Origin of the sequence: uncultured Methanobrevibacter sp., from assembly GCF_900314615.1 — an archaeon.
GTDB lineage: Archaea > Methanobacteriota > Methanobacteria > Methanobacteriales > Methanobacteriaceae > Methanocatella.
In genome coordinates, this window is record NZ_OMWA01000008.1 from 1 (window position 1) to 57,671 (window position 57,671).

At 33.6% G+C, this 57,671-nt stretch carries 54 protein-coding genes and 2 pseudogenes (1 of these 56 running past the window's edge); 24 read left to right on the top strand and 32 right to left on the bottom strand.

What is annotated here, in order from left to right; genetic code table 11:
* Nucleotides 1–204 precede the first annotated feature (204 nt).
* The 3 genes from QZN33_RS03585 to QZN33_RS03595 all read left to right on the top strand — a co-directional run bounded on the left by QZN33_RS03585 (nt 205) and on the right by QZN33_RS03595 (nt 1,987).
* Nucleotides 205–1,098 carry a phosphatase PAP2 family protein gene (locus tag QZN33_RS03585; protein WP_296789581.1) on the top strand — a complete coding sequence of 298 codons (894 nt, stop codon included), beginning with the start codon at nt 205–207 and terminating at the stop codon, nt 1,096–1,098.
* Between the two features lie 103 nt (nt 1,099–1,201).
* A complete protein-coding gene (locus QZN33_RS03590) occupies nt 1,202–1,696 on the top strand; it encodes a hypothetical protein (RefSeq protein ID WP_296789582.1) in 495 nt (164 codons plus the stop codon).
* Between the two features lie 9 nt (nt 1,697–1,705).
* On the top strand, nt 1,706–1,987 hold the full coding sequence (locus tag QZN33_RS03595; protein WP_296789583.1) for a hypothetical protein: 282 nt from the start codon (nt 1,706–1,708) through the stop codon (nt 1,985–1,987).
* A gap of 488 nt (nt 1,988–2,475) precedes the next feature.
* Here the strand turns inward: QZN33_RS03595 and QZN33_RS03600 are convergent, their stop codons facing one another.
* A complete protein-coding gene (locus QZN33_RS03600) occupies nt 2,476–3,780 on the bottom strand; it encodes a hypothetical protein (RefSeq protein WP_296789584.1) in 1,305 nt (434 codons plus the stop codon).
* Nucleotides 3,781–3,947: 167 nt separating this feature from the next.
* Here QZN33_RS03600 and QZN33_RS03605 point away from each other — a divergent pair, with 167 nt between their 5' ends.
* Nucleotides 3,948–4,751, top strand: coding sequence for a DUF4013 domain-containing protein (locus QZN33_RS03605; RefSeq protein ID WP_296789585.1), 804 nt, complete (start codon nt 3,948–3,950; stop codon nt 4,749–4,751).
* A 97-nt stretch (nt 4,752–4,848) separates the two neighbouring features.
* Here QZN33_RS03605 and QZN33_RS03610 read toward each other — a convergent pair whose 3' ends face one another.
* The 4 genes from QZN33_RS03610 to QZN33_RS03625 form a co-directional block, all read right to left on the bottom strand.
* Nucleotides 4,849–6,501 (bottom strand): AarF/ABC1/UbiB kinase family protein, encoded by a 1,653-nt coding sequence (locus tag QZN33_RS03610; protein ID WP_296789586.1) that lies wholly within the window; start codon nt 6,499–6,501, stop codon nt 4,849–4,851.
* A gap of 34 nt (nt 6,502–6,535) precedes the next feature.
* Nucleotides 6,536–8,461 carry an endonuclease MutS2 gene (locus QZN33_RS03615; RefSeq protein ID WP_296789587.1) on the bottom strand — a complete coding sequence of 642 codons (1,926 nt, stop codon included), beginning with the start codon at nt 8,459–8,461 and terminating at the stop codon, nt 6,536–6,538.
* Between the two features lie 78 nt (nt 8,462–8,539).
* A complete protein-coding gene (locus QZN33_RS03620; RefSeq protein WP_296789588.1) occupies nt 8,540–10,969 on the bottom strand; it encodes a U32 family peptidase in 2,430 nt (809 codons plus the stop codon).
* Nucleotides 10,969–13,470 carry a U32 family peptidase gene (locus tag QZN33_RS03625; protein ID WP_296789589.1) on the bottom strand — a complete coding sequence of 834 codons (2,502 nt, stop codon included), beginning with the start codon at nt 13,468–13,470 and terminating at the stop codon, nt 10,969–10,971. Before QZN33_RS03625 ends, QZN33_RS03620 begins: the two co-directional genes overlap by 1 nt.
* Before the next feature lie 78 nt (nt 13,471–13,548).
* Here QZN33_RS03625 and tmk point away from each other — a divergent pair, with 78 nt between their 5' ends.
* The gene (tmk, locus tag QZN33_RS03630; RefSeq protein WP_296789590.1) at nt 13,549–14,127 is read left to right on the top strand and encodes a dTMP kinase; all 579 of its coding nucleotides are present in this window, start codon (nt 13,549–13,551) and stop codon (nt 14,125–14,127) included.
* Nucleotides 14,128–14,132: 5 nt separating this feature from the next.
* Nucleotides 14,133–14,591 (top strand): flavodoxin, encoded by a 459-nt coding sequence (locus QZN33_RS03635; RefSeq protein ID WP_296789591.1) that lies wholly within the window; start codon nt 14,133–14,135, stop codon nt 14,589–14,591.
* A 166-nt stretch (nt 14,592–14,757) separates the two neighbouring features.
* Here the strand turns inward: QZN33_RS03635 and QZN33_RS03640 are convergent.
* The 6 genes and pseudogenes from QZN33_RS03640 to mcm form a co-directional block, all read right to left on the bottom strand.
* Nucleotides 14,758–15,006, bottom strand: a pseudogene (locus tag QZN33_RS03640) (tetrahydromethanopterin S-methyltransferase subunit H); the annotation flags it as partial.
* 258 nt (nt 15,007–15,264) lie between these two features.
* Complete coding sequence (locus tag QZN33_RS03645; protein ID WP_296789592.1) at nt 15,265–15,480, bottom strand: hypothetical protein; 216 nt, start codon at nt 15,478–15,480, stop codon at nt 15,265–15,267.
* Nucleotides 15,481–16,443: a tyrosine--tRNA ligase gene (locus QZN33_RS03650; protein WP_296789593.1), complete on the bottom strand. Its 963-nt coding sequence runs from the start codon at nt 16,441–16,443 to the stop codon at nt 15,481–15,483.
* A 13-nt stretch (nt 16,444–16,456) separates the two neighbouring features.
* Nucleotides 16,457–17,506, bottom strand: a complete 1,050-nt coding sequence (locus QZN33_RS03655) for an NMD3-related protein (protein ID WP_342764137.1) — start codon at nt 17,504–17,506, stop codon at nt 16,457–16,459.
* A gap of 23 nt (nt 17,507–17,529) precedes the next feature.
* The gene (locus QZN33_RS03660; protein WP_067040760.1) at nt 17,530–17,937 is read right to left on the bottom strand and encodes a translation initiation factor IF-2 subunit beta; all 408 of its coding nucleotides are present in this window, start codon (nt 17,935–17,937) and stop codon (nt 17,530–17,532) included.
* Nucleotides 17,938–18,073: 136 nt separating this feature from the next.
* Nucleotides 18,074–20,074, bottom strand: a complete 2,001-nt coding sequence (mcm, locus tag QZN33_RS03665; RefSeq protein ID WP_296789595.1) for a minichromosome maintenance protein MCM — start codon at nt 20,072–20,074, stop codon at nt 18,074–18,076.
* A gap of 128 nt (nt 20,075–20,202) precedes the next feature.
* Here mcm and QZN33_RS03670 point away from each other — a divergent pair, with 128 nt between their 5' ends.
* The gene (locus tag QZN33_RS03670; RefSeq protein ID WP_296789596.1) at nt 20,203–20,622 is read left to right on the top strand and encodes a hypothetical protein; all 420 of its coding nucleotides are present in this window, start codon (nt 20,203–20,205) and stop codon (nt 20,620–20,622) included.
* Between the two features lies 1 nt (nt 20,623).
* Here QZN33_RS03670 and QZN33_RS03675 read toward each other — a convergent pair whose 3' ends face one another.
* Both QZN33_RS03675 and QZN33_RS03680 read right to left on the bottom strand, forming a co-directional pair.
* A complete protein-coding gene (locus QZN33_RS03675) occupies nt 20,624–21,253 on the bottom strand; it encodes an RlmE family RNA methyltransferase (RefSeq protein ID WP_296789597.1) in 630 nt (209 codons plus the stop codon).
* A gap of 1 nt (nt 21,254) precedes the next feature.
* Complete coding sequence (locus QZN33_RS03680) at nt 21,255–21,785, bottom strand: metallophosphoesterase (RefSeq protein ID WP_296789634.1); 531 nt, start codon at nt 21,783–21,785, stop codon at nt 21,255–21,257.
* A gap of 126 nt (nt 21,786–21,911) precedes the next feature.
* On the opposite strand from QZN33_RS03680, the gene QZN33_RS03685 reads away from it, so the two are divergent.
* Nucleotides 21,912–23,003, top strand: a complete 1,092-nt coding sequence (locus tag QZN33_RS03685) for a formate--phosphoribosylaminoimidazolecarboxamide ligase (protein ID WP_296789598.1) — start codon at nt 21,912–21,914, stop codon at nt 23,001–23,003.
* Between the two features lie 8 nt (nt 23,004–23,011).
* On the opposite strand, the gene QZN33_RS03690 is transcribed toward QZN33_RS03685, so the two are convergent.
* The 5 genes from QZN33_RS03690 to QZN33_RS03710 form a co-directional block, all read right to left on the bottom strand.
* On the bottom strand, nt 23,012–23,416 hold the full coding sequence (locus QZN33_RS03690) for a hypothetical protein (RefSeq protein WP_296789599.1): 405 nt from the start codon (nt 23,414–23,416) through the stop codon (nt 23,012–23,014).
* 18 nt (nt 23,417–23,434) lie between these two features.
* The gene (locus QZN33_RS03695) at nt 23,435–23,809 is read right to left on the bottom strand and encodes a DUF5518 domain-containing protein (protein ID WP_296789600.1); all 375 of its coding nucleotides are present in this window, start codon (nt 23,807–23,809) and stop codon (nt 23,435–23,437) included.
* Between the two features lie 94 nt (nt 23,810–23,903).
* Nucleotides 23,904–24,449: a DUF2115 family protein gene (locus QZN33_RS03700; protein ID WP_296789601.1), complete on the bottom strand. Its 546-nt coding sequence runs from the start codon at nt 24,447–24,449 to the stop codon at nt 23,904–23,906.
* 26 nt (nt 24,450–24,475) lie between these two features.
* On the bottom strand, nt 24,476–24,943 hold the full coding sequence (locus tag QZN33_RS03705) for a DUF2115 family protein (RefSeq protein WP_296789602.1): 468 nt from the start codon (nt 24,941–24,943) through the stop codon (nt 24,476–24,478).
* Between the two features lie 53 nt (nt 24,944–24,996).
* Nucleotides 24,997–27,594: an ATP-dependent helicase gene (locus QZN33_RS03710; RefSeq protein ID WP_296789603.1), complete on the bottom strand. Its 2,598-nt coding sequence runs from the start codon at nt 27,592–27,594 to the stop codon at nt 24,997–24,999.
* A gap of 389 nt (nt 27,595–27,983) precedes the next feature.
* On the opposite strand from QZN33_RS03710, the pseudogene QZN33_RS03715 reads away from it, so the two are divergent.
* Both QZN33_RS03715 and QZN33_RS03720 read left to right on the top strand, forming a co-directional pair.
* A pseudogene (locus QZN33_RS03715) lies at nt 27,984–28,682 on the top strand (SDR family NAD(P)-dependent oxidoreductase).
* A 140-nt stretch (nt 28,683–28,822) separates the two neighbouring features.
* Nucleotides 28,823–29,671, top strand: a complete 849-nt coding sequence (locus tag QZN33_RS03720; RefSeq protein ID WP_296789604.1) for a HEAT repeat domain-containing protein — start codon at nt 28,823–28,825, stop codon at nt 29,669–29,671.
* Here QZN33_RS03720 and QZN33_RS03725 read toward each other — a convergent pair whose 3' ends face one another.
* Together QZN33_RS03725 and QZN33_RS03730 are read right to left on the bottom strand one after the other, a co-directional pair.
* A complete protein-coding gene (locus tag QZN33_RS03725; RefSeq protein WP_296789605.1) occupies nt 29,672–30,496 on the bottom strand; it encodes a carbon-nitrogen hydrolase family protein in 825 nt (274 codons plus the stop codon). It lies immediately after the preceding gene.
* 47 nt (nt 30,497–30,543) lie between these two features.
* The gene (locus QZN33_RS03730) at nt 30,544–31,326 is read right to left on the bottom strand and encodes a zinc ribbon domain-containing protein (protein ID WP_296789606.1); all 783 of its coding nucleotides are present in this window, start codon (nt 31,324–31,326) and stop codon (nt 30,544–30,546) included.
* A 95-nt stretch (nt 31,327–31,421) separates the two neighbouring features.
* Here QZN33_RS03730 and QZN33_RS03735 point away from each other — a divergent pair, with 95 nt between their 5' ends.
* Nucleotides 31,422–31,901, top strand: a complete 480-nt coding sequence (locus QZN33_RS03735; protein ID WP_296789607.1) for a hypothetical protein — start codon at nt 31,422–31,424, stop codon at nt 31,899–31,901.
* Here the strand turns inward: QZN33_RS03735 and nucS are convergent.
* A complete protein-coding gene (gene nucS / locus QZN33_RS03740) occupies nt 31,898–32,680 on the bottom strand; it encodes an endonuclease NucS (RefSeq protein ID WP_296789608.1) in 783 nt (260 codons plus the stop codon). The two genes, QZN33_RS03735 and nucS, sit on opposite strands and share 4 nt — an antisense overlap.
* Before the next feature lie 76 nt (nt 32,681–32,756).
* Here nucS and QZN33_RS03745 point away from each other — a divergent pair, with 76 nt between their 5' ends.
* The 3 genes from QZN33_RS03745 (at nt 32,757) to QZN33_RS03755 (ending at nt 35,072) form a co-directional block, all read left to right on the top strand.
* Nucleotides 32,757–33,752, top strand: a complete 996-nt coding sequence (locus QZN33_RS03745) for an alpha/beta fold hydrolase (protein ID WP_296789609.1) — start codon at nt 32,757–32,759, stop codon at nt 33,750–33,752.
* On the top strand, nt 33,742–34,017 hold the full coding sequence (locus QZN33_RS03750; RefSeq protein WP_296789610.1) for a DUF5750 family protein: 276 nt from the start codon (nt 33,742–33,744) through the stop codon (nt 34,015–34,017). Before QZN33_RS03745 ends, QZN33_RS03750 begins: the two co-directional genes overlap by 11 nt.
* Nucleotides 34,018–34,082: 65 nt before the next feature.
* Complete coding sequence (locus tag QZN33_RS03755) at nt 34,083–35,072, top strand: alpha/beta fold hydrolase (RefSeq protein WP_296789611.1); 990 nt, start codon at nt 34,083–34,085, stop codon at nt 35,070–35,072.
* 14 nt (nt 35,073–35,086) lie between these two features.
* Here QZN33_RS03755 and nadA read toward each other — a convergent pair whose 3' ends face one another.
* The 3 genes from nadA to rnz are packed head-to-tail and all read right to left on the bottom strand — an operon-like array spanning nt 35,087 to nt 37,656.
* A complete protein-coding gene (gene nadA / locus QZN33_RS03760) occupies nt 35,087–36,001 on the bottom strand; it encodes a quinolinate synthase NadA (protein ID WP_296789612.1) in 915 nt (304 codons plus the stop codon).
* Nucleotides 35,994–36,749 (bottom strand): mechanosensitive ion channel family protein, encoded by a 756-nt coding sequence (locus tag QZN33_RS03765; RefSeq protein ID WP_296789613.1) that lies wholly within the window; start codon nt 36,747–36,749, stop codon nt 35,994–35,996. The genes nadA and QZN33_RS03765 overlap by 8 nt, the downstream gene beginning before the upstream one ends.
* A 7-nt stretch (nt 36,750–36,756) precedes the next feature.
* Nucleotides 36,757–37,656: a ribonuclease Z gene (gene rnz / locus QZN33_RS03770; protein ID WP_296789614.1), complete on the bottom strand. Its 900-nt coding sequence runs from the start codon at nt 37,654–37,656 to the stop codon at nt 36,757–36,759.
* A 68-nt stretch (nt 37,657–37,724) separates the two neighbouring features.
* Here rnz and nadC point away from each other — a divergent pair, with 68 nt between their 5' ends.
* Nucleotides 37,725–38,546, top strand: a complete 822-nt coding sequence (gene nadC, locus QZN33_RS03775; RefSeq protein WP_296789615.1) for a carboxylating nicotinate-nucleotide diphosphorylase — start codon at nt 37,725–37,727, stop codon at nt 38,544–38,546.
* On the opposite strand, the gene QZN33_RS03780 is transcribed toward nadC, so the two are convergent.
* Nucleotides 38,547–40,064, bottom strand: coding sequence for a DEAD/DEAH box helicase (locus QZN33_RS03780; protein ID WP_296789616.1), 1,518 nt, complete (start codon nt 40,062–40,064; stop codon nt 38,547–38,549).
* Between the two features lie 392 nt (nt 40,065–40,456).
* Between QZN33_RS03780 and QZN33_RS03785 the strand changes: the two genes are divergently transcribed.
* Nucleotides 40,457–41,341 (top strand): hypothetical protein, encoded by an 885-nt coding sequence (locus tag QZN33_RS03785; RefSeq protein ID WP_296789617.1) that lies wholly within the window; start codon nt 40,457–40,459, stop codon nt 41,339–41,341.
* A gap of 48 nt (nt 41,342–41,389) precedes the next feature.
* Here QZN33_RS03785 and QZN33_RS03790 read toward each other — a convergent pair whose 3' ends face one another.
* Nucleotides 41,390–41,965 carry a flavin reductase family protein gene (locus tag QZN33_RS03790; RefSeq protein WP_296789618.1) on the bottom strand — a complete coding sequence of 192 codons (576 nt, stop codon included), beginning with the start codon at nt 41,963–41,965 and terminating at the stop codon, nt 41,390–41,392.
* Between the two features lie 225 nt (nt 41,966–42,190).
* Between QZN33_RS03790 and carA the strand changes: the two genes are divergently transcribed.
* Nucleotides 42,191–43,273, top strand: a complete 1,083-nt coding sequence (gene carA, locus QZN33_RS03795; RefSeq protein WP_296789619.1) for a glutamine-hydrolyzing carbamoyl-phosphate synthase small subunit — start codon at nt 42,191–42,193, stop codon at nt 43,271–43,273.
* A gap of 21 nt (nt 43,274–43,294) precedes the next feature.
* Nucleotides 43,295–46,471, top strand: a complete 3,177-nt coding sequence (gene carB, locus QZN33_RS03800; protein ID WP_296789620.1) for a carbamoyl-phosphate synthase large subunit — start codon at nt 43,295–43,297, stop codon at nt 46,469–46,471.
* An 18-nt stretch (nt 46,472–46,489) separates the two neighbouring features.
* On the opposite strand, the gene QZN33_RS03805 is transcribed toward carB, so the two are convergent.
* Nucleotides 46,490–47,083, bottom strand: a complete 594-nt coding sequence (locus QZN33_RS03805; protein ID WP_296789621.1) for a zinc ribbon domain-containing protein — start codon at nt 47,081–47,083, stop codon at nt 46,490–46,492.
* A gap of 138 nt (nt 47,084–47,221) precedes the next feature.
* On the opposite strand from QZN33_RS03805, the gene QZN33_RS03810 reads away from it, so the two are divergent.
* The 5 genes from QZN33_RS03810 to QZN33_RS03830 all read left to right on the top strand — a co-directional run bounded on the left by QZN33_RS03810 (nt 47,222) and on the right by QZN33_RS03830 (nt 50,565).
* Nucleotides 47,222–48,376, top strand: a complete 1,155-nt coding sequence (locus tag QZN33_RS03810) for an amidohydrolase family protein (RefSeq protein WP_296789622.1) — start codon at nt 47,222–47,224, stop codon at nt 48,374–48,376.
* A 41-nt stretch (nt 48,377–48,417) separates the two neighbouring features.
* Nucleotides 48,418–48,840 carry a universal stress protein gene (locus tag QZN33_RS03815; RefSeq protein WP_296789635.1) on the top strand — a complete coding sequence of 141 codons (423 nt, stop codon included), beginning with the start codon at nt 48,418–48,420 and terminating at the stop codon, nt 48,838–48,840.
* Between the two features lie 44 nt (nt 48,841–48,884).
* Entirely contained in the window at nt 48,885–49,724 is an 840-nt protein-coding gene (locus QZN33_RS03820; protein WP_296789623.1) for a CBS domain-containing protein, read from the top strand.
* A 10-nt stretch (nt 49,725–49,734) separates the two neighbouring features.
* A complete protein-coding gene (locus tag QZN33_RS03825) occupies nt 49,735–50,193 on the top strand; it encodes a hypothetical protein (protein WP_296789624.1) in 459 nt (152 codons plus the stop codon).
* 189 nt (nt 50,194–50,382) lie between these two features.
* The gene (locus tag QZN33_RS03830; protein ID WP_296789625.1) at nt 50,383–50,565 is read left to right on the top strand and encodes a hypothetical protein; all 183 of its coding nucleotides are present in this window, start codon (nt 50,383–50,385) and stop codon (nt 50,563–50,565) included.
* A 401-nt stretch (nt 50,566–50,966) separates the two neighbouring features.
* Here the strand turns inward: QZN33_RS03830 and QZN33_RS03835 are convergent, their stop codons facing one another.
* From QZN33_RS03835 to QZN33_RS03845, 3 genes are read right to left on the bottom strand one after another with little or no spacing between them, the layout of a single operon-like run.
* Nucleotides 50,967–51,620: a TfuA-related McrA-glycine thioamidation protein gene (locus QZN33_RS03835; protein ID WP_296789626.1), complete on the bottom strand. Its 654-nt coding sequence runs from the start codon at nt 51,618–51,620 to the stop codon at nt 50,967–50,969.
* 4 nt (nt 51,621–51,624) lie between these two features.
* Nucleotides 51,625–52,827, bottom strand: coding sequence for a YcaO-related McrA-glycine thioamidation protein (locus QZN33_RS03840; RefSeq protein ID WP_296789627.1), 1,203 nt, complete (start codon nt 52,825–52,827; stop codon nt 51,625–51,627).
* Between the two features lies 1 nt (nt 52,828).
* Nucleotides 52,829–53,470 (bottom strand): site-2 protease family protein, encoded by a 642-nt coding sequence (locus QZN33_RS03845; RefSeq protein ID WP_296789628.1) that lies wholly within the window; start codon nt 53,468–53,470, stop codon nt 52,829–52,831.
* Between the two features lie 49 nt (nt 53,471–53,519).
* Between QZN33_RS03845 and QZN33_RS03850 the strand changes: the two genes are divergently transcribed.
* A complete protein-coding gene (locus QZN33_RS03850; RefSeq protein WP_296789629.1) occupies nt 53,520–54,536 on the top strand; it encodes an aminopeptidase P family protein in 1,017 nt (338 codons plus the stop codon).
* Here the strand turns inward: QZN33_RS03850 and QZN33_RS03855 are convergent.
* Both QZN33_RS03855 and QZN33_RS03860 read right to left on the bottom strand, forming a co-directional pair.
* Complete coding sequence (locus tag QZN33_RS03855) at nt 54,533–56,425, bottom strand: PP2C family protein-serine/threonine phosphatase (protein ID WP_296789630.1); 1,893 nt, start codon at nt 56,423–56,425, stop codon at nt 54,533–54,535. The genes QZN33_RS03850 and QZN33_RS03855 overlap by 4 nt on opposite strands.
* Nucleotides 56,415–57,671, bottom strand: partial view of a PP2C family protein-serine/threonine phosphatase gene (locus QZN33_RS03860; RefSeq protein ID WP_296789631.1) — the 3' portion only. It continues 615 nt past the right edge of the window; the window shows 1,257 of its 1,872 coding nt (coding positions 616–1,872); its start codon lies off the right edge, out of view; it ends in the stop codon at nt 56,415–56,417. Before QZN33_RS03860 ends, QZN33_RS03855 begins: the two co-directional genes overlap by 11 nt.

Below are 57,671 nucleotides of genomic sequence, written 5' to 3' on the forward strand. Positions count from 1 at the left end.
AGACCAAAAATGGAATTCTAACATTTTTAGACTTCCAAATGCAAAACTGGACACAAAATCACATAAAAATTAAATAAGCCTATAAAATTTTACAGACTCAATTTTTGCAGAAATTATTAAGTTTGAGCATTGAAAATAAGTCTGACTTATATTGACTGTCATTTTTAGTAATCTTTTTATTAAATATCCAATATATTTAACATTATGATTGGAACAGTTTTTTATTTCCCATGGGAAGTTTCTCTGATATTATTCCTACAAAGTTCGCTTCCGGATTTTGCATTTGGGTTTTTTAAAGTTATTGCAGAGGTCGTTTCTAAAAATGTCCTTGCTTTTTTATTCATTTCAGTCTATTTGGTATACAATAAGGATTGGGGTAAATTCACATTGCTTTCATTGGGTGTGGCCGGTGTGTTCTGTGAATTTATCAAGGTGAGTGTTGCACGTTTAAGGCCATATGCTGTTGTGGATAAAATCAAGTGTCTTTATCCCAATTCGCCTGGTCAGAATCCTATGGACTTTAAAATCCAGGGATATTCCCTTCCAAGCGGACATTCTATGATGGCAACAAACTTGTTTCTGGCCATTCCGATATATCTCAGAAAGATTCCCTATGTAGTTATCGGACTGGTTGGAGTTTTCATTGTTGCACTTTCAAGAGTCGGATTAGGGGTTCACTTTCCGACAGACACTATTGCAGGTTTTATAATTGCTTTGGTGATAATCTTAATATTGTCCCGCATTTATGATAAGCTTGAAAACAGATCATATCTTTATTTGGGTATTGTCGCACTGTCTCTGGTGGGAATTGTATTCTGTCCTGCAATAAGCTATATTAAATATGTAGCATTGGTTTCAGGTATTTCATTAGGTTTTCTTTTTGAGGAAAAATATGTTAACTTTGAAAATCCTAAAAGCAGACGTGATGCAGCAGTCAGATTTGCAGGTGCATTGATATTGTTTGCATTGCTTTTTGGCTTAATCCCGAAACTTGCAGGCGGTGGTGAGTTAATTGATTGTATCAAGTATTCTCTGTTTACATTCATAATACTTGCAGTATATCCTTTAGCCTTTAAAAAGATTGATAGGGATGGATGATTGGTCCATTCTTTAACTTTACTTTTTTTTAAATCTTTTCTTAATATTTATTTCCAGTTTGGACTCAATAATTTTTTTAAGTAGGAAAATTAAATCTATTTTCATGACTAAGCTTTTCAGCAGTACTGATGTCAATAACGTAAGACAGATTGAATGGGATTATGCAAAAGTTTTTGCAATTTTTGCAATGATTTTTGTTCATTTTCTGGCATTCTGCACATTCAGTAAAATAGACTATATTCAGATTCTGCTGATTGCTATTTTGATGTCTTTAATTGTATCTTATCATCCGGACATTACTCTGCAAAATATGTATTTAAATCAGCTTTTGGGCAATTTCATCGAAACTGTCGGGCAGAACATTGTCAGTTGTTTTCCGTTTTTAAACTGGTTTATCATACCTGCTGCGGGAATGCTTTTCGGAAATGATTTGAAAAGGTGCAATGATAAGGATGAATTATATAAACTGATTTTGCGATACACTTCCATAACTGCAGTCATCTTATTGATTTTGGGTTTCATAACAAGGGAAGGGATGTTTGCCATTACAGGAGGAACTGTTCCTGAAAAATTATCCTATTTGCATCTGTCAATGTAGGATATCGTTTTGTTGATTGTAATCATACTTCTGGTGGGATCATTATTTTATTTCATATCTAAAAAAGCATCCCCTAAAATTAACAATTTCATTAAAAGAACAAGTAAAAATGTAACTGCCATTTATATTATTCAATGGGCGTTAATTCTTCTTTTAAATTATGTAAATCAATTCGTTGATGTTGAAAGCAATATGATATTGCGCAACGTAACGTTTTTGGCTGTGATAATTCTTTCACTGCTGATGGCTGAGGGATATGAAAAAATTAAAAGTCATATCTGCAGGAATTGAGTTAATTGGCATGCTTTAACATTTTCTTGTACATACATGTTTTTTTTAATTAAGCAGTACTGAAAATATTTCTTATTGATGAAATTAATAGATTATAGTTGTATTCAGCATATCTAACAAAATTAGTTATGTGCTTAGAATTGTGGAGGATAATAAATGAATGATACTATTAGGCAACACTCTTGGATTCCGCTGATATTGGTGGCATGCGCTTCCTTTATCTAAATGGTGCAAGAATACCTCGACGTCTATAACATCGAGGTAGTTCAAAATGATGAATTTAATCTACATTATCATTTATTATTCATCAAATTAATTTTTAAGAGTTAATATTTCATGAGTAATGCTTCATAATATGTAATATTAATCATTTTTATTCAATATTCTTGTAGCTATTTTCCATTAAAATTATACTTTTAGAACAGTAGAATGTTTCTATAATTTGTAAAATAAATTTTGTAATAAAAAAAGAAATGAATAAGAGGGTATTATCTTATTCTATTGTAAACAAATGCTCCGATTGCAATTGCGACAAATGCGACTACTAAAATTACTGCATTTCCAATGACATTAACCAGGAAACTACCTATTGATTTCAGGAAGTCGATAATTGCCTGTATTAGTGCTGTGAGCTGATTGATTAATTCAGTAAGGAAATCTATTAATGCATACAGCAATCCTATAAGCCACTGTATAAGTCCGATAATGTATGAGATAAGTCCTATAATAGCATTTATTATGGACATGATCAAGTTTATGAGCTGCTGAATTGCATTCAATATAAGATTTAAAAGTCCTGCCAGTTCTTTCCATATCGAATCAAGCATAGCTATAAGCTGGTGAATAGCATCTATCAGAGACTGCAGTTCCGCCATAAAGTTATTATACATATCCATAAGTCCCTGAATAAATGTTGCAATCATTAAAAAGTCATTCATTAATGTGTCGAAAATAGGTTTCCAGCTGTCATAGAGAGCATTCATGAGAGAAGCCAGATAATCATATAAGGCCTGTAGGAATGTGGCATTTGTGTCATTACCTAATGTCTGGTTTAAACCGGTAATGTTGGTTGCATTTGTTGCATTGGTTATATTATTGGTTGTGTTGGTTAAATTTGTCACATTATTGGTTTGATTTTCACCTGCTGCATTATTGATTGATCTGAATGATACTTTATATGCAAAATAATCTGTTTTGTTTTTTGATACGGATTTTAAAACTTCAAAATTAAAAACAGCTTCAGTACTGTTGTCTATTTTAACAACTGCATGGTCGCCTACTTTTTCGTTTGACTTTGCAATGGCATCACCGATTTTGCCGCCTGCAGAACCGGTTTTGACAATGCTGGAAATCACGCTTCCAATCCTGTCGGCTGAATGATGTCTGTAGCATTCAATTACAGCCTGTTTTAAAGTATTTGAATTGTCTGCATGTGATGATGATGCGCGATTGAATTGATCTCCTGATTTTGCAGGGGATTTTGAATAATCAAGAATAAATCCTCTAAATCCGTCGCTGAATATAATGTCGTTTCCGCTTCCTTTAGCAGTAACGTCGCCCTTTTTATCATCCGTTTTATTTTTATTCTTTTTCTTATTTTTGTCTGTGTTCTTTTTTGTATCCTTTTTATCGTCATCCGATGTATCATCATCATCGGAGTCGTCTCCATCGACTGTGCTGTCATCACTTGGTGGTGTGTTATCATCTTGTGTGGCATTGTCCGCTACAACAATACTTAAACAGCAAAAGGATATTAATATAACCAGAATCAATGCAACTATCTTTTTGTCCATATTATTCCTCTATATTAATTATTTTATTATTCATATATATTAAGATTATTGTAATCAGACGATATTCCATATGTTAATTGGTGAGATTTTGTTTAATTGTCAGTTAAATTTTAAATACTATTATCTAAAAATATATATCCATAAAGCAGTTAAGTTATGTGATAAATATGAATTTACGTGAAATTATAATGGATGCTATTAAATATCCTATTAGCGATACTCGAAAATTTTTAATATTCTGTGTTTTAATTATTATAATGAGCTTATCAACAGTTCTTCCGTCTTACGGACTTAAAAATGACACTTTATCTCTTATTTTAAGTCTTGTGACTTTAATTGTTTCATTCATAGTTTTGGGATACTCAGTAGATGTCATTAAAGGCGGAGTTGAACGTGAGGATGTGCTCCCTGATTTTGATTATGTAAAACAGTTTGTCATGGGTATTAAGGCAATGATTTTAGACATTATCTATTTCATCATACCTGCAGTCATTGTCATAATTGTTGCTTCCGCAACAGGACTGTTTACATCATTCACCAAAATAGTTTATGCAAGCATTGACGCTATGGCTAATGGTGCAGAAAATGCTACAATGATAATGTCAGCAATTCCAAAAGCGACAATGAGCTCATTCACTAATGCGTTAACTGTTACTTTAATTGTTGCAATCATATTATTTATCATATTTTCATTGCTATCATTTGCAGCATTAATCAGATTTGCAAAAACCGGAAGTGGAACTGAAGGTCTTAGATTCAGGAAAATAATCGGGGACATGTCTAATGTCGGCTTTTTAAAAATTATTGTTACACTGGTTGTAATTTATATAATTGCGTTTGCAATGGCATTTGTCATTGGACTCATAGGTCTGATTCCGTATATTGGTGTTTTCATAGGTATGTTTGTTGGAATACCATTTATGATGCTGTTTTCATACAGAGCTATCGGTTTATTATTTGCTGATGCATAATATTAAACCATTTTCTTCTTTTTTATATTTTTTTAGACTTGTTGCAGGTAAACTATCCGGATGATGGTGGCTGTAAATTTTTATATGTTAAGTGTGTTCAATCTCTTTCTACCATATATTTGACTATTAAAAATCCACCTAATACGGCACTGAATACGAATCCTGCCAGTCCCAATATGGAAATATCAAATAATTTAGGTCCTACATTGCTTACTAATGTCAGTGATGAACCTAAAATTAATGCAGACAATATCAATGATACTGACAGTTGATTTGCAAGTTCGCTGATTTCAAGGTGTTTCAGGTTTACTTCAAGCTGTCCTTCTTCCAGTTTGGAAATTGTGTTGTTTATTGTATCAGGCAAGTCTTTTGCGAGATGTTCCAATTGCATGATGTAGTTTACACTTACTCTTCCCAATCTTCCGGGACTGTATTTGTTAATCACTATTTTTCTGGATAATTTCTTTAATTCGGTTGCGGCGTTGAAATCGGGATCTAACTTTTTACCGGTATCTTCAATTAAAGCAATTCCCCGGCCGATCATTACGAATTCTCTTGGCAGGCTGACCTCATGTTTAAGCATTACATTAAGCAAATCTTCAATTGCACCGTCCATGTTTTTCAGCTCGGCACCGTAATAACGATTTAACAAATCATCAATGTCTGCCCTTAGGTCCTCTGTATTTTGTGAAGGTGTAATGATGTCCATGTAGATTAACTGCTTGATGATGTTATTGGAATTTCTACTAATTAAAAGAAGAATCAGTTCCGCAAGGGTTTCTTTAAAATCCTCATTTAATATTCCCATCATCCCCATGTCAATATAGCATAGTTTATTGTCTTCAGTGACAATCAGGTTTCCAGGATGGGGGTCTGCATGGAAAAATCCGTCTGTCATAATTTGTTTAAAATAAGATTTAACACCATATTTTGCTATTTTTTTCTTATTGATTTCCGGATATTCGCCTTTAATCAAATCTGTAACTGTAATTCCTTTTATTAGTTCCATCACGATTACTTTTGAAGTGCAGTAGTCTGTATATGCTTTGGGAATTTTGACATAGTGAATTCCTCTGAAGTTTTTTGAAAGATTTTGCATATTCATTACTTCATCCAAATAGTTAAGTTCTTTAAATATTGACCTTTCAAACTCCTTAACAACTGCAGGCAAATTGTATGTTTGAGTTTGGTGAATGTATTTGTCAATCCTTGTTGCCAAAAATTTCATTATTTCTACATCAGATTTTACAATTTCATATGAATTAGGCTTTTGAACTTTAACTGCAACATATTCTCCATTTTCTTTTAATTTTGCAGTATATACCTGTCCAATTGAAGCTGAACCGATAGGAGTTTCGTCAATTTCTGAAAAAATTTCATCAATTGGCTGTTCAAGTTCACTTTCAATAACTTCCTTTATTTCATTAAACGGTGTGATTGGAGTGTTGTCTCTTAAGGATTCGAGCTCTTCAGCGGTTTCGACTCCAATAAGATCAGGTCTTGTACTTAACATCTGACCTAATTTGATGTAAGCAGGACCTAATTCTTCAAATACTTTTCGGATTCTCACTGGAATAGATTCTTCTGCAGTTTCTTCTTCTTTTTTAATTATACGATTTCTTACGCCTGGAAATTTTTGAAAAAAATTATTTTCCTCAATTAGATATCCGAAATAGTTCTTTTTAAGAACATGATATATTTCATTAACTCTTTTTATATTTTCGTTTTGAGGATGAGCAATTACTTTCATTACATAAAAATAGTAAAAAGTAGTATATGTTTTTTTAGAATTTTTCTAAAATTCTAGCATATACGGCTTTTAATTCATCATCTGATTTTTCATATATTCTTTTCAGAATTAATTCGGGTGTACTTTTTGCAAGGAAATTCATTTTAGGTGTTCTATCAACAATTAAATTATAGTTTTCATCTAATCCTTTAGCTTCAATACCGTCCACTCTGATGTCTGTGTAATTCATTAATTCACGGGCCATGTGAGTGACGATAACTCCATAAGAATTGGATTCCTTAATCATATCAATGAATGTGGATATGATTTTAACTGCTGCATCAAGTTCTGTAATTCCCTCAAGTTCATCAAGTAATACTAACTTTTCACTATTGGTGGTGACGATTGGTATGAACACATTTAAGAATGATTCGAATGCACCTGCATCTAAAGATCGTTTTTTAGAAAAGTGATAAATTTCATCACATAATTTAATCTCAGCTTTATCTGCACTTACCGGAAGTCCCATCTGGGCCATAATCTGAATTTGTGTTAATGTTTCAAGAAGTGTGGTTTTACCACCGCTGTTTGCTCCAGTTAAAAGGGCGATATTTTCATCTTTTGTCAGCTGATAATCGACAGTCTGAACATAATCTTCGTCTTTTTTAAGTGCAAGTTCCAAGTGCAGCGCTCCGTTTAATTTAATTTCATCTCCAAATTCCGGTTTGCACAGCCCATATTCATATGCAAAACTGCCTAAACTGAATTCATAATCAAATCTTATGGCATCTTCAACTTCTTCAATTGCTCTTTTCTTGATTGAGTTCAATTCGATTGCTGCACTTTTTTTAATGTCAAATATGTCGTTTTCCTTTTTGGATGACTGTTCCAGGGTCACTCGTTGAATTTCATTTTCATCAATTTGGATAGGATATGTTCTTAAGAATGGATCAAAACTTAGTCCAGTTTTCTCACGAATAATTTCTTTGCGTTTATTGATAATTTCGTCAAATATTTTACTTATTTTTGGTGGGAAGTTATTGTTTAATAAGTTGAGTATTTCATCTCCTTCAAGGTCAACCTGTTTTATTGATTTTTCCAGCTCGTCATCCATCTCATCTTTCAGTGAATTAACAAGTTCTTCAATATTCACTTCCCTTTTGTCAATGATATTGAGTTCATCAAGTATTGGAATGATGTCTCCCAAAACACTTTCCTTATTTCTGATTTTTTGAATTTCATGAACTCTGTTGAAAAGGTCCTTATTCTGCATAAAAAAGTTAATTATCTTTTCGGGAACAATTTCATAATCATTGTCTTCAATGTTGATCATTACAAGGTTTGGCATTCCTTCAAAATCAAGAATGCCTTCTGAATATACATAAAACACCAAATCATAATTCATCATTTCTTCCTGGAGCAATGGTGAATCGCTTGCTGTAAGAATTGGGTAATACTGGTTTAGGCCTAAATCGCAAAGATATGAATTGTCTTCTTCACGTTCTACAAGGATAACTTTACTTGGATCATATTCCGCTTTAGCTTCTTCAACTTCTTTCAGATTCTTCATTAATCCTCTTAGTTTGATAATTGGAAGCTGTGAAACATGTTCCTTTGCATTCATTACAAAATCGAGCTGTGAATTGATTTTGTCAATATCTTTTGAAGGGGAAAGCAGCAATATTCTGTTTTTGGAATATGCTGTGTTTGAATATGATAATATCTTGTTTATAATGTCTTCATAGAGCTCCATTGCTCTGTCACTTTTGATGAATTCATATTCAGGATTGTTTAATAGTTGATTCATTATTTCGATAGCTTTTCTTTGGCTTATCCCTTCTATATTTGATATTTTTTCAACATCAACATTCTCAACTATTTTCTGGAGTTCTTCTTCTCCGCCAACGCTGTTTATTATTTTTTCGGATATTTTATCGCCTATCCCTTTTATATCTTGCAATGTAATTCTTTCTCCTTGCATTTTTACCAAACCCTTTTGTAGTTAAAATATAAGTTTTAATATATATTCAATCTTGCCGAGAGCATTTGAGAAGTAATATCAGTAGTTACCTAATGTATTTTTAGGACTGTATTTAAGCAGTTCTTTTTCATTGATATTTCCTTTGATTGCCTGTTTATAGATATCAATCATTTTATAGTATTCATCATCTCTCCATCGGCCGTCTATTGAGAAATTGCAAAAACCAATCTTTTTTAGATGATTGATTTCATTTATTAATGAAAGGTCGCTGTCATCAAATATTTCCAGTTCTTCCTGTGAAATGCTTTTATGAATCGGATATCGGTTATTCTTTCTATCAGTTAAATAAAACTTGTTCCTGTTTTTAATTTGTTTAAATTCCTTTTTGGACAAAATTGAGTATCTGCTTTTCATCAGTTCAACAGATCCCTGAACAAGCATTTCAATTTTTTGAGGATTTCCGGCATTATTCATAATGTTTTCATAGTCTTTTTTAGTTAATTCCGGAGATAACGTAATTATTCTGTAGTTTTCTAAACTTTCCAAAGATCGTGTATTTGTAATGTTCATTGAATAAGGTCCATATTCTCCGTTAAAGTTACCTGTCATAATTGGCAGTGAATAATGCATCTTGTTAAGTATTCCTCTTACTTTGTTCAATGTTTTAATTAATTTGTCATGTGTAATGTCCGGCCATTTCCAGATTATCTCGTAGTCTTTACCGTAGGAAATCTCCAAGGCCTCTTTTATGAAATTCACCATGTAATTGATATTTGGTGTATTTGGACCTGTTATGTCCACGTCATCGTGTTCGGGAGGAATTTCAAGATAAATCCGTCTGACATTATCAATCTTTTTTAAGTGATTCAGGTTGTTTGTGTAAAATGAAAAGATAATCGGATTTTCATCATGATCTATTTTTTCATTTGTCAATGTAATTTTTTTGTATTCATGTTTGTAGGAATTTTCAGCTTCTCTTTTTAACTCTTCAAAGAGATTTCTTCTAAGTTCATTTAGTTTGCTGATTGGAATGAATAACGTTCCGTCATAGTTGATGTTGATTTGTGTTATATCATATGGGTAGCTGTCAGTTTTAGCAAGCTGTTTTTTAACGGTTTGTGATGTAACGCTCTTTTTTATAGGTTTTTCAAAAGGAGTATCTCCTCTTATCTCACATTCAATCTGTCTGCGGTTTGCAAGTGTCAGCTTTCCTTTTAAATGCGGAAACTTATTTTTCAGTGAAAATGTTAATGTAAGCTTTGATTTGATAAAGCTTTTTCCTTTAGTTTCAATTTCCTTGACTTTCTTGCTTAAATTGTTTCTTTTGGTGAGATACACATTGGAATCAGTCAAATCAAAAGTGCTTTTCTTGTTCTGCCAAACTTTTTTAACAATCATCACTTTGTCCTTGCGGGCAAAATCTTTAATCTGTTTATTTTTACCTTTTTTATAATGATTTGATGTTGTAATGATTGGATTTTGAGATATTTCCAGTCCGTAATCATTATTTTTCTTAACAATAAGCAATCCGTCACCTTTTTCAGGCATGGTTTTGATAGCATCATCAATTCTCACCGCAATCTGATTTTTGCTTGAGTCTATGACTTTACCTATCTTCAAACCGATATGTCCTGCTCTGATGCTTCTTTTGGATTTGTGGCTGAACTGTCCTTCAACAAATCCTCTGTTGAATACCAGGCTCAGCTCTTCGTCATTGCTGTTTTTCATACTTTTTAGCTTGTTCAATGCTTTTCTGTAATTGCTTACTGCAATTGCCAGGTATTCCTTGCTGCGCATTCTGCCCTCAATCTTTATGCAGGATATGTTCAAATCAGCAATTTCCTTTAGCTGATTGAACAGGCTTAAATCACAGGGTGAGAGATAATAATCATCTCTTTTAATTCCGCTTATTTTATATTTCTGGCGACATGGCTGGGCACAGGTTCCTCTGTTTCCGCTGCGTCCGCCTTTAAAACTGCTCATGAGACATTGTCCTGAATATGAATAGCAAAGCGCACCATGCGCAAATATTTCAAGTTCCATATTTGTTTTAAGTTGTGAAATCTCTTCTTTTCTCATTTCACGTGGAAGAACAACTCTTCTAATTCCTTTACTTTCAAGATAATCCAGTTTCAGCTGATTTTCACAGGTCATCTGGGTTGATGCATGAATTTTCAGATTTGGAAGATGCTTGTTTATCAGTTCGATTAGTCCCAAATCCTGAACCAAAACGGCATCGACTCCGATTGCATATAGCTTTGAGAGATAGTTTATAACCTCTTCCAGTTCATCTTCTTTAATTAGTGTGTTGACGGTAACGTAAACCTTAACATTGTGCAGATGTGCTATGTTTACTGCATCGTTAATTTCATCTAATGTAAAGTTCTTGGCAAACTTGCGGGCTCCGTAATCCTTTCCGGATAAATATATGGAACTGGCCCCTGCATTTATTGCCACTTTCAAATGTTCCATTGAACCGACCGGCGATAGCAATTCAGGAATTCTCATTATTTGTCCTCGTGTAATCTGCCTTCAATGTAATTTCCCTTGTTGATGTAAGACTGTGAGAAATCCATTATCTGATATTTGTATTTTGTAAGTTCCTCTTGGTCTTTATTTTTAAGGCTTTCATTATAAATTGATAAAATCTGGGAAGTGTATTTTTCATTGGAGTATCTGCAATCCACAATCAGTGAGTCAAGACCCATCTTCTTGATTTCATTCATTTCTTCAATCAGGCACAGGCAGTCTTTGTTGATGATGTGGCTCTGTCTGTTATAGTCAAAGAATACTTTATATTTGAATTTCTTTCTTTTTTTATCTTCCAGGGTTGCATAATCTGCATCATTTGATATGATGAAGTCTTTACCGTCATTTAAATTGGTAAAGTCGTCTTTGCTTACAATAACTTCAAGGTTACCGTTGACAATCATCTCAAGGTCTATGTTTCTGTCATGATTTCTAAGGGATAATTCCCTGATTTCTTCTCCTGAAAGTTCAGATGATAAAATCAGTGATTTGAATCCTGAAGCATTTAAATTATGAACGCAAAAGCTGTTCCAGACATTCAGATTGTGATTTCCGTAGATGTTGCAGTCAAATATCTTGTTCATTCCAGGGAAATCTCCCATAACTGAAATGATTATTCCTTCATCTTCAAGCTCCTTGACGATTTGGTTGCATCTGACTGCATCCTCTTCGCTTATAAATGATGATAAAACCCAAACAAATTCTGTTGGAGCAGCCATTAAGCTTCCCTGCTTTAATGTTTCTTTAATGTTGTCAAAGTAATCTTTCGGATTGTTGTAATGGCAGTTCCCGTCAAAATATATTCGTTTTAAATCGAAACCTGAAGCCGCTTTAATCTGTGAGATATCATCGATAAATATTGACAGTTTCGGAGTCTTGTTTTTGAGTTTGCCTTTGTTTGCATCATAGTCTTCAAAGAATTTTGTTAAGTCCTTACGCACGGCTTTAACGGATTTCTTTGTAGGGGTGTAATGTTTCATCAGTAAATCTGTTGCTGTGTCTAGAATTTCACGCCTGATCTGGTTGATTTCACTGATTGGTATGAAAATATCTTTCGGCATATTGTTGAATCTGATTTTATTGATGTAGAACGGTGTTCCTCCTGTCTTTTTAAGCTGTTTTTCAATGGTTTCTTCACTGACAGGCTTATTTTTAGCCTTTTCAAATTTATCCAATGTTTTATGTCTGAAATTAATAAGTTCATCGTCCAGGTAATATTCAACTTTGGTAAATAAATTTAAATTTTCATCCCAAGTCAATGATAAATTGATTCCAACATTGTTTTTTATGGTCTCTTTTTCGAACTGCTTTAAATATTCGTGTGTTGATTTGGAATAGCTGATGAATACTTCAGTTCCGACCTTGACAAGTCTTGTTGTGTCTATAATAATCTCGTTTTCATCCTGCTTTATGATGTTTTCAAGATATATTCCCTTAATCTTGCCGTTGTATTTGAATGCAATTCCGTCTCCCGGTTCCAAAATGACTGGAATTTCATGGTTTTTAACTTCAATTGTAATTTTTGTACCGTCAATATCAGTTATATCTCCAATGTATAGTCCTTCATGGCCTGAATGGCCCCTTCCCATTACTTCTCCAGGAGTATCTCCCATCATATATCCGTTTGTAAACTGTCTGTTGAACACAAGGTGCAGGTCTTTTTTGTAATCTCCTTCATTTCCATCGATAAGGTTTCTGTAGCTGTTTACGATTGTTCCGATATAATCTCCGGATTTCATTCTTCCTTCAAGTTTCAGGGATTTGACTCCTGCATCAGATATGGCTTTGAGATTATTGTAGGTTGCAAGGTCGTGTGTTGAGAGAAGATATCCGTTTCCTATGTTGTATCCTCTGTATTTCAAGCGGTATTCCCTTCTGCATGGCTGAGCACATGCTCCCCTGTTTCCGCTTCTCCCGCTGTTGTATGAAGACATGTAACATTTTCCGCTGACACAATAGCACAGTGCTCCATGGCCGAATGTTTCAATGTCCATGTTGATACCATCTTTTTCAAGCTGTTCTGTTGTCTGTTGGATCTCTTCAATTGTGACTTCTCTTGGCAGTACAACCCTTTTTATGTTATTTTCAGCAGCCCATTTTATTGATGAATAATTATTCAGGCCCATCTGTGTTGATGCATGAACTTCCAAATCCGGAATGAATGTTTTTAAAAGCCATATCAGTCCGAAATCTTGGACAATAACTGCATCCACTCCAATCTGGTATAATTTGAACAAGTATTTTAAAACATCAACAATCTCAAAATTGTTAATCAGTGTATTGACGGTAACATGAACTTTAACGCCATTTAAATGGGCATAATTAACTGCTTTTTCTATTTCTTCCATTGTAAAATTCTTGGCATATGCTCTGGCACCATAATTTTGCCCGGCGATATAAACTGCATCTGCACCTGCATTGACTGCGATAACTAACACTTCATAAGAACCTGCCGGAGCCAATAATTCCTCTAAAACCATTTTATTTAAACACCTTTTCGATTATTCATTTATATTTTTGTAATTAATTATATATTAAATTAAAACATAATCTATTTTATGTACATAGTATTTGAAGGAATAGACGGCGTCGGCAAATCAACCCAAATCCAGATGCTGGCCGAATGGCTTGAATCTAACGGTTTTAGAGTCGAGACATTGGTGGAACCTACTGATTCAGAAGTTGGAAAACTTATTAGAAATCTTCTTCAGCATCCTGATGCTCAAAGCGATAAGTTTCAAAAAATTTTGGCTCTGCTTTTTGCAGCTGACAGGATGATGATAATGGATAAGCTAGAAGATGAGTCTAAAATAATTATTTCAGACAGGTCATTTATTTCATCACTGGCTTATCAGGAACCTGCTGAATGGGTTGAAACCTTAAACAGGTATGCGAAAAAGCCTGATTTGCTGATTTTATTGGATTTGGATGCTAAAAAGTCTGTTGCAAGAACATCTGGTGAAGATACATTTGAAAATGTGAATTATTTGACTGATGTTAGGCAAAATTATCTCAAACTGGCTGAAAATTACACTCATGAAATAATAGATGCTGATAAGGGAATAAATAAGGTATCTTCGGATATCAAAAAGGCAGTAGCGCCGTATCTGGGAATTTGTCCGGATTGCATTAGGTGATATTTATGAAAACTTTAGTTGCGTATTATTCAAGAACAAACATTACAAAAAAACTTGCATTGGAGATTGCAGAAGCGGTCAATGCAGATACAGAAGAAATCATTTCAAAGGTAAATTATGATGGAAAATTAGGTTATGTCCGTGCAGGCAAAGACGGCATGTCTGCAAAAATAATTGATTTAGAGACATTAAAGTATGATCCTGCCGATTATGATTTGATATATCTTGGAGTTCCTGTTTGGGCAGGCAAAGCTGCAAATCCGCTTATTTCTTATATCAAACAGAACGAAGGTAAATTTAGTAATGTCAAATTCTTTGCAACTGCGGGTAAAAGCGGTTTTGAAGGAGCATTTAAACAAATGGAGGAGTTTGTCGGAAGATCTCCATTGAAAACACTGGCTTTAACTACAAAAGAAGTAAAATCCGGTGAGTATAAAAATAAGTTAAATTCCTTTTTGGAATAGTTTTCTCTTTTTTAATTTCTATTTTTTTTTTATTTGCACCGGATGTGCTTGATCCGGTGCAATTTCGGTATTTTGGATTAATGTTTAGATTTGTTTATATCATTAAAGAATTAATGATATCAGAACAAATTGATGTTGAGGTTTGAAAATGTCTAACAAATCGATATTATAATAACTTGTTCATTGGGTGGTAATCTACAGGTTCAGTTCCTAAAGGTTTAGCAGCTTCAGAGATGAACATATCAGTTTGAGCTACTGCAGGAAATGCGATGTCTGCATTTTCTATAGGTCCAAATAAAACAAAGTCTCCTGCACACATTACCTGTACAATGTTCGCACCAATGTCACAAACGGTAAATGCAGTTTTATTACCTGCTTTTTTATATTCTCTTAACCAGTCCCATGCGGATTTAATTATTAAAATAACTATTTTAAATTATACTGAGCTGATTTTACTTATTTTTATTTGTATTTTTTTGTAATATGTTGTAAAAATTAGTTTACATAAAAATTAATTGATTTATTTTAATTTAAATTTTTCAAATTTTTTTTATTAAAAATAGGAATGTAGTAATTTTAAAAAATGTTCAAAAATAAATGTTTTTTAAAGAAAATTATGGTGATTTTTCTATGGTGTGGTGTTAATTAAAAAAGTAGAAAAGGAAACTTGAAATTATTCATTTCCTTCTAATTCTTCTAATCTTTCACGAATAGCATTTTCCAAGAATTCTCTTACTTTTACAAGCTCATCGTATTCTCCGATTAATTTAGGTCCAAATTCAGTTTGTTCTAATTTAATGTCGAATTTTTCATAAGCATGAGCAAGCATCTGTTCGCCGACACCGTTAGGTATGCCCATTTCGAATTCTTCTTTTTCTTCTACAGCCATTTAATTTTCCTCCATGTATTCTCTTACAGGTGCAAAGAATTCAATTAAGAAATCTTTGATTCCGTTTTTCAAATCCATTGGATGTAAGTTACCTTCACTGAAGTCTTTAATTAACTCATCGTGTGTCAATTCGATGTCTCCACCGAATTTTTCAGGTCTTTTAATAAGTAATGTGTCTTGATTAGGGAATACGAAAGTTTCAGCTATTTCAATCATAGGGTTTCCTTCAACTTCTCCCTGAGGGCAGAAACTTTTCTTGATCTTTTTAGTAATTTCTTCAACGCTGTCGTCTACTGCAATGTAGTTTCCTTTACTGGATGACATTTTAGCATCACCGTCAAGACCGTGTAATAATGGGGTATGAATACAGACAGGTACATTTTCACCGATTTTTTCCAGGTTTTCACGAGCCAGCATTTGGATTTTTCTCTGTTCCATTCCTCCAAGAGCAACGTCAACTTCTAATGCAGCCATATCTACAGTTTGCATAATCGGATAAATTACGCTTGCTACTTTAGGATTGTCGTCTGCACGGCTTACCTGATCCATACTTCTTCTTGCTCTTTTTAAAGTAGTCATTGTAGCTAATTGATAAACTTTATCAGTATAATCTCCTTCAAGTTGGAATGATGAACCTAAAACATATTCTGTTGTTTCATCAAGACCTAAAGCCTGGAAACATTTCTTGTTGTATTCTGCGGTTTCAGCTATTTCTTCAACGGTTCCTTTTCCATTTAAAAATGCATGATAATCTGCTAAAAGGATTTTGATTTTAAAACCTAACTTTTGTAATTGCTTTAATTTCTGTACAGTTACTGCATGTCCCAAATGGATTTTTCCAGAAGGTTCATAACCTGTATAAGCTATAGGCTGGTCTTTTTTAAGAACTTCTTTTAATTCTTCTGTGTCTATAACTTCAAGGGTTCCTTTCTCGATTAACTGAATTTTTTCTTCAATATTCATTTTATCACTTTAACTATAATAAATAAACGTAATTGTCAATTCTGATGAGTTTAACTTCTTCTCCAACGTTATACTTTTCGTATTCATCTTTCATATCCAAATCAACTGCGGAATAGTCGATTGGATCTAATACTTGTATGAATTGTGGAGATTTTGAGATAACGGTTGTAGTTTCAACTTCATCCGCTTTTTTTACAAGTTCAATATCTTCCATATTTTTCATTGGAATATTCTGTTTTTTGCCTGTGGAAATTTCGCATCCGACGAAACTGTTTTTGCTGATGTTTGTAAGGTGGATGATTTTATCTTCATATCTTATGAAATCATTAATTTCAGCTTCAGGAATTCTGACTGAAATCCAAACTCTGTAAAGTCCTTTTCCGGTTGATTTGTCTTCACTTATCAGTCTTGGAGATTCTTTTATTATGCCTCCAAATTCCTCTTTCAGTGCTTCGGCTACTTTTTTACCGGATTTGAAAGAACCTATGTAATAATCATAACCTTCTTTCAGTTTTGCAATCTGAGGACAATATGCCAATTTATCTGATGATGCCTGTTTGTTTAGAGTTCTTTCAACTATTTCATCAGCTTTTGCATATTCTTCACTTTTGATTTCTCTTTTATCTGCTCTAAACTGAACCACAGTTTCATAATATCCTGATTGGATTTTACTGCATGTCGGACAAACTGTTTTTTGAATTTTTACTTCAGTGTCATGTGTTTCTTCAATCTGAACTCCATGAACTTCTCCAACAACTTCAACATAACAGCTGGCAATTGTGCCTTTGATATTGTCAATTTCAAGATTGATTATTTCGTTAGAAACTTCATCTGCAATTTTAATGTTTCTTTCAAGTGCTCTGTAGATAATTTCTTCTTCTGGAATGAATTCTTCGCTCCATTTGCCTTCTTCAAGTTTGCTGTTGCAGTGGCTGCATATCTGTACTTCAATACGTTTTGGAAGTTCAATCATTTGAAATTCCTTTAAAAAACAGTCTATGCAGATGTCGCCAACCATCTCTTTATCTGTACTTCCGCACTCTGGGCAAAACATAATATCAATAAAAATAAATAAAAAAAGTAGAATTATAATGATTTTAAAGGTGCTGTAGCACCGCAAGCAGCACATTTAAGCAAGAATATTCTACCTTCTCTTATAATTCTAGTATCCGGTCTGTTACATTCGTGGCAAATTACATATTTGTCTACATAATCTTCAATTCTTTCGTTGATTAAGTAATGGGTAAATTTACCCTGTAATATTGCTCTTTGACCTTCAATATTTCCTGCTGTACCTAATTCTCTCATTAAGAATTTTAATAAATGCTGTGGGTCTCTATTTAAACCTTCTGCAACATCTTTAAAGTTTTTAATAAAGGTTCTATTACCTTGGATATCTGAATAAGCTTTAGGAATTTTGAATCTTTTGTGTTCAAATACTTCAGGAGGTAATTGGTCAATTGCTCTTTCTAATAAATCTTCGTATTTATCCATGTTATCTCTCCTATAAAAATTAGTATAAGTATAATATATTAAATTTTAATTTAATCCTTTATTAATGTATTGTTAATTTAAGGTGATTGGAAAAAATTTTCTAAAACGGTTATAAAAAATAAAAAATGTGGAAATATTAAACACGTTTAATATATCCTGTATTGGGATGGTAGATTAATCCTTTTTGGTTTAGGTTTCTAACAATTGATTCGACTTTTTCCTCACTCATGTCATATTTGTCTGCCATGTTTGAGATTAAAACATTGACTGGTGCTTGATTGCCGAATTCCTCTTCAAGAAGACCTATTTCTTCCATTACTCTCTGCATTTTTTCTCTCTCGGAAGTAGGTGTTCTTCCTTCCATAACTTCGATATCAATTTCACCGGTTTCAGGATCAACTCCCACTTCTTTAAGACATGCCATTTGGAGTCTGACAGCTTTTTCAGCATCTTCCTTATCGACTGTGTCTTTAAGTTTGATTTTAGCACTGGCTTCTGATAAACGGATAATAGCTTCTAGCTGTCTTGCAGTAATTGGAACTGGGGCTTGTTCTTCAGAATTGCTGTTCCTTGTGCTGACATAGAATTCCCTTAGAATTTCGTTAGCTTCATCTGTTAAAACAGGATGGACATTTTTACGTGCATATGCAATATATTTCCTAAGCAGTTCCGGTTCAATTTCATAATCAACTGTGTTTTCCTGGTGTATTTTCAGAATATGCTCTGCTAATTTTGAGTCTCCTTCTACACTAGGTTTATCTTCAATTACGAAAATCAAATCAAAACGGGAAATAATCGGTGCAGGCAAATCGATTTGTTCTGCAAGTACTTTGAATCTGTCGAATCTTCCGAATTTAGGGTTTGCCGCAGCAAGAACTGAACACCTTGAGTTCAAAGTAGCCATAATCCCTGCTTTTGCAATACTTACTGTCTGCTGTTCCAATGCTTCGTGAAGTGCAGATCTGTCTTCGGATCTCATTTTATCGAGCTCGTCAACACATACGTTACCCTGATCCCCGAGAACTAATGCACCTGCTTCTAAGGACCATCCTCCAAGTTCGTCTCTTACTGCTGCTGCAGTCAGTCCTGCACCTGTTGTACCTTTACCACTTGTGTAAATACTTCTTGGTGCAAGTCTTGAAACGTATTTCAGTATCTGGGATTTACCGATACCAGGATCCCCTACAATAAGGATGTGTATGTCTCCTCTTAATTTGGTTTCATCCTCTAGCTGTTTTGCAGCTCCTCCAAATAATTGCAGTGCAATAGCTTCTTTAACTTCTCTGTATCCTCTGATTGAAGGTGCAGTTGATTTAATAATTTTATCATAAATATTAGGGTCTTTTGACAGTTCTATAATTTTTTCTTCGTCTTCTTCAGAAAGCTGGAGTTCCTCAAACTCCTGTTCCAGCGGTTCGATATGATTGACATAAATATAATTTTTAAATTTTCCGCTTCTCTCTTCCCTGAATGTTCTTAAAGTTCCGGTGATTCTCACCTTGTCTCCAGGGTTTAGCTGGTCTACCAAATCGTCTTCCAGAACCATCAGCATCTGTTTAGGTTCTGTTCCTCCGGATAAATTCTCTAAAGGTTCCTGCATTCTTGCAGTTTGAGTATCGATATATTTTGATTCTTCCTGAAGTAATCTGAATGATCTTCCACCACATTCACTGCACAATGACGGTTCAATAATTCTGTTTCCGGAACTCTGCTCGACCTCATGCAATCTCATACATCCTCTACATTCGAAAACACCAGTTTCAATACGTGGTCTTATTTCATCTGTTTTTCTCACAATTCCGTCTGCTGCAACAAAGGTTCCGATATACTTACTTAACAACGTTTTCAATGGAATTATGTTGGACATATTCTCAAAACGAATGTTTATATCAGCATCCTTAACGAGAGGATCAATATTTTTAATAGCCATCTGTGCAGCTTCGATAACCTCTTCAGGTTTATCTATTAACAAATCCGCAAGGTCAGGATCAAATATTTCGAGCTGGTTATAGTCTACGGTAAGTGATCGCTCATCCGGATATGTTTCAAGTATTTCAAATACGTCATCTTTATATGATGTCGCAAAAAATTCTTCGAATTTTATAATTGATGTTTGAGATTTAGTAGTAGAATTCATTATCTAATACTTATTATTTCATTACTTAAAAAAATATTGCAAGAGAGCATTTGATAAGTAAAAGATATATATTAAAATTTATATATCTAATAGTTAATTAGAAAATTAATTTTTTAAATGAGGTTATTATGAGGAAATCTAGATTAAGCTTATTCAAATCTACTTCTATGTTAATTTCCGTTGTTGGAATTATAATGGTGATTGCCACAATCATAGTTGTAGCTTATGTGGGTTATAGTATGGTTTCATCAGGTATTACTAATGAAATATCATCCGGTACTCAATATGATGAGCTCGCTGAGCTAAAAGCATCATACAGTAACCTGTCAGTCAAGTTTGACAGTATCAAATCTACATATTATGCTGGAAGTGCAGATGATATTAAAGTATATAATGAGGCGAAAATAGAGCTGTCACGGGCAAGTGCTGCTATTGAAAACGTTCAAAGTGCTTTGGATGCAGATAAACCTTCCAATGAAGTTGACAGCAGAATCGAATTTGCCAAACAAAAACTTGATGCTGCTAATAAGGCATACAATACTCTTTAAATTATTTTTTCTTTCTATTTTTTTTAGCTTTATATTCCAGACCCACTACATACATTTCAGAACTTTTTTTACGTGAAGATGGTGGTTTTGTTGTTTTCACTTTTCTGAATTTGCCTTTAAGTGAATCGAGCATTGCCTTATAGTCGGGGCCCTGAAATACTTTAATTACTAAATTTCCTTTATTCTCAAGGATATTTTCAGCTATTTCTATAACTGAATTTGTCAGGTCTATTGACCTTAACTGGTCGATATTTTTTATTCCGCTTAATGATGGTGATGCATCAGACATTACAACATTCGCCTTTCCTCCAATGATGTTCATAATCTTTTCCTGAACTTCAGGTGTTGTAAAGTCACCTCTCATTCCGTAATAATTTTCTTCATGGAATTTTTTAAATCTGTTCAAATCCACTCCTACGACAATACCTTCTTCGCCAACTTTTTCCAGTGCGACCTGAGACCATCCGCCGGGAGCGGCTCCCAAATCAACAACAGTATTTCCTTCTTTCAGTATTTTGAATTTTTTATCAAGCTGTTTGAGTTTATAAGATGCACGTGAACGGTATTCTTCCTTTTTCGCTTTTTTATAATATGGATCATGATGTTTTTCCACTTGCCATCTGCTTCCCATTTCAATCCCTCTTAAATTTATCAAAATCTAAAGCATTGCAGACCGGAGCTCCAATTTTAACTATTTCAACATCTACTTCTTTATTATTGATTTCAAGAAGCATTACTGTTCTGTCTGCAAGTCTTGGTACAATCGGACTTCCAGGATTAATCAACAACACTCCGTCAGTCTGTTCAATTTTTGGCTGATGGGAATGTCCTGAAACCAGTATGTCTGCCCCAAGTTCTTTTGCCAGGTAAACTAACTGCTGTGTGTCTGCTCTGGGATACACTTCTCCGTGAACCACTCCAATTTTTAATCCTTCCGCTTCGATTGTTTTTGCTTTAGGCAGGTTAATTCCATTAGCTCTATCCATATTTCCCTGTACTGCCATTACTGGTGCAATTTTTTCTAATTCTTCAACAACCTCAAGTGAAGTCAAATCTCCCGCATGGATTATTAAATCAACATCCTGAAATGCATCGAGCACATTTTGAGGTATAACTCTTGCTCTGTCTGGAATATGTGTGTCTGAAATTAAACCGATTAACATTTTATCGTTTCCTAAATAATTCAATTAATTATTTGTTTTTCATTATTTTTAATATTAATTAAAATAAAAAATATTATAAATTCTAAAAATATATATAATATTATCATTCTTTTAGGAGAAGATATAATGGGAGAAGTTAAAAAAGAAGATATTTTGGATATTTTGGCTGGTTATGACAAGGAAAACATAACAATAGCCACCCTTGGAAGTCACACTTCTTTGCATATCTTGCAAGGTGCTAAAGAAGAAGGATTTAGAACAGCTATTGTTTGTCAAAAAGGCAGAGAAGTTCCATATCAAAGATTTGGCGTTGCAGATGAATACATTATAGTTGACGAATTCAAAGACATTGTCAATGAAGATGTTCAACAAAAGCTTAGAGATATGAATGCAATTGTTATCCCTCATGGTTCTTTTGTAGCATATGCAGGTTTGGACAATGTTGAAGACAAATTCAATGTTCCAATGTTTGGAAACAGGGATGTTTTAAGATGGGAAGCTGAAAGGGACAAAGAAAGAGCTTTACTTGTTGAAGGCGGAGTTAGAATTCCATTCAAATACAACGATCCGTCCGAAATCGACAGACCGGTAATGGTTAAATTCCCTGGTGCAAGAGGTGGAAGAGGTTACTTTGTCGCATCATCCACTGAAGAATTCGATGCAAAAATCGAAGCTATGAAAGCACGTGGATGGTTAGAAGACAGTGATGTGGAAGCAGCACACATAGAAGAATATGTTTCCGGCTGTAATTATTGTATACACTATTTCTACTCAGCACTTGACGACACTGTTGAATTAATGGGTATGGATACAAGATATGAATCTAGTATTGATGGTTTTGTAAGAATGCCTGCAAAAGATCAATTGGATATTGATTTAAGTCCGTCTTATGTTGTAACCGGTAACCACCCTGCTGTAATTCGTGAATCATTACTTCCTCAAGTATTTGACATTGCAGACAAATTAACTGAAAGTGCTAAAAAATTAGTTGCTCCTGGTTTAAACGGTCCTTTCTGTATGCAAACATTAGTAAATGATAATTTAGAAGTAATTTGTTTTGAAATCAGTGCAAGAACTGATGGTGGAACAAATACATTTATGGATGGTTCTCCTTACTCCTACTTGACCTATGGTAAACCAATGAGTATGGGTAGAAGAGTGGCTGTTGAAATTAAAAGAGGAATAGAAAGAGATGAATTAGAAAAAATAATAACATAAATTTGTTATTATTTTTTGTTTTTCTTTTTATTTTTACCTATTTTTTGCTGTTTTTCATATTGTTCTAAAGCTTTAACACGGCTTCTTTTTGTCCATGCACCAACGAAACCAACAACTGCACCAACAACGAGAATAACTAATGCTACAGTTATAATTCCTGTTTCGGTTAAGAAAAAGCCATCAAATTGTCCCATGTATCCTTGAAGGGTTAAAACCACAATAGGTGTTGATGCAAGCAGTCCCATTAATGTTCCTGCTTTAAGGTTATCTTGACCATATCCGGCATATATAAGTCCTATTGCTGAAAATGGATAGAACCAGTCCCAGTATTGATATCCGAATAGTATAAATGCAGCAGATATTGCCGCTCCAAATATTAATGCTTTAATATTTATACCAAAATCATATTTCATTTTTTATCTCCAAAAAACTTAATCGTCTCTTTTAGAAGCTATTGCTCCTCCAACTGCACCTGTAATTCCCATTACAATTGCATAGTAAATTAAATCTGATACAATTGCGATAATACTGCTGAATCCGGATAATGTAAATCCGGTCAGGCCTCCAAAGATTCCTGCAAGACTGCCTCCTACAGTTGCAGTTATTATAAATAGTATTGAACCGACGATTGTACCGAATGCTCCCGCAAGAGCAGCATGCCATAGTCCTCCCAGTGCTCCGGAATGTGCAATATAACCGGTAATAAATCCTGCTATTAATAATCCTATGAATTCATGTCTTGCGAAGAAGACTTGCATAATTATTGTTAGTAAAAATCCAATTATTACAACACTCCATTTAGTCATGGCATCACCTTTTATATTGATTATTTAATAATTGTTCATATAAGTATTTAATTATTAAGTTGAAAGAATATTTAATTTTGTTAAAAAATTGCATTCAAAAATCTAATTGTTTTGCAAGACATATGTTGCAGACGGCATTGGGAGTATCGATATTCGCGTCTCTTACGGGACAGTAAAATTGTCCGTTTTTTTCTTCAACTTTTAGAGATCCTGGAAATGGTGTACCAACCGGGTGAATTGATTCTTCTAAAAGAAATGTAACATAAAGTGATGCAATATGAAATATTAGTTTAATCTTATTGTCTGCTGTTTCATTTTCAGAATTTGCTTTTAAAGTTGCAATTGCATTTGAAAGGGATTGCTTATCAATATTCTGTTCATAGCTATTTGAATCTTTAGAAATGTTATTCATACGAAACAAAAACGATTCGATATATGATTTCTGATTGTCTTCTCGATAATTTTCCTGAACATATTTGTTTTCTTCAATTACCTGTGAGCTGAATGCCATCATGTCAAATACTGAAATTGTTGATGCATATTTTTTCAATGTTTTCAAAATTGAGTTGCCTGTTAGTGTCTTTTCATTTGCAATAATCGTTGTTAGCTCATCACACATTTCCAGATATTCCTCGGCCATTATAAAACTCCTTATCTGGGTTTAAATTAAAATCCGAATGAATATCCGGCATTTTTGCAAACACAGTAACGGCATAATGAATTTTCATCTTTAATGCTCATAATTCTAGTTTTGCATTTGTATTCTCCATTTTCCAAAAAGACTTCATCTTTTGTGGGATTATCTCCAAAAGGATGCAACGGTTTTTTAGCCATTAACGCCAAATAGAGTGAGATATATTTTGTAAATTCTCTACTTTCCTCGTCTCCTCCTGCATAGGTGTTAAAATAAAAATCGATATCATTTTTCAGATTTTCAACCACTCCATCTTTAATGTCATAGTCTTCAGTGAGGTCCAATGCAAAAATTTCATCCCATGTTTCTGAATTGTATTTTGCAAGTTTTTTAGTCAGAGGATCTTTATATCTGTCATCTGTAACTTTATTTCTTAAATATTCAATAGGATAATCTTTTAAATTTTCTCGGATTTCTTTAAGTAATTCTGATGATTTCATAGTTATAGTTTTGTTTCTGAATATATATCTGTTTTGATATTAATGTCTCTAAATCAGTAAAGGTCTTTTAATTTATCTTTAATCTGGTCAAGTATTGCCTGATGCATTCTTTTTGTAAATTCACCTTTGTCATTCTGATTTAACACATCAAGATAACCTTGTGATACCAGATTGAATGCAAATGGACTTGGAATAACTGTATTTATTGTTTTTATCTCCATTTCTTCTCGGTCAATCATCTCAATAACTTTCAGGGCATTTTTTATATCCATGTAATCCTCAAGCGCTTCTCTTCGTGCTTCTTTTAAAATTGAAAAGTTATCGTCCATTTCCTGAACAAATTTTAAAAGTATTTTGCCTCTAACCTGCTGGCGGCCAACTGATTTTGATTCTCCTTTATATCTTCTAAGAGTCATCAGGGACCTTCCTGCGCAATGCCTGAACCTTGAAGCAAGTGTTTCGGTTTTGTTCAATGCGTTAATCAGTATGGTTTCAAAATTTTCAGGAGTAATTTCTCTAAATGATTCCAATCCTCCGATTTTACCGTCTGAGGATAAGTAAAATCCATTGTCTGATATGGAAATTGTAACGTTCATGTTGTATTTTTGAGCAACGATATATGCAACAGCTCTTGACAGTGCATCATTAACCTTTCTTCCAAATAATGAGTGGAATATTACAAAACGTCTTCCTCCAAATCCTTTGTAATATTCAATCAGCAGTCTGCGTTTTGTTGGAATTTTTGCATATTTGAACTGCTCTACAAAATATTCGTATATTGAATTGGCAGCAAAATCATCAACATAGAGATATTCATGAATAAATTCCATAATCTCCTCTTTGCTTCTGCGGTATTGAAATTTGGAGTTCATATGATCTCTGAACTGCTGAATGTCCATTGCCAGGTCAAAGGCAAGAGGGAGCTGCTGTGAAAACCAGGAGGGTATTGTTGGAGGTCCGCTTGCAGGAGTCACATTGATGGTCATTCCTTTGCCGTAGTTGAATCTGTAGGTTCTGCCCCCTAAAACGAATGTATCTCCTTTTTTCAGTCTCTCCATAAAGACTTCTTCAATCTTTCCGACAGTTTCACCGTCGCACTTGACAAGTACTCCTGATGAATCAGGTATTGTTCCGATGTTTGTTGAATAAAGCATTCTGGCCAGTTTTCCACGTTTTCCGAAGGTATTTTCTTTATAGTCAATCCATATTTTTGCATAGACGTATCTCTCTTCAAGTTGAGGGTATTCTCCGGCCATATAACTTAAAACATCTTCATAATCATCTCTTGTAAGGTCTTTATAGCAGTAACTTTTACGGATTACGTCATATGCATAGTCAATGTCCCATGGATTTTCAATGCTCATTCCATAAATGTGCTGAGCCAGAACGTCCAGACAGTTGGTAGGTATTGAAATTTTGTCAATTTTTCCTTCCTTTGCATTTTTTAGAAGAACAGAACATTCCACCAGGTCATCTCTGTCGGTAACGATGATTTTCCCACGTGATTTCTCATGCAGCCTGTGACCGCTACGCCCAATTCTCTGCAGAGCTCTTGAAACCGATTTCGGGGAGTTAATAAGCACTACCAAATCGATGTATCCTATATCGATTCCAAGTTCCAGTGATGTTGAAGATATTACTGCCTTTAGTTTACCTTCCTTGAGCTTGTTTTCAGTTTCAAGACGGACTTCCTTTGACAGTGATGAATGGTGTGCCATAATGTTTGTGTCATTATAATGCAGGGGATACATTTTCTTTAAGTTATAGACAAAACGTTCCGTACCGCTTCTTGTGTTTGTAAAAATCAGTGTTGTTTTATTTTCCCAAATCAAATCGTCCAGCAAATCATACATTCCAAGTTTGGTGTCCTCTTCATCTGCAAGTACAATATCGCTTACAGGACACATCACTTCCATGTCAAGCTCTTTTAAATAATTTATATTAACGATTTTGCAGTTCCGTCCAACTCCGTATTCATATCCGACAAGAAATTTCGCCACTTCCTCAATAGGGCTGACTGTAGCAGACAATCCGATTCTTGTATACTGGCCTATCAGATGTTGCAGTCTTTCAAGGGATAAGCTTAAATGAACTCCTCTTTTGTTTTCAGCTAAAGAGTGAATCTCATCTATTATGACATATTTTACGCCGCTCAACTTTTCCCTGAATTTTGGAGCCACAAGTAAAATGGATAATGTTTCCGGAGTCGTAATGAGGATGTGAGGTGGTTTTTTAAGCATTTTCTGTCTTTGGTACTGTGAAGTATCTCCTGTTCGCACGGCCTTTCGGATTCCTAATTTGCGGCCTGCTATCTTTTCAATTCCATCTAAAGGCTCATCGAGATTCTTTTCAATGTCATTGTCCAGTGCCTTTAGTGGGGATATGTAAATGCAGTAAACCTTGTCTTCCAACTGGTCTTTTTCAGCCAATGCAGTCAAATCGCTGATTACTGATAAGAATGCAGTTAATGTTTTTCCGGATCCTGTCGGTGATGAAATGAGGATGTTGTTCTTTTTATGTATGTCAATGATTGATTTTTTTTGAGCAGGTGTAAAATCTTCAAATTGTGAATCAAACCATTTTCTAACCCATGGATGCAGTCTTTTAAAAATAGCTTTTTTTGTGTAGGTTTTGGTTTGCTCTTCAATCATGTTTACATTACCTTCTCAAAATTATAGTTTAATTTTTGTACATTTCTGTTATTAAATATGATTCAATTATTTTTTTAGACATACCTAAATTATATATTTCTTTCACTTCGTTTTCGTCAATGTGGGGTTATCCATTGCATTTAAGGAAATTAAACAATTGTTATATAAAATAGGGTGGAATAAATAATAATTAAACAAAATTAGGGTAATACTTTAAAGTATCTGAAAAATGATAAGTTTATATGTTAAAAAAACATATTTTTAATTGTCATATAAACATGACTTGAAAAAGTTATTTTTAATATGAAGGTGAAAAAATGAATGATTTATTTAATTTATCAGGACAAGTAGCACTAGTTAGTGGCGCATCATCTGGTATTGGTGTCGATATGGCAAAAGCATATGCCAGATATGGTGCAGACATCGTAATTACAGGAAGAAGAAAATAACGTTTAGATCAAGTCGCTGAAGAAATTAAAGAACTTGGAGTAGACTGTATAGGTGTAGTTTGTGATGTAACAGACACTGAAAGTGTAGAAAACTGTGTTAAAGAAGTCATGGACCACTTTGGTAGAATTGACATTCTCCATAACAATGCAGGTTACGGAGCAACAAAAGAAGCAGAATTATTGACTGATGAAGAATGGAACATGACTGTTGATGTAGATTTAACAGGTACCTTCAAAATGTCCAGAGCTGTAGCTCGTGAAGCAATGATTCCTCAAAAATACGGAAGAATCATCAACACAGCATCCATGTTTGGTTTAGTCGGAACCATGGCAACACCAACCTCCCCATACGCAGCAGCAAAAGGTGGAGTAGTAAACTTAACCAGACAATTAGCAGCTGAATGGGCTAAATATAACATTACAGTAAACGCAATCTGTCCAGGTACTTTCCCAACAGAACTCACAAGAGAAACTATTGACAACGATGAATACAAAGCATACACCAAAACTGTTGTACCTGTTGGAAGATCTGGTGTCGATGGAGAATTAGATTCCACTGTAGTATACTTAGCATCCCCTAAATCCAGTTACGTAACTGGACAGGCTATTGCTGTAGACGGTGGATACACCTGTATTTAAATTGAAAATTTTTATTTTCAATTTTTCTTTTTTCTTTTTTTGAACATTCCTGATTGATAATATTGCTTTTTTTTACATTAACTCTGAATATATATGATTTAACTGTAAAGTTATATATGCTTAAAAACTAATTTAATATCATGTCAAATTTAAATTTAGATGAAGCTATTAACAATTTATCAGATGATGATGTTAAAGTTCGAAAAGAAGCTGTAGAATCATTAGTAGGAACTACTGATGAAAGTGCTATTGAACCGTTAATTAAAGCCACCACTGATGACAATGCACAAGTCAGATTCAAAGCAGCTGAAATTTTAGGCAGCATGGGTGATGTTGCAGTTGATAAGTTAATTGATGAATTTAAAAACGCAGAAGGTAAAGATAAACGTTTCTTAGCTTTCGCACTTAAAGAAACTGAAGATAAAAAAGTCATTCCTTATTTTGTTGAAGCAACTGAAGATGAAGACTTTGGTGTTAGAAAAGTTGCAGTTCGTGCATTAGGAGAACTTCAGGCTGAAGATGAAATAGATTCCATTGCAAAATGTCTTGAAGATGAAGACTGGGGTGTTAAACTCGCTGCAATTCAGGCTTTAGGAGACCTTGCAACAGATGAATCCATTTATTTGATTAAAAAAGCAAGAAAAGGCGAAGAGGATAAGGATTTCAAAAAATCATGTAATAAGGCTATCAAAAAAGCTCAAAAAAGACAAAAGGCTAAATCTTCAGGCGAATCCATAGTTAAAGTTATTCCAATGAGCACTATTAAGGAAATGGAAAAAACCAATGTCCAAAAAGCTATTAAGGAATATGAAAGGTATGTTGAAGCAAAACAGCCTAAAGATGCTCCTTATAAAAGATTATGTGTTCTTTACAGAAAAACTAATGACTATGACAATGAAGTAAGGGTTATTGAAACTGCAATTGAAGTATTTGCGGACAATGACAAAAAATTGCCTTACTTTGAAAAAAGATTAGCAAAATTGAAATAGTTATTTTTTAATAACTTCATAGAGGTCTTCTCTTTTATTTTTTAAAAGAGGAAGCTCTTCTCTTATTTTTTTTATTTCACTTAAATCAATTTCACCATAAATTATCTCTTCTTTATCACTTGCTTCGCCTATAACTTCTCCCCAAGGGCTTGTAATTATGGAATGGCCGAAACTGTGATATGATGCATCTTTATTCAATGCAGGAGCCACGCCAATGCAGTAAACCTGATTGTCTAAAGCCCTTGAGCGGAACAGTAACTCCCAATGTGCTGGTCCTGTAGTCATATTGAACGCTCCCGGGTAAAACAGTATCAGTGCTCCATTTTCAACCATAATTCTTGCAAGTTCTGGAAAACGAATATCATAACATATTCCGATTCCTATTTTTCCGAATTCTGTCTCAACGACAGTAAATTCATCGCCTGCAGTTAAAACGTCAGATTCCTTAAATGTAATCCTGTCTTTAACGTCAATGTCAAAAAGGTGCATTTTCCTATGTTTTGCAATAATTTCACCTTCCCTGTCGAAAAGATAGGATGTGTTGTAGAGTTTTTCATCTTCTTTTTCAGGAATTGAACCTGCTAAAATATAAACATTATTCTGTGATGCCAGTGAAGATATCTTTTTAAGAGTATAACTGTCAGATTCATTTTCACAGTATTCTATAAATTTGTCATTGGAATAGGGACAGTTGAACATTTCAGGCAAAACAATAAAATCAGAGTTCTTGCAAGCTTTTTCAATCATTAAGCTGGCTTTTTTTAAGTTTTCATCTTTATTGTCAATGACATTCATTTGACATAGAGCAATTTTAACTTTTGTCATATTAACACTCTAAAAAAATAAGAAAAATAAGTATGAATGAATCATACTTAAATAATATCTGCGGAATTAACCATTTTATTGATGTTGTCAGATGTGATGGAGTTAATTGATCCTCCAGTTACTTTGAATACATACAATTCGCCATCAGTAAACATTGAAACATATCTTGTGTAGTTTCCGTCAGCATTTTCTAAAATTATGTTGGATGCATTTCTGCCGTCTAAAGTAATAGTTTCGACAAGTTCCACTGCATCTCCATCGCTTAATGCACGACTGATTCTTTGCTGATTAATGTCTTTTAGGGAACTAGCACTGCTGGTTATGTTATAATGTTCGATAACTGTATTATTTTCGTCCTGGAAAAATATAGCTCCTTCATGATCTACATCACTAAGATTAACACTGCTCCAAGCTTTAGGATATTTAAATGCAAAATCACCGGCATTATACTCAACTAAATCTCCGGAGTTTTGAATTGGATTAGTATTATTATTTGATCCAGTAAGGACAATTCCACAAATCACAATTAAAGTAATAAGCACGATAGCTCCTATAATGAGCTTTTTCTCTTTAATAATTTCAAGTGTGCTTTTCTGATTGGAAGGTTTTCCTTTTGGGTTTTCTTTGCTGACACTTTCCCTTTTAGGAGCGTCAACTTTTGGTTCCTTAATGATGTTCTCTTTTTTAGGAATAGTACTTCTCTGTTCATTTTGGAAGATACTGTCCTTTTTACGAGATTTAATTTTTGGTTTGGGGAAGTTATATCCACAATTTCCACAAACAGGAGCACCATCATAACTAGGATTTCCACATTCTGGACATTTTTTCACGACTTAACCTCCATTGAAATTTACATTTTATAATGAATGTATATTTATAATAATGTTTTTATTTTATAAAAATATATTTATGAATTAGTGATAAAATGGCTGATGATAAAATTATTAATATTGATGATATAAATTATGCAGTTTACAAAACAGGAGCTTGGAAAAATAACTATGAAATTAACCAGATTGGGTTATCCGGTGAAATTCCAGTCACAAAAAACACTTTAAATCATGTCAAGTTTTCTATGGAAGAAATCAGAAACACAGAATTTTCAATCTCCGATAAAAAAGTTAACGGATTTGTAGCTATTGCAATGCAATTAAATCCTAAAGTTCAGGAAATGGAATTGGATGATGCCATTTCACTCGAACAGCAGGAATACGATAACATTCTCCAAGAGCTGGAAAATCTGGAATTGCTTGATGATGACGGCACAATTCCTCTTGAAAATGAAGAATATCTCATTTATAAATTGCAGAAAGACTGTCACGTGACAACTTCAACTCCTGCTAATGAATTTACTAAAAAATACTATGAAAATGAATTGAAAAAAATTGAGGATGCATTGGACTAAAATGCATCTAATGTTACTTTTTTATCTCTTTTTAATTCACGAGGAGGTTCGATTGATACAAACTCGATACCTTCTTCTTCAATCATTTCAAGAGCATCCTCCATTATTGACGGTGCTACAAGAAGGCCTCTGATCTTTTTTTTCTGTGCATGACATTCCTTTAAGTAATCGTTATCTGTGTTTTCAAAATCCAAAAGGTATCTTTTGAGCTGTTTGACTGCATTTACTCCAGCTTTACGCGCTTTCAGCTCTAAAATCATTAAGTTATTGTCATTATCTTTTCCTAAAATATCAATAAATCCATGTTCGATGCTGTATTCTCTTGCAGTAGGGGTAAATCCTTCTTCAATCATATGTGGCTTGTCCATTATCATATCGCCCATGTCCTTTTCATATCCTGCCTGTTCTAACTCTTCATAGTCTTCGATATTTGCATAATTGATAAATTGGATTTGTCTGATTTCCACAGTCAGCAATTCCTTTGGAGTTCTTCTGTGGCTTTCCAGGAATAGATTTTCATTTTTTATGTAGGCTCTTGTTCTTGATTTTGGGGGCTGCCAGTTAACCGGTTCCACTTTTTTCTCCTGATGGATTAGAAATGCTCCGTCAGGTTTTATCATAATTATTCTCTCTCCCCAGTTTAGTTCACTTAATGCACGACCTTCATAATTAACTTTACAGCATGCAAATATGCTTATTGTCGCTCTTTTTCTTAACGCTTCCTGAACTAAATCGTATGCATCATTACAGTTAGGTTTTTCTAAGATTTTATATTTCATTACAATAACATTGTTTAGATTAATTTAAATAATTTGTTTTTTAGATATATGGATAAGTTTTAAAGGAGAAATTAACATGTTCGATGAAGAATTTTTTGAAGATAAAAAGGAACACTTTGTAATGGATTCATTTGAATTTCAAAACGGCGAAGTGCTGAAAGACGTTAAAGTGGAATTCATGACTTTCGGAACTGCGAAATATGATGAAAATGGTAAAATCGCAAATGCAATTTTATATTGTTCCGGTTCTTTGGGAAGTTTTGCCGGAATAGGTAAAATTCTGCCTTTAACATTTGAAAACTGTCCTTTTGATGGAAATAAATATTTCTTCATCAGCATATCAGCTTTAGGCTCACCAGGGTCATGTTCTCCTTCTCTTACTGGTTTAAAAAATAAATTCCCAAAATATTCCATGGTCGATGTGGTCAATTTCCAAAAACAGTTTTTAGCTGAAAAATTCGGCATAGATCACGTTTTAGGTTTGATTGGAAATTCAATGGGCGGTTTTGTCGGTCTCACCCAAGCTATTGAATATCCAGATTTTCAGGATTTCATCATCTGTGGTGTAAGCAGCTACAAGGTTGCAGGACATGATTTTATCCTTTCAAGATTTGTTGATGAAATTATTGAATCTGATCCGGACTATGCAAAAGGTGAATTGACTTATTCTTTAATTAGGACATTAAGAATTGCCTGTCTGGCTGAATTTAACTTCGGACTTTCTAAAGAAGCGCTAAGAAGCAAAACTAATGATGAACTGAGCATGGAATTTGAAGAGTTCGGCAATGAAATGATTGAAACCGATATCTATGATTTAAAATATTGCAATAAGGCAAGTATGGAGTTCAATGTTGAAGATGATTTGGATAAAATCAAATCTAAGGTGTTAATCGTATCATGTAAACAGGATCCTCATTTTCCTCCGGAACTTGATGGAATTCCAATGTCTGAAATGATAAAAGATTCTGAACTGATAATTATGGACTCTGAACTGGGTCATTTGTGCTTCAATGAACTTGAAAACATATCCTATGAGTTAAGTGAATTTATGGGTGAATTTGATGATTGTTAAAATTGACAATTACGGCGAAAAAGGTGAAAACTACTTTGTTGAATATAAAGTTTCTGAATTGTCTTTAGACCAAATGAATTTTCTTAAGGATAACTTATCTGAGGAATGTGAGATAGCTGAGGATATTTTAAAAATCAAAATGTATTTTGATGAGCGATTATATCCTTTTCACAGCGATATTGCAAAAATAAGGATTGATGATTTTATTGCTCGTGAGGAAATAGAAATGAATATTTTCTTGTCCAGCTTTTTGGAGGAAATGTAACTTGAATATTTTTTTAGTCAATTTTATATATGTGCTGATTATAAAAAATTAAATTAGAGGTTTACATGTTAGACATTAATTCAGAACACGGATACAATAAATATACATTAAAGGAATTCGAATTCGAGAACGGTACTGTTCTTAACGATGTTCAGGTTGAGTATACCACTCGAGGAAATCCTGTGTATGATGATGACGGAAATATAATCAATGCAGTAATATATTGCCATAGGTTTAATGGAAATTATGCTTCAATTGATAATTTTTACTCAGCAATAGGACCTAATGGTATTTTTTATGATTATAACTTCTTTTTTATTTCAATAACTTCTTTAGGTTTTCCTGATTCATGCTGTCCTTCAACAACAAATTTAAAATATGATTTTCCTAAATATACCATTCTGGATCGTGTAAACTTTAAAAGAAAATTTCTGGCTGAAAAATTCAATATTTCCAAAGTAATGGGAGTTAGTGGTGACGGTGTTGGAGGATATGAAGCATATGCGTGGGCATGCGAATATCCTGATGAAATGGAATTCATAATTGTTGTGGGAAGTTCTTTTAAAACTAATAGTTACAGATATATTGCCTCCAGAGTAATGGAAGCTATGATTGAGTCATCCGATGCATATTATGATGAGTTATACAGTGAATCCTTGTCTAGAATTATGGTGTCAATTAACAGGTTGATTTATTCGCAATATTTTTCAAAAAGGACTCTTCAGAATTTTTCCCGTGATGAAATTGACGTATTAATGGATGATTTTGTTGATAATGGTCTGTTTGTGGACATTTATGATTTTAAATTCAGGAATGATGCTGTTCTAAACTATGATGTGGAAGACAAACTGGAAAATATTAAAGCAAAATCATTAATCATCAGCCCTTCGGATGATATGTATTTCACACCGGAATTTGATGTAGATCCATTAAAAGGCAAAATCGAAAACTTAAAAACTTTCATTTATGATTCAAAAATAGACTATGTGCACAATGATGATTTTTCAATTTTTGATGATTTGCTGGTGGAATTTTTAGAGGAATTTAAAAAATAGTTGTTAAAGCTAGATTAACTAGCGTTTAACATATGTTCAACTGCTTTTCTGGATTTGTCTGCAACTTCTTTAGGCAGGACAATCCTAGGTTCTTCATTAACAAGCGCATCCCTTACTTTTTCCAGAGTATGCAGTTTCATTGTTTTGCATATTGCTCCTTCGAGGAGTGGATAAAGCTTTTTGCCTGGAACTTCCGCATTAATTCTGGTAATCATGTCAACTTCTGTTCCTATAATGAATTCCTCTTTATCACTTTCTGCAATGTATCTTAACATGCCTCCGGTTGACATCACCTTATCTGAAGCATTCTGAACTTTCATATCACATTCAGGGTGACAAATAACTTCGGCATTAGGGTGCTGCTCTCTTTTAAGTTCAATATCTTCAACATGGAATAATCTGTGAACATAACAGTGGCCGTCGGAAGGGACATGTATTATTTCTTTGTCAAGCTTTTCAGCTACATGATTTCCTAAATTTTTATCAGGTCCGAATAGAATTTTATCATGAGGCAAGCTTTCTGTAACTTTTACTGCATTTGCTGAAGTACATAAAGTATCTGCATGCTGTTTGGCTTCAGCAATACTGTTTACATATAAAATAACTCCTGCATCAGGATGTTCTTTTTTAGCTTCGAGTAAAACGTCTTCAGGTAGCATATGTGCCATAGGACATTCTGCTTCTAATGTTGGGATGACGATTTTTTTGTCAGGGTTTAATATAAAAGCTGTTTCCGCCATAAAGTCAACGCCACAGAAAATCACTAAATCCTTATCGTCAATTTCGGATGCTTTTATGCATAATTCCAAGGAGTCCCCAAGAAAATCTGCAATATCCTGAATTTCTTTAGGCTGGTAATTGTGTGCTAAAATAATTGCATTTTTTTCTTCTTTTAACTTTAAAATTTCTTCTTGAAGATGATTACTCATTTGTCTCACCCATTGTAATATATTTTCTAATGTCGTTTGTAATTATTATTTTATATTTGTCTTTATTATTATAATCTTTTACCCAAAAAGATACTTTAACTTTGCTTTGTTTAAAACTTATCTCTCTTGCAAAAACGGCGGGTTTCGGATTTTCAGCTATATCATCATAACTTTTCATTTTTGCTATGATGTAGTCTTCAAAATCCTCAACATCTATATTTAAAGGCAATCCTGTAAGAATATCTACTCTATACTTTTCAGGAGGTTTGTACTGAAGATAATAATCGTTTGTCAATGTGGAGTTGGGAACATGACTTTTAACGCCCAAATCATCCACAATAACGGTTGATCTGAGTGAAATCCTTTCAACGTATCCTTTTTGCCCGTCAACTTCAATGGTATCTCCAACTTTGATACTTTTTCCAATAATTAATATGATTCCTGAAAACAAATTGGAAATGATGTCTTTGGCCGCAAAACTCACGGCTATACCTACAATACCTAAACTTAATAGAGTTCCTGCAAGATTGATTCCGAAGAACTGCAATATAACCATCAAAGCAATGAAATAAATGATGTAATTGATTATGTCTCGGATAAGATAAATTACAGTCATGTTTTCATGAAATCTCTTCATCCTGTTCATTGAAAATGCAATCAGCCTTGTAATGACTGAGGTGACTATAATTACAATCAGTATAGAAACAAGAATCCTTGCCGGGTCGTCAATAAGTGTTGGAACGTTCATGTTATCATCATAATTCAATATTCATAAAGTCATAAGCTATTTTAGTATTCTCAAAGCTTTCTTTTGCTTCTTTAAGCAATATTTTTGAAAATTCTCCATTGTAGCGAGTACTGATATGAGTCAATATCAGTTCTTTGCTGTTTGACTGATTTGCAATATATGCCGCATCTGCAGCAGTTGAATGTCCGTGTTCCAGTGCGTTTTCTTCATCTTCTCTTGAAAATGTGGATTCGTGAATTAAAATAGTACTGTCTTTTGCAAGTTCAATCATTTCTTCACATGGCCTAGTATCTCCGGAATAGGTAATTTTAATTCCTTTTCTAGGTTCTCCTAAAACCTGTTCCGGTTTTATGATTTTACCGTTAACTTCAACTTCTTCTCCATTATGCAGGCGTCCAAAAGCAGGGCCGACCGGAATTCCAAGTTCAATAGCTTTTTCACGCAAAAATCTTGGTTTTTTCTTCTCTTCAATGGAATACGCCAATGACGGAACATTATGTCTGACTGACTGTGAGCGAATGATATATTCGTCAGTTTCTTCTATTATTTCAGTTCCGATTTCGATAAAATCGATTGGAAAGTCAAATTTGCAGTAACCAAAATTATAAATTGCATCTTTAACTTTACTTAATCCTCTCGGACCGTAAATTGTTAATTTTTCTTCTCTGTCCTGCAAGCCTAATGATTGAAGCAGTCCCGGAAGACCAAGGATATGATCTCCATGTAAATGACTTATAAATATTCTGGATATCTTCATTGGACTTACTTTTGTGTGAAGCATTTGTCTTTGAGTTCCTTCACCGCAATCAAAAAGCATCACATCACCAAATGCCTTAAGTGCAATTGAAGGATGATTTCTTTCCTTGGAATGGACTGCAGATGAAGTTCCTAAAAATATAATTTCCATAATTTAATCACTTTTATATTTATAGAATTACTATATATTCATAATTATATTAAATTTTAGGTGATTTTTTGGATAAGATTATTCAATATATGCTTGATGAAGATAAAGGATTCGGCGATATCACTTCTCAGGCTGTAGTAGATGAAAGTAAAGAAGTTAGTGCTCATATTGTTTCAAAAGATGAAGGGATTTTAGCCGGTATGAATATAATTCGTGAAGTATTTGAAGAGTTTGATGTTAATGTAAAATTCTGGATGAAAGACGGAGCCAAAATATCTAAAAATGATTTGCTGATGTCAGTGTGCGGAAATGCCAGAACAATTCTGCTTTTGGAAAGGACTGTTTTGAATCTGTCAATGAGGATGAGTGGTGTGGCAAGTGCTGCCAGTCATTATGTTGGGCTGGTTGAGGGATATGATGTAAGAGTTGCCGGAACACGTAAAACTTCACCGGCTATTGCTAAATTTGATAAATATGCTCTTAAAGTGGGTGGTGCAGATACCCATAGATTCGCCCTGGATGATATGGTTTTAATTAAAGACAATCATATTGTGGCCTGCGGCACTCCTTTGGAAGCACTTTTAAAAGCAAAGGAAAATGTCAGTTTTTCTAAAAAGATTGAAATTGAAGTGGAAACTTTGGATGATGCTGTCGATTGTGTAAAAAACGGTGCAGATATAGTAATGCTTGATAACATGTCTCCCGAAGAAGTAAGTGATGTTATTGATAAGTTGAATGAGTTAAATATTCGCCAGAATTCACTTATTGAAGTTTCAGGGGGCATTACTGAAGATACAATAGTTGACTATGCAAAACTGGGTGTTGACATAATATCTATAGGTGCTTTAACACATTCATCAAGAAGCCTTAACTTTAGCATGAAATTCTGATTACAATCTTAATTTCAATACATTTTTCAGCTCTTCATTGGTCATTTCAGTAAGGAATGTTTCATCATTGCTTATTGATTTGGCTGCCAGATCCTTTTTATGTTTGCTTATGGCATCAATTGTTTCTTCTAAGGTTCCTTTTGTAATGAATCTGTAAACCATCACGTCGTTTTCCTGACCTATTCTGTGAACTCTGTCGGTTGCCTGATTTTCAACTGCAGGATTCCACCATAAATCATAGTGAATAACATTTTGTGCCGCTGTCAAATTCAGACCTGTTCCACCAGTCTTGAGAGTTGCTACAAAAATCTTATAGTTTTTATCCTCCTGGAATGTATCTATGATTCTTGTTTTTTCTTCACGGGTCTGTGAACCGTGCAGGAAGAGTACCTCCTGCTTGAACTTCTTGGAAATCAGCTGCTGGATTAATTTACCCATTTCAACATATTGGGTAAATATTATTACCTTCTCGTCATTATCCAGTATGTTTTCCAAAATATTTACCAAAAGCTCCATCTTTCCGGATTCGCTTATTTTTGGATTTTTAATTGCTAAAAACTGTGCAGGATGATTGCAGGTCTGTTTTAGAGCAGTTAATATTTTAAGAATAATTCCTTTTCTTTGAATTCCTTTTGAATTTTCAATATCAAAGAAAATCTCCTCCAGGATCGCATTATACAATTTCACCTGCTTTTTGGACAATGTGCAGTAGATGTCATTGATGAATTTTTCAGGAAGTTCCTTTTTAATGTCGTCATCGGTTTTAAGACGCCTTAAAACAAAGGGTTTGGCTATTGTTCTCAGCTCATGAAGTGTCTCTTCATCTTCAAGTTTCTCAATAGGCATAACAAATTGCCGTTTAAAATCATCTTTTGTGGATAAGTATCCTTTATGAACAAAATCAAAGATTGACCAGTAATCCATCAGCTTATTTTCAATCGGAGTTCCTGTCAAAGCAATTTTGGTTGTTGCATTGACGCTTTTTATAGCCTTTGTCTGTTCAGTATTTGGATTTTTAATGTTTTGAGCTTCATCAATAACGCATAAAAGCCATGTTTCATCTAAAAACAGGTCTAAATCTAGCCTTACTACTCCGTATGAGGTTAAAATAATATCATATTCCTCTAAAGGATATGTTCTGTTTGATCCGTGATAAATATAATATGACAGTTCAGGTGTGAATTTTTTTATTTCATTTTCCCAGTTTGAGATTAATGTTGGCGGTACAATGATTAATGATGGTCTGTTTTCAAGTTTGTTTCGTTCTTTATAAAAGAGGATTGCTGCTAAAATCTGTATAGTCTTTCCAAGCCCCATATCATCAGCCAGTATGCATCCAAAGTGATATCTGATGTTTTGAATTAACCAGGAATAACCTATTTTCTGATATGGCCTTAATTCTCCGGTTAATGTGTCTGGCGGATTGTAAATTTTAGTTTCACTTATTAATTTCTTGAATTTTTTAAATTCTTTAGCGTTTAAATGATTTTTAACTAGTTTTTCTATGTCATCACTCATAATGGGGTCTCTTTATATTGATTTTGTATTTAACTTTGATTTTTTCTATTTTTAATTTTTTTCCTGTGATGTTATAATTTGTTTTCAGGTAATTCCTTAAATTCTATTTTTAACTTTTCAATTGTCTTTTTTGGCATTATTTTTAGTGTTTGGATGTGTTGACATTGTTAAAAGTTTTTATAGGAGTTTTCATTGTTTTTTCAATGTAGGGAAGAAACAATTGTCTTGTCTCATAAAAATTGTTTTAATCATGTAATTTTTAATTTAAAGCATTAAATTGCTTTAATTTCAAAGATTAAGTTTATATATTTTGTCAATAAACTTATTAAATACAAACATGTTTGATTTACTAATTTGACTAGTCGATATTAATTTAAAATTGGTGATATGACATGGATCGTGATGTTCACGATATTTTCGATGTTATCTTGAAAATTATAGTGGCTACTTATCAAAGCCTATTTTTGAAGTATATGGGTGTTGATGAAGAGATTGAAGAAATTCTAAGCATTGAATTTACAAAATTAGATGGGAGTAAATTATTTTTGGATTTCTTGTGCTTGCTGAAAAATGGCACTCTATGCCATATTGAGTTTCAATTTCCCTATGCTAAATCTGATGATAATTATAGGTTTTTTGACTATAATATTACGGCAGAGGTTAGATATGGTAAACGTGTAGACACATATGTATTCAATTTCACATCCAAAAGAGATCATAAATCTGTTAAAATTGGTAAAACGAAAGAATTTTTGCCGATTCATTTCTATTTGGGTGATGTAGATTTTGAAAAATATCTTGAAAAAATTAATATAAAAGTAAAATCAAAAAAACAATTAAGTTTTGATGAAGAAATTACATTGATGTTAATGCCAATATCTCAGGAGTTTTTAAGGGATGTGGATTTGCTTAAATGGGTTTCTGAGATTCTTCAGTTTGAAGAATTATTTGATGAAAGTAAATTTCAATTTGTTCAGGCTGTTATTCAGCTTGAAATTGAAAATTTTCTAAGTGTTGATGAACAAATGAAAATTAAAAAGGAGGTAAAAATGACTCCTCAGGCTCAAAGTGTGGTACTTCAAGCAATTAATGAAGTGAATACTAAAGTTTTGACTGAAAACAGTCAGAAAGCTAAAGCTGATGGTATTAAGGAAGGTATCAAGGAAGGTAAAGCTGATGGTATTGAAGAAATTGTTAAATCATTGAGGGATGATGTTGATTTGGAGTTGTTGTCCAAAAAGTCTGGTTTGACAATTGACGAGATTAAATCGTTATAAATATTTTAAAAATTTTCACAAAAAAAGAAAAATAGGATGATATTTAATCTATTTTTTTAGTTTAATACCATCTTCAAATGCTTTTCCAACTACTTCTCCAACTAATCTGTATGTTTTTTCTATTGAATCATATGCAATTGGTTGCAATTTGTCCATAGATACGTTTCCATCATCATCTAAAATTGATTCATCTGCACTAACATTAACTATTTCTGCGATGATGTGCATTTCACCTATGTCATTTTCATTCATTTCAAGCACTTTGCATTCTGCTGTTAGAGGATATTCCGCAATTAACGGCGCATCTACATTTTCAGCTTTTAAAACTGTCACTTCAGCTTCTTCAATCTTATTGATATTGTTGCCGGAGAATAATCCGAAGTAATCAGAAATGGCCATTGTGTCTTTTGTAGCATAGCTTACTGTGAATTCTTTTTTAGCTTTAATGTTTTTAAGGGTCTTTTTTTCTACTTCTGGAAGTCCGATGTTTATGGCAATATGTTTGGGTCCGCATTGGCCTCCCCAAGCAATATTCATTACGTTCGCATTTCCTTCTTCATCATATGTTCCAATCATAAGGACTGGAAGTGGAGTTACAAAGCTTTCTTCGAAATTTTTTCTCATTTTTTCATCTCCTTTTTAGTATTATTTTTGATAACATGATTTAAATATTTTGGCATGCCTAAATAATTAAAAAATATTCATATATATATTCGACGCTTTTCATTTTAATATGGGTCAATATTCAGAATTTTTCATGAAAATTCTATAAAAAACAAAGATTAATAATATAGTAAAATAATATATATTAAAGATAGAGAATTATATTTTCTTAAAAATGGTGATTTAATGGTAAAAATAGCTAAATTAGCTTTGGAAGATGGAACTGTTTTAAAAGGTGAAGCATTCGGTTATGAAACCACTAAATTAGGAGAACTTGTTTTTTCTACAGGTATGGGTGGTTACACCGAATCATTGACTGATCCGTCTTTTAAAGGAGAAATATTAATGTCTACTTACCCATTGGAAGGTAATCATGGGGTAAGTGAAAAGTGGTATCAATCTGATAATATTCAGGTTGAAGGATTTGTCTGTCGTGAAGTTTGCCGTGAAGTTTCTAACTGGGGGCCTCAAAAAACTTTAGATGAATTCTTAAAAGAATTTAAAACTCCGGGTATTTCTGGAATAGATACTCGTGATTTGACTTTAAAAATCAGAGAACGTGGTTCACTTAAAGCAGCAATAACAACTGAAGATATTGATGATGATAAATTGCTTGAAATGGCAAGATCACAGCCAAGTATTGAAGAAAGGGATGTTGTTCCTTTAGTATCTACTAAAGAAATCAAAGTGTTCAATGAGGATGCTGATAAAAAAGTTGCTTTAATTGACTGTGGAGTTAAAAAGAATATCATTAACTCATTTTTAGAAAGGGATATTGGTGTAGTGTTATTCCCTTATGATACTGATTATAAAACTGTCCTGGATTACTCTCCAAGCGGTTTGATGATTACATCAGGTCCTGGAAATCCTGACAGAGTAACAGAAACTATTGAAACTATGAAAAAATTATCCAATAGATTACCTATTTTCGGAATCTGTATGGGTCAACAGTTAATTGCTAAGTCTTTCGGAGCAAGATCATACAAAATGAAATTTGGTCACCGTGGTGAAAACCAGCCAGTTAAAGATTTAAAAACTGGAAAAGTATTTATCACTTCACAAAACCATGGATTCACAATTGATAAGGAATCATTAAAAGAAACAGACTTGGAATTAGCTCAAATTAACTTAAATGATGGAACTCCAGAAGGTATTTCTCACAAGGAATTGCCTCTTAAATGTATCCAGTACCACCCTGAAGCTGGTCCTGGTCCAAACGATACAAGAAGTATTTTTGATGAGTTCAGTCAGATGATGGATGATTATTAAAAAATTTGGTGAGGATTACAAATGCCAGTTGATAAGGATATTAAAAAAGTATTAATTATTGGTTCCGGACCTATTCAAATTGGACAAGCTGCTGAGTTCGATTATTCAGGTTCACAAGCATGTAAATCATTAAGAGAGGAAGGAATTGAAACTGTTTTAGTTAACAGTAATCCTGCTACTATTCAAACTGATATTGATATGGCTGATACTGTTTATACAGAACCGTTAACTCCCGAAGTTGTTGCAAAGATTATTGAAGAAGAAGATATTGATGCTATTTTACCAACCATGGGTGGACAGACTGGACTGAATATTGCAACAGGACTTGGAGATTTGGGTCTTCTTGAAGGAATTAAGGTAATTGGTTCTGATGTTCAGACAATTAAAGATGTGGAAGACCGTGATTTGTTTGCAAATCTTATGGAAGAAATCGGTGAAGAAATTCCTAAATGTGAAGCTGTGGAAAGTGTAGATGCTGCTCTTGAAGCTGTAAAGGAAATCGGTTATCCTGTAATTGTAAGGCCGGCATTCACATTAGGTGGAACCGGTGGGGGAATTGCCCACAATGAAGAAGAATTAATTGAAATTGCAAATCATGGTTTGGATATGAGTTTCATTAATCAGGTTCTCATTGATGAATCTGTTCTCGGATGGAAAGAAATCGAATTCGAAGTAATGAGGGATAAAGAAGACACCTGTATCATTGTATGTACTATGGAAAACATTGACCCTATGGGTATTCACACAGGAGACAGTGTTGTTGTCGCTCCAATTCAGAACTTATGTGATGAAACCATCCAGAAAATGCGTGATGCATCCATTAAAATCATCAGAGCATTAGGAATTCGCGGAGGATGTAATATTCAGTTTGCTTTAAACCCTGAAAATGATGAATATAAGGTTATTGAAGTAAACCCTCGTGTATCAAGAAGTAGTGCTCTTGCTTCAAAAGCAACAGGTTATCCGATTGCAAAAATATCTTCAAAAGTAGCTTTAGGAATGACTTTGGATGAAATCAAAAATGACATTACCAAAGAGACTCCTGCTTCCTTTGAACCTGCTATCGATTATGTGGTAATAAAAATCCCAAGATGGCCGTTTGACAAATTTAAAGGAATCAGCCGTGAAGTCGGTGTTCAGATGAAGGCAACCGGAGAAGTAATGGCTATCGGAAGAACCTTTGAAGAAGCATTCCAAAAAGCTTTAAGGTCACTTGATATGGGCTTTGACGGATTTGAATATGTTGAATACACAGAAGAAGACCTTTCACATCCGACTGACTTAATTTACTTCCAGATTTATTCTGCAATTAAGGACGGAATGGATATTGATAAAATAAGAGAACTTACAAAAATTGATAATTTCTTCTTATACAAAATCAGAAACATCGTCAACTTTGAAAACGATGTGACTGCAGATAAATTGGATGATGAAGATTACCTGAGAAAAGCAAAACAGCTTGGATTTTCAAATAAAAGACTTGCTGACCTGTCCGGTCAGACTGAAGAATATGTCAGAAATCTTCTTTCAAGATACAATATCAAACAGTCATACAAGATGGTAGATACCTGTGCTGCTGAGTTTGAAGCAAAAACTCCATACTACTACAGCAGTTATGATAAAGGAAATGAACTGGTTTCCACAACCAAAAGAAAAGTTGTTATTCTTGGTGCAGGTCCAATCAGAATTGGTCAGGGTATTGAGTTTGATTACTGTTGTGTACATTCTTCCCTGGCTTTAAAAGAAGATGGAATCGAAACAATTTTGATTAACAACAACCCTGAAACCGTAAGTACTGATTATGACATTTCAGATAAGCTGTTCTTCGAACCATTGACCTTTGAAGATGTAATGGGTGTAATCGAGCAGGAAAAACCTGATGGTGTTATTGTACAGTTCGGTGGTCAGACCTCCATTAACCTGGCTGTTCCTCTTGCAAATGCTGGTGTTAAAATTTTAGGAACTCCATACGAAAGCATTGATAGGGTAGAAGACAGAGAATTGTTCGCAGAACTTTTAGAAAAACTGCACATTCACCAGGCTCCATACGGAACTGCTAACTCTTTTGAAGAAGCAAAAGAAATTGCAGAAAAAATCACATTCCCTGTTCTTGTCCGTCCGTCATACGTTATCGGTGGAAGAGCAATGGAAATTGTTTATGATGTAAATGAACTTGAGGAATATATGAAAGAAGCTGTAAAAGTTTCACCTGACCATCCTATTTTAGTGGACAAGTTCTTGGAAGACGCTATTGAACTTGACGTGGACCTTTTATGTGACGGTGATAATGTATTTATTGCAGGAATTATGGAACACATTGAAGAAGCAGGTGTTCACTCCGGAGATTCTGCATGTGTAATACCTCCTCAAACTATTCCTGAACATATTCTGGACACTATTCGTGAAAACTCCAAAAAATTGGCTTTAGAATTGGATGTTAAAGGATTAATGAACATCCAGTATGCAGTTAAACTCGATGAGGAAATGGTTTATATCATTGAAGCAAACCCAAGAGCAAGTAGAACTGTTCCATTTGTAAGTAAAGCTATCGGAGTGCCTCTTGCTAAAGTTGCAACATGGATTATGGAAGGAGCTAAATTAAAAGACTTCAATTTAACCAAAGAAATTAAAATTCCTCATGTGGCTGTAAAAGAATCTGTATTCCCATTCCTTAAATTACCTGAATCAGATACAGTTTTAGGTCCTGAAATGAAATCAACCGGTGAAAGTATTGGTATTGATGAATCATTTGGAATGGCATTCTATAAATCACAACTTTCAGCAGGTATGGAACTACCTAAGGAAGGAACAATATTTATGAGTGTTAAAGAAGCAGATAAGAAAAAAATCAGACCTATTGCTGAGAAAGCTTCTAATTTAGGATTTAAGATTGTCGCAACTGAAGGTACTGGAGTTGCCACAGGTCTTGATGATGTGGAATTTGTTAAAAAAGTATCTCAAGGATCTCCAAACATCCGTGATGCTATTTTAAACAAGGAAATTGATTTAATTGTCAATACTTCTGAAGGTAAGCAGTCTGCTAAGGACGGTTATATCATCAGAAGATTAGCTATTGAATTGGGTATTCCATATGTTACCACATTGGCAGGTGCAAGAGCAGCATTAAATGCAATTGCAGCTGTACAGGACAGTGAACTCAATGTTAAATCTTTAAATGAATATGCTGGTGGAGAATAATTATTCTTCATCCTTTTTTTAATTATTATACAAATATTCTTTTATATTTATACCGCAGGACGGACATTCCTCTTCGCCAATTTTCAGTCTGCTTTTACATTTAGGACAGAAGTTCAATTCCACTTTATATTCTATTGTAGGATCAATAATTTTATTAATTTCAATCTTTTCTGTAACATTGCTTTTTAAAACATTCATGTCCCAGTTATTATCCATTAAAAGTTTCTTATAGTAGAAAGCTTCAGTCATTGTATCGTAATAGCCGATTATGTCGTCCATTCTTTTAATATAAAAACCTTTAACTTTATGGTCAAAAAGGATTTCACCTTCCCTTTCTTTTTTGTTGACTTTTGAGCCTTTGATTCTGCCTTTTGGCCTTCTTTCAGGAAACGGCGGCAAATCCATGTTTTCATATTTGTTTTCAAGGTCACATTCAACAAGCAAATCATAGTCAAAATTGCAGAAAAATAGTGCATCCCGTTCATATAATGCATCGGATAATTTCCTGAACTCTCCATAATCTTTATTGTTATGTTTAACTCTGTATACATCACCAGTTTTTACAATATTTCTGTAGAAGTATCTTATTTCTTGAGAGTTAATAGAAATCATCTCCGTTTGAAAAAGGTTTAGTGAGGTTTTAAGTATCTTTGGTTTTTCAACCGTTATCAGTATACTATTTCAAGTTTCAATTAAATAAATGTAATGAATGAAAAATTATATTAATAAAAAAAATTAGATTTTCCTTTAATGTTCACTATAACTAACGGAATTATTTTAAAAGGTCAAAATTTAATCCCTTCCAAAGAAAATATCGTCGTCGATGACGGTAAAATCATTAATATTGGAAAAGACCTAAAAGAAGGCAAAATCATTGATGTTGAAGGTGCTGTAGTGTGCCCTTCATTTATTAATGGCCATATTCATATTGGAGATTCTATTATTAAGGATGAAGGTTACGGATTATCATTAAGTGAAATGGTAAAACCTCCGAATGGGGTCAAACATAAGGCTTTAGCTAATGCAAGTGATGATGAATTAATTGATGCCATGAAACAGTCTATGTGGGATATGGTCCGTTCAGGAACTACTCATTTCATAGATTATCGTGAAGGCGGACTTGATGGTGTTAAACTTTTAAAAAAAGCCAGTGAGGATATTCCTATAAAACCGGTTATATTGGGCCGTGACAACAGTTTCTATGGTGATGATCCGGATTTAAATAAAGTTAAAACTGCGGTTCGAAAGCTCCTTAAAATTGCTGATGGGATTGCTCCAAGTGGTTTTGGTGAAATTACAGAAGATGTCGCAAAAATAATCGTTGATGAATGTAAAAAACAAAATAAAATATCTTCAATTCATGTTGCTGAGTCTGAATCCAACCAGATTGAATCTCTGGAGGAATTTGGAAAAACTGAAATAGAAAAAGGTGTCAGCAGTAATTTTGACCAGCTGGTTCACTTGACAAATCCTAAAGGCAATGATTTAAAAATGGTTTCTAGTTCCAATGCTAATGTTGTTGTCTGTCCCCGCGCCAACGCTACATTGAATGTTGGGGTTTGCAGATTGAATGAAATGCTGGAAATGGGTATGGCACCACTTCTTGGAACAGATAATGTGATGCTAAACTCTCCAAATATGTTAAGGGAGTTGGAATTTACTTTAAAACTAATGTCTGTATATTATAAAAGTTATATTGACCCATTAAAGTTATTGCAGATGGCTACAACAAATGTCTGCAGTCATGATGTAAATAATGTTATACAGAAAACCCATATAAATGAGGGTAATTTCGCCGAATTTGTAATTTTCAAATCTTTTTCTAAAAATCCTTATCTTAACATATGCAATCGCATAGAAACGAAAAATATATTATATATCATTAATAAAAAATGTATTGTATAATATCATGGATATAAATCTATATATTATGGGAGATGTTAATGATGTATAAAAAAATATTGGTCCCTACAGACGGGTCAGAATTTGCAAAAAAAGCTCAAAAACATGCATTATTTTTAGCGGGTGTTTCTGGAGCTGAAATAGTTGCTGTGAGCGTCACAGAAAATAATTTTGTTAACGGACTTCCATTGGATGATGAAGTGTACCAGTTAAATCAACTCTTAAAAGAGAGATCAGAAGAGAATCTTGAAGAGTTCGACAAATTAAATGAAGATGATTTAAAAATAACTCATGTCATAAAAGAAGGTTCTCCTGCCCGATGCATTTTGGAAGTTGCATCAGAAGAAGATGTTGATTTGATAGTTATGGGTAGTTCTGGTAAATCTGGATTCGATAGGTTTATAATGGGTAGTGTAGCGGACAAGGTTGTAAATTCAGCTAAATGCGCAGTACTCGTAGTTCATTAAATATTATCATTTAATTTTATATATTTGTTAATATAGGTGTTTTTATGTTAGTTAAAAGAACAATGTCTAAAAATGTAGTTAGTGTTTCTGTTCCAGGAAACAGGGAAAAAGTTTTAGACTTAATGAGAAAAGAAAACAAAGCAGTTCTTCCAGTTGTTAAAGAAGATACTGATATTTTAGTAGGACTAGTAACTCGTTCTGATTTAATTAATAATCCTGATGAAGAACAAATCGCAATGTTGATGAGTAGAGACTTAGTCACTGTTAATCCGGGTGATGATGTAGTGGATGCTGCTCGCAAAATGATTGAAAATAATGTGAGAAGAGTTCCTGTTGTTAATGATGACGGTGAACTTGTAGGTATTATTACATCATTCGATTTAGTATCTAAAGCTTTGACAAAAATTGAAATCGATGATGCTGTTGAAAACTACATGATTACTACAGTTCCAACCACATGGGATCAGGCTCCATTAAATGTTGCTTTCGAATCCATGAATCAGTTTGGTTTAAAATCTATTTTAGCATTAAATGATGAAGCTAAATTGTCTGGAATCTTAACTGAAACTGATTTCATTTCTGAAATAGAAATTATTTCTGAAAGAAGTGAACACAGCTCCACAGTAGGTACTGAAGGCGATAAATGGTCTTGGGATAGTACTTCTGTATTGTACATTGAGAAAAACCATTTGAAATTCACTGATAAGGTAGTTGCTGATGTTGCTGTTGGAAATGTTGAAGTAGCTAACTCTAAAACTAAAGTTTCAGACTGTGCTAAAAAAATGAAATCCTTAAACATTGAACAGATTCCTGTAATTGGTGTTGAAGGAGATTTAGTCGGAATTGTTAGAGCTAGTGATTTAATTAAAGCATTAGTAGAATAACTGTGGTATAATGGCAGTTAGTCCGGTTTTAGTAATTAAAGTCGTTGATGATAGTGCTGTTGGTGTTCGGGCAAGATTATATGATGATTTTGTCGAACACGAAATAGTCCTCAACTCTGTTCTTGCTTATTGGTGGGCTAATGATTTGCCACCTGTTGTAAAATTCTTGGAACTTTTCGAATCAGTTATTAAAAGAACTGTTAATGAGTTAATTCCTCATAAGGATTTAAAGCTTAAATATGAGGTTAAAGCCGATAATGAACTTGAAAAGGCTTCTGAAATTGAGATAAACTTAATTGAAATTGAAGCGGATGAAACAGGTTTTAAGATTGATGGCAAGCAATTGATTTTAAAAGGACTGGCGAAAACAGCAGACAATTATGAGACTAATGAGTTTTCACAAACTTTTGAAAAAACTATTGAAACTCCCGAAATCGTTTTGAAAAAATATTTGGAAATGAAAAAGTGAGTTTTGATATTTTTTTATTTTTATCTTTTTTGATTTAGTGTTTCACACTCTTTTTATATCCTTTTTTTTGAGTTTTTTTCTGTTTGAAAATAATTAAGATAGGGTCTCTCCAAAACTTTTTATGGTATTTTTCTCATATGTTAGTATGTAAATAGCATCTCACTAAATAAATTTCAAGGAGCGTTTAAAATGAAAATGCATAAGATTTGTCCAAGATGCGGATCAAGAAATGTTGATTGGATTATTCCTCAAAACTGGTCTCAGTGCATTTGCAGGGACTGTGATTATACTGGTCCAATTATTGAAGGAAACGATGAATTAGCAGAAGAAATTCATGAATCATTCATTGAATCTTTAAAAGATAGCGAATAATAGGATATGGAACGGAAAATATCTGGGGAATACATTAAAGTAACGGATATTGCTTGAAGAACATTTTCCTCTCACGTTAATTTTTAAAATCATTGATTTCGACAATTTTAATTTCCATTTAATAGTGAAAATGTTTAAAACATGATGATGCATGTACATGAATATATTCCTATTGATAAAATAAATAACATCTATTTGTTATATTGATTATAGCTTTCATAAAAATCATGTTTTCATCTACTTTTATTATTTTACTCATAAACTTCTTTGCATAAATTGGGTGCTGATTTTGAGTAATGCTAAACATTATGTGGGATGAAGCGCAGGGGATTTTCAGGTAAATTTTGATGGTTGTGTTTTCACTTTTGAAAAATAATAATTGTGATGATTTAATGGTGGTGTTAAAGTAAATCATCTCGGATTTGCTTTAATAACTGTTTGGCATCTTCTTTTTTAATGTCTTTTGACTGGCGAATAAAATCAATCAGTTGGTCTTTGGTTTTGTTATCTAAACCGGATTCGGCCAGAGTTTGGGCATAATTTCGTTTAGGATAATATGTTTTTTTGGCAATTGTGGATAACTCCTCTTTTTCCTGGGTGGTGATGATGTTTTCACACATTGCATTTTCAAAAACATAATTCATATTAATCAACGGTTCGGATAACGCTTCCAGGCTATCGCTGTCAAGCATTACTGCAACATCATCATCTGAATCAACTTTACCGCTTGCATATTGTTCATAGACATAGCCTACTCCAATCATTCCGAGACTGTCAAGTTCAGATGCTCTAAGTGCACCCATGCTTGAAGCTCCGTAAACTTTGACTCCGCTTTTAATCACTTTAAGAATTTCTTTATGCCCCACTGCTGAGTTCTGATGAAATACTCCGTCAATTATTCCTATAATGTCGGGATTTTCTTTTAAAGCAAGATTCAAGTCGCCTCTTTTTATGGGTCTTTTATAAACTACTTCAATGTCATCGCAGCTATCTAAAATATCTTTTGCTTCACTGAATGGAAGTGATAATCCTGTGTAAATTATGATTTTGGTCATGTTATCATACTTTTAAAAATCTGTATCCTGCCCTTGACTGGTCAATTGCGTAAAGTTCCATTTCAGGAATGATTATACGAACAACGCTGATGTCCAATTCCGGTCTTGTCAAATCGGCATATAATATTTTTTCAATGTCATTGGCAATCAGTTCATCTTTAACGATTTCAATATCCTCGGTAATGGATGTTGTTGACCTGTTTTCAATATCTGACAAATCAATTTGATTTTCTTCCTGTCTGAAGTAATATTTGTTGATTCTTTTCATACGTTCATATCCTGCTTCACGCGCAAAATCTGCTCGAACGGTATCTTCACGGGCACCGTTTATCTGTGTGGCTCTGCTTTGTGCAACTTCGGTCAATGCCCTTAAAATTGCAACTTCCGGATCGAGATGTGTTCCCATTCCCAAAGTCAAAAGTCCTGCATCTTTGGTAACTGTATCATCAGCAGATGCTGCGATTGTCGGAACATTAATGTCTGCAGTAAAATCCATAAGTTTGATTTTTATTCCTTCACTTTCGAATTTATCAATTGTGTCGTTAACGATATCGCTTTCTATTGTATCCAAATCGATTTGGGCGTAATTTTTATGGGTTAGCTCGAAAATGCTCCATGCATCTCTTTCAATGACTTCAAATATTCCATGCAGTATTGCTTCTTCCAGAACATTTCCTGAAGCCAGACCATTGGTATTTGACTTAAACAGGCTTCTGGCCTGGGGATTAGTAATGTATGGATGATATATTGCATTTGTCGGAATGTAATAATCATTATTGGAGATTATGTCATGAGCTATACTCCATTCCAGTTTAAAATCTGAAATGTCTTCCTTTTCAAGTTCCTTTGGAAGATTTAGGGATTTCGGATTTATATATTCTCCTTTTTCAGAAATCTCATCTAAAGTAGCTATTATGCTTTCATCACTGTCCTGCCTTTCGGCGGAATATCTCTCAAAACCTTCCATCATTGCAGATGCTTTGGCGTGGTCTTTTTCAATTCCTTTCCCGCCGTAGATGCTCACTGCGCCGTCTTCTGCAGTCGGTCTTATGGCAGTATAGATTGGCAGACCAATTCTGTCCAAATCTGTAATGTCTGCAATACGGGTTATTCCAGCTACTTTCAATTTATCTTCATTAATTTCAATTGTCCTTTTTGGAGCTATAACTCTATGGGTTCCTTTAAAGTAAGTAAGTTCATTTGTCATTTTAAAATCCTATTATTAATCTCACTAAGTTTTCAACGCCCATTGTCATGGATGCAAATGTCATGATTCCAGCTACTGCAATAGTAACGATCCATATTCCAAAATTCCAGTTCAATACTTTAGATCCGTCTAGATTTCCAATAGGAAGCAAGTTAAATACAGCTAAAAAGCTGTTGACGGAGTATCCTAAAGAACAGATTATGAATAATGTCACGGAATTTGCTGAATGGAATGCAGATGGATAAACTGCCACTGCAACAGCTAAGAATATTAATGCAAGAACGATATTGACAATAGGTCCTGCAATGGATATTTTACCGTTGATTTCATCGGTCATGTAGTTTGCATAGGTGTATACTGCACCCGGAGCTGCAAATACGAATCCGAAAAAAGATGTTATCAATGCAAATATTAATCCTTGAGGCCATAATTTAAATTCAGCCCAGTATCCGTATTTCATTGAAACAAATTTATGTCCTAATTCGTGCAAAATAAATCCAAGACCTACACCGACCATAATATATGGCAATATGGTTAAAACGGCATTTGTATCTCGTCCACCGTTGGCTAATGCAAAACAAAGTGAAATAACGAAAAATGCTATCAGTAAGTCTCTTACTTCACTGCTTGTAAATTTAATCATAATTTTAAAATATCTAGTTTTATATATAAAGTTTTTTCTAAATATTATCATGGACGTACATATAAAAAATATTTTAAATGATTTGAAAAAAGATGATTTTCAGGCTTATATGTTGACACAATTTACAAATGTGGAATATATCTCCAATTATAAACCTACAAGTTTTGCTTTCTGTGTAATTAAAGACAATCCTGTCATTTATGCTTCAAGCATGGATATGGAGATTGCCCGAAGGGATTCTGATATTGAAGTCAGGGAATATGAATCCTATGAAGTGATGATTAAAGAGCTCAGGAAAGAGGGAATTAAAAACCTGGCTATTGAGCCAAGCCTTCCTTACAGTACATATGTTCGGTTCAGGGATGATTTTCAAATTGATTCCAAAACATATGTTGACAAGCAAAGGATGATTAAGACTCCCGAAGAGATTGGAAAGATTACTAAAGCAACTGAAATCGCCCAAAAGTCATTTCTCCAGCTGGATATTTTAAATAACTCCGGCAGCGAAAATGAAGTTGCCTTTGACCTTGTCCGTCATATGATTGAAAATGGCGCTTCTAAAGAATCATTTGACACAATTGTTGCAAGCGGTCCATCTTCAAGTCTTCCTCATGCAGTTCCTCAGGATAAGAAATTGCAGCGGCCGATACTGATTGATTGGGGTGCAATTTATGAGGGGTACTGCTCAGACAATACTCGTACTATGGTTTACACTGAAAAGCAGCATGAAATTTTTGATATTGTAAAGGAATCTCATGATAAGGCAATCAAAGCCATCAAACCGGGTCTTAAATGTTGTGAGATTGATAAAGTCGCACGTGATGTTATTTCAGATTATGGTTATGGTGATAAATTTATCCATTCAACAGGCCATAGCTTAGGTCTGGATATCCATGAAACTCCTGGTTTTTCTCTTCGCGATGATACAGTAATTGAAAAGGGAATGGTTATCACAGTAGAGCCTGGAATATATCTGGAAGGCGAATTCGGTGTGCGTTTGGAAGATACAATTGAAATTTCACGAAAAGGCAATGTGATAGGTGATCTGCCGCTGATTATTGATTAATTTCTTTTGATGATAAACATGGTGGTATCATCAAAAGGATCATTGTGGTTGCAGAACTCATCAATATCATTTTCAACAGAAGTAATGATTTTTTCCAAATCATCATTTTTATGTTTGTTTAAAATATCTTTGAGTCGTAAATCACCGTAAAATCCATTATAATCATCGTTTGCTTCAGTAACCCCATCAGTATATAGGAATAGGGCATCGCCAGGATTCATTTTTATTGTTTCTGTTTTATAGGGTATGTCTTCCATACATGCCAAAAACAGTTCTGCATTGGTTTTGATGTATTCAAAATCTCCATTGTTTCTTTTAATCAGTGGAGGATTATGTCCTGCATTGACAAAGGTTAATTCTCCGGTTTTCGTATTGAGTTTTCCAATCCATGATGTGACAAAAAGACTTTCCGCATTTCCTTTGCAGAGTTGATTATTTACATCATATACTGCTTTTGAAAGGTCGCTGTAGTGTTTAATGTAGTCATGAATTAATGTCATGGCTTTCACCATGATTAATGCTGCAGTAATTCCTTTTCCGCTCACATCTCCAATAACAAATCCTATGTTTTCATCGTCGATTTGGAAATAATCATAAAAATCCCCTCCCACTTCACGGGCCGCTTTCATTATTCCCCATATTTCAATATTCTTATTTTCGTAGAATTTTTCAAAATCAGTCGGAATCATTGAGTACTGAATTTCCCTGGCTAATTTGAGTTCTGTTTTATATTTTTCTTTTTCACTTGTTACTTTGACTAAATTGTCACTGTAGCTAACTAAATCGCTTCCCATGTCGAGCAGGGAATCTGACAATGACTTTATTTCATTGTTGACTGTAATGTTGTTCAGGTTATTTTTCAACAACTCAATATCATCATAATCTTCAATGTCGTTAGATAAATATTCAGATAATTTTTTAAGGGGATTCATAACTTTCCTTTCTAGAAATATTATATATATGATCATAGGGATTAAAAATGGGAATAAAATCTCTCCAAAATCATAAACGTAACTCACAAAAGGGTCAAATGAGAGATTATATTCAATAAAATACAGGTGGTTCAGTGTGGTTGTCAGTGTTATTGATAATATTAATAGGATTACTAATATTGAAACACATATTTTGTAAAATGTGTTCGGTTTTTCTTTAGGGGGTATTGTAAATACATCCTCTTTGTATGGTTTAAATAGAAAGATGACTGTAAATACTACTGATATTGCTATTAAAGTTAAATTATTAGGCAGTGTTAATAAAAAGAAATCATTTGGTTGATTAAATATGAAGAAGTATACAGGAGTAATCATTGAAATCAGCAATGATATTAAATATAAACTGTCAGGCATCAGCCTTTTTATTTGTTTTTTTGGAGTGTAGCACGGTATGTCTGCATGGTAGATTGCGGTCATGATAAATATCATTAATAATGTTGTAATGATTATTGTGAAATAAACTGCCTCGACGTCTTTGTTTATTGACAGTTCGTTGTATAAAATTCCGAATGAATATAAGTATGTGATAGCCATGATAATTATCAGTTTTATGAAATTATTTGCCCGATTTATGTTTGGAACATCATTTCCATTCTTATTTAAAATTGAATACCATAGCTTCCATGGCAATATTCCGAAAATAAATGTAATTGCCGCATTGAATAATATGATTTCGATGTTTGCCGCTTGAAAATAAATGATGTCATATGCTGTTTCTGTTAATGTAAATCCTAAAACTGCATATGGTCCAAAAAACAGCCCTAATATTGGAAGTATTGTGTATTCTAGTGGAATCGGATAATCTAAAGCATTCAAAATCACTATCTCAATTACACTCACAATTACTGAAAATAAAAAGATATATTTTTTAGAATTGAAAATTTCATTAATCCTCATTTTCATCACCCGTATATCTTAAAAGCAGCATTGTCATGTCGTCAAACTGTTCCTGGCTATTGCAGAACTTGTCTAAATCTTTTATAATTTCATCAATAATTTCATTTAAATTTTCATCTTTATGTTTATTGATTATTGTTTTTAAACGTTCTTCTCCATAAAATCCTTCATAATTATTATTTGCTTCAGTAATTCCGTCGGTATATAGGAAAATCATATCTCCCGGATTCAGATTTAATTTATATTCATTATAAGGCATGTCTTCCATCAATCCAAGAACCAGGTTTGCACGAGTATCCAGATATTCAAAATCACCGTCTTTTTGTTTTATTAATGGACGATTATGTCCGGCATTGACATAAAATAGATTTCCATTATTCAAATTCAGTTTTCCAATCCATGATGTGACAAAGAGGTTTTCGTCATTTCTCTCACATGCTGTGTTATTGACATTTTCGTATACCTGTGAGAGCTTTTCTCTAAATATGGAATTGTTCCTGATTAAATGCATGGTTTTTACCATGAATAATGTTGCAGGCATTCCCTTGCCGCTCACATCTCCTATAACAAAATTGATGTAATTTTCATCAAGTTCAAAAAAATCATAGAAATCTCCTCCCACTTCTTTTGCAGGGCTCATGAATCCGTAGATTTCAAATGGTTTATTTTTAGAAAATTCATCAAAATCTTTGGGAAGCATATTTGCCTGAATATTGCTTGCAACATCCAGTTCGGTTTCAATTCTTTCTTTTTCAGCTGTTGTCTGCTTAAGATCATCTAAATTTTCATTTATAAGTGTTTTCAGATTTAAAAATGATTTAACTAATGTTCCAATGTCATCGTCAGGTTTTACATATTTGTTAAGTTCGATATCTTTGCCGGTTACTTTTTTCTGATTATTATATTCTTTTGTTGAGTCAATCAGGCCATAAAGAGGATTTGTAACGCTGTGCTCAACATATGAAATATGGAGCATTGAAAGAATTATTATTGAGATGCTTGAAACTGCAAGTATTATCATTAGTAAAAAGTCATAATTTAAATTTGGAAAAACATAACTCACAATGTAGTTTAAGCTATAATAATTAAAAATTAATGTAATGCTAAAAATTAGCATGAATATCATGATAATTTCTTCGATAATTGAATAATTTGTGTTTATTATTTTAATGTCTTCGTCCCTTTTGTTTAAACAGAACAATATTATAAAAATTAAACATACGATGAAGAAAATGTTATTTAGATA

Excerpts from the sequence above, each read along its gene's own strand:
- QZN33_RS03830 (WP_296789625.1), top strand. The coding sequence starts at position 50,383 with ATGAAAATGCATAAGATTTGTCCAAGATGCGGATCAAGAAATGTTGAT.
- QZN33_RS03600 (WP_296789584.1), bottom strand. The coding sequence starts at position 3,780 with ATGGACAAAAAGATAGTTGCATTGATTCTGGTTATATTAATATCCTTT.
- carA (WP_296789619.1), top strand. The coding sequence starts at position 42,191 with ATGGTAAAAATAGCTAAATTAGCTTTGGAAGATGGAACTGTTTTAAAA.
- QZN33_RS03670 (WP_296789596.1), top strand. The coding sequence starts at position 20,203 with ATGAGGAAATCTAGATTAAGCTTATTCAAATCTACTTCTATGTTAATT.
- QZN33_RS03840 (WP_296789627.1), bottom strand. The coding sequence starts at position 52,827 with ATGACAAATGAACTTACTTACTTTAAAGGAACCCATAGAGTTATAGCT.
- QZN33_RS03835 (WP_296789626.1), bottom strand. The coding sequence starts at position 51,620 with ATGACCAAAATCATAATTTACACAGGATTATCACTTCCATTCAGTGAA.
- QZN33_RS03675 (WP_296789597.1), bottom strand. The coding sequence starts at position 21,253 with ATGGGAAGCAGATGGCAAGTGGAAAAACATCATGATCCATATTATAAA.
- QZN33_RS03705 (WP_296789602.1), bottom strand. The coding sequence starts at position 24,943 with ATGAAATCATCAGAATTACTTAAAGAAATCCGAGAAAATTTAAAAGAT.
- QZN33_RS03755 (WP_296789611.1), top strand. The coding sequence starts at position 34,083 with ATGTTAGACATTAATTCAGAACACGGATACAATAAATATACATTAAAG.
- QZN33_RS03850 (WP_296789629.1), top strand. The coding sequence starts at position 53,520 with ATGGACGTACATATAAAAAATATTTTAAATGATTTGAAAAAAGATGAT.
- QZN33_RS03790 (WP_296789618.1), bottom strand. The coding sequence starts at position 41,965 with ATGAGAAAAAATTTCGAAGAAAGCTTTGTAACTCCACTTCCAGTCCTT.
- mcm (WP_296789595.1), bottom strand. The coding sequence starts at position 20,074 with ATGAATTCTACTACTAAATCTCAAACATCAATTATAAAATTCGAAGAA.
- QZN33_RS03815 (WP_296789635.1), top strand. The coding sequence starts at position 48,418 with ATGTATAAAAAAATATTGGTCCCTACAGACGGGTCAGAATTTGCAAAA.
- nucS (WP_296789608.1), bottom strand. The coding sequence starts at position 32,680 with ATGAAATATAAAATCTTAGAAAAACCTAACTGTAATGATGCATACGAT.
- QZN33_RS03660 (WP_067040760.1), bottom strand. The coding sequence starts at position 17,937 with ATGGATAAATACGAAGATTTATTAGAAAGAGCAATTGACCAATTACCT.
- QZN33_RS03725 (WP_296789605.1), bottom strand. The coding sequence starts at position 30,496 with ATGACAAAAGTTAAAATTGCTCTATGTCAAATGAATGTCATTGACAAT.
- QZN33_RS03590 (WP_296789582.1), top strand. The coding sequence starts at position 1,202 with ATGACTAAGCTTTTCAGCAGTACTGATGTCAATAACGTAAGACAGATT.
- QZN33_RS03680 (WP_296789634.1), bottom strand. The coding sequence starts at position 21,785 with ATGTTAATCGGTTTAATTTCAGACACACATATTCCAGACAGAGCAAGA.
- QZN33_RS03720 (WP_296789604.1), top strand. The coding sequence starts at position 28,823 with ATGTCAAATTTAAATTTAGATGAAGCTATTAACAATTTATCAGATGAT.
- QZN33_RS03610 (WP_296789586.1), bottom strand. The coding sequence starts at position 6,501 with ATGAAAGTAATTGCTCATCCTCAAAACGAAAATATAAAAAGAGTTAAT.
- QZN33_RS03700 (WP_296789601.1), bottom strand. The coding sequence starts at position 24,449 with ATGGCCGAGGAATATCTGGAAATGTGTGATGAGCTAACAACGATTATT.
- QZN33_RS03810 (WP_296789622.1), top strand. The coding sequence starts at position 47,222 with ATGTTCACTATAACTAACGGAATTATTTTAAAAGGTCAAAATTTAATC.
- QZN33_RS03855 (WP_296789630.1), bottom strand. The coding sequence starts at position 56,425 with ATGAGGATTAATGAAATTTTCAATTCTAAAAAATATATCTTTTTATTT.
- QZN33_RS03645 (WP_296789592.1), bottom strand. The coding sequence starts at position 15,480 with ATGGCTGTAGAAGAAAAAGAAGAATTCGAAATGGGCATACCTAACGGT.
- QZN33_RS03825 (WP_296789624.1), top strand. The coding sequence starts at position 49,735 with ATGGCAGTTAGTCCGGTTTTAGTAATTAAAGTCGTTGATGATAGTGCT.
- QZN33_RS03620 (WP_296789588.1), bottom strand. The coding sequence starts at position 10,969 with ATGAGAATTCCTGAATTGCTATCGCCGGTCGGTTCAATGGAACATTTG.
- rnz (WP_296789614.1), bottom strand. The coding sequence starts at position 37,656 with ATGGAAATTATATTTTTAGGAACTTCATCTGCAGTCCATTCCAAGGAA.
- QZN33_RS03685 (WP_296789598.1), top strand. The coding sequence starts at position 21,912 with ATGGGAGAAGTTAAAAAAGAAGATATTTTGGATATTTTGGCTGGTTAT.
- tmk (WP_296789590.1), top strand. The coding sequence starts at position 13,549 with ATGTACATAGTATTTGAAGGAATAGACGGCGTCGGCAAATCAACCCAA.
- QZN33_RS03765 (WP_296789613.1), bottom strand. The coding sequence starts at position 36,749 with ATGAACGTTCCAACACTTATTGACGACCCGGCAAGGATTCTTGTTTCT.
- QZN33_RS03750 (WP_296789610.1), top strand. The coding sequence starts at position 33,742 with ATGATTGTTAAAATTGACAATTACGGCGAAAAAGGTGAAAACTACTTT.
- QZN33_RS03690 (WP_296789599.1), bottom strand. The coding sequence starts at position 23,416 with ATGAAATATGATTTTGGTATAAATATTAAAGCATTAATATTTGGAGCG.
- QZN33_RS03650 (WP_296789593.1), bottom strand. The coding sequence starts at position 16,443 with ATGAATATTGAAGAAAAAATTCAGTTAATCGAGAAAGGAACCCTTGAA.
- QZN33_RS03845 (WP_296789628.1), bottom strand. The coding sequence starts at position 53,470 with ATGATTAAATTTACAAGCAGTGAAGTAAGAGACTTACTGATAGCATTT.
- QZN33_RS03625 (WP_296789589.1), bottom strand. The coding sequence starts at position 13,470 with ATGGTTTTAGAGGAATTATTGGCTCCGGCAGGTTCTTATGAAGTGTTA.
- QZN33_RS03635 (WP_296789591.1), top strand. The coding sequence starts at position 14,133 with ATGAAAACTTTAGTTGCGTATTATTCAAGAACAAACATTACAAAAAAA.
- carB (WP_296789620.1), top strand. The coding sequence starts at position 43,295 with ATGCCAGTTGATAAGGATATTAAAAAAGTATTAATTATTGGTTCCGGA.
- QZN33_RS03785 (WP_296789617.1), top strand. The coding sequence starts at position 40,457 with ATGGATCGTGATGTTCACGATATTTTCGATGTTATCTTGAAAATTATA.
- QZN33_RS03780 (WP_296789616.1), bottom strand. The coding sequence starts at position 40,064 with ATGAGTGATGACATAGAAAAACTAGTTAAAAATCATTTAAACGCTAAA.
- QZN33_RS03615 (WP_296789587.1), bottom strand. The coding sequence starts at position 8,461 with ATGCAAGGAGAAAGAATTACATTGCAAGATATAAAAGGGATAGGCGAT.
- nadA (WP_296789612.1), bottom strand. The coding sequence starts at position 36,001 with ATGAGTAATCATCTTCAAGAAGAAATTTTAAAGTTAAAAGAAGAAAAA.
- QZN33_RS03805 (WP_296789621.1), bottom strand. The coding sequence starts at position 47,083 with ATGATTTCTATTAACTCTCAAGAAATAAGATACTTCTACAGAAATATT.
- QZN33_RS03695 (WP_296789600.1), bottom strand. The coding sequence starts at position 23,809 with ATGACTAAATGGAGTGTTGTAATAATTGGATTTTTACTAACAATAATT.
- QZN33_RS03605 (WP_296789585.1), top strand. The coding sequence starts at position 3,948 with ATGAATTTACGTGAAATTATAATGGATGCTATTAAATATCCTATTAGC.
- QZN33_RS03735 (WP_296789607.1), top strand. The coding sequence starts at position 31,422 with ATGGCTGATGATAAAATTATTAATATTGATGATATAAATTATGCAGTT.
- QZN33_RS03585 (WP_296789581.1), top strand. The coding sequence starts at position 205 with ATGATTGGAACAGTTTTTTATTTCCCATGGGAAGTTTCTCTGATATTA.
- QZN33_RS03710 (WP_296789603.1), bottom strand. The coding sequence starts at position 27,594 with ATGATTGAAGAGCAAACCAAAACCTACACAAAAAAAGCTATTTTTAAA.
- QZN33_RS03745 (WP_296789609.1), top strand. The coding sequence starts at position 32,757 with ATGTTCGATGAAGAATTTTTTGAAGATAAAAAGGAACACTTTGTAATG.
- QZN33_RS03820 (WP_296789623.1), top strand. The coding sequence starts at position 48,885 with ATGTTAGTTAAAAGAACAATGTCTAAAAATGTAGTTAGTGTTTCTGTT.